The organism is Variovorax sp. DXTD-1, from assembly GCF_003984625.1.
GTDB lineage: Bacteria > Pseudomonadota > Gammaproteobacteria > Burkholderiales > Burkholderiaceae_C > Variovorax.
The window spans coordinates 1-57,212 of record NZ_RWKH01000011.1 but is presented as its reverse complement, the minus strand read 5'-3'; the positions used below and the strand labels follow the sequence as shown (position 1 = coordinate 57,212).

Here is a 57,212-nt window from a genome sequence, read left to right as displayed (position 1 = left end):
GGCGCCTGAATCGGGCAAGGTGGTTGCCGGCTTCGCGCGAGAAGACCTCTTTACGGTGGTGCTGGAGCAGTTCCAGACCGACACCGCCGACTACGCCGATTACCTGCTGCCCGCCACCACCCAGCTCGAGCACTGGGACATCCACTGCAGCTACGGCCACACCGACGTACTGCTGAACCGCCCTGCGGTGGCGCCGCGCGGCGAGGCGCGCAGCAATGCCTGGATCTTCCGTGAGCTGGCGCGCCGCATGGGCTTCGATGAGCCCTGCTTCTCCGAAGACGACAAGACGCTGTGCCGCACCGCCTTTGCGCCCGGCGCCATCGACTACGAACAGTTGCTGGCGCAGGGTTTCACCAGCCTGCCGTTGCCCGAAGCGCCTTTTGCCGACGGCAAGTTTCCAACGCCTTCGGGCCGCTGCGAATTCTTCAGCGCACGGCTTCAGGCGCAGGGCATGGACGGGCTGCCCGACCACGTGCCCAACTACGAGCCGGCGGGCGGCTCGGCCGAATTTCCGTTGGCAATGATCTCGCCGCCGGCGCGCAATTTTCTCAATTCGACCTTCGTCAACGTGACGAGCCTGCGCGCCATCGAAGGCGAGCCGCTGCTCGAGATCCACGAGGCGGATGCCGCCGCTCGCGGCATCGAGAACGGCGCCACGGTGCGCGTGTTCAACAGCCGCGGCGAGCACCGCTGCCGCGCCGAAGTCTCGCGCCGCGCGCGGCCCGGCGTGGTGCACGGCATGGGCATCTGGTGGCGCAAGCTCGGCATGGACGGCACCAACGTCAACCAGCTCACCAGCCAGCGCCTGACCGACATCGGCCGCGGCCCGACCTTCTACGACTGCCTGGTCGAAGTGGAGCGTATTGCTCCCTCTCCCTCCGGGAAAGGGTTGGGGTGAGGGCTGCCCCCGCATTCGCGCTCGCCGGCGCGCTGCTGTTGCTCGGCGGCTGCGCCGACCTCGGCTACTACTGGCAGTCGGCCAGCGGCCACATCGGCATCATGCGGGCCGCCAGGCCGGTGCCCGAGTGGCTGGCCGACCCGGCGGTTTCCGAGCCGCTGAAAGCCAAGCTCGAACTCGCGCAGCGCATCCGCCGCTTTGCCGTGACTGAACTGGCGCTGCCCGACAACCCGAGCTACACCTCGTACGCCGACCTGCGCCGCCGCGCGGCGGTATGGAACGTGGTGGCCGCGCCGCCGTATTCGCTCACGCTCAAGAACTGGTGCTTCCCGGTGGCCGGCTGCGTGGGCTATCGCGGCTACTACGACGAGGCCGCGGCCAAGGCCGAAGCCGAGGCGCAGAGCGCGAAGGGCCTGGAGACCGCCGTCTACCCCGTGCCGGCGTATTCCACGCTGGGCTGGATGAACTGGGCCGGTGGCGATCCGCTGCTTTCCACCTTCATCGGCTATCCCGAAGGCGAGCTGGCGCGCATCGTGTTCCACGAACTCGCGCACCAGGTGCTCTACGTGCCCGGCGACACGGTCTTCAACGAGTCGTACGCCACGGCGGTGGAGCGCATCGGCGGCGCCCTGTGGCTGCAGCGCGAGGCCAGCGACGCCGCGCGCAGCGAATATGCGCGCTTCGATGCGCAGCGCCAGCAGTTCCGTGCGCTGGCCCTCAATACGCGCCGAGCGCTCAGCCAGGTATATGAATCCGCGCAGGCCAAGGCCGGCGACTGGACGGCGGTCGACGCCATGAAGAAGGCGGCGATGGACGACTTTCGCGAGCGCTACGCCCGGCTGCGCGCAGAATGGCTGGGCCCGCGCCAGGGTGCCTACGACCTCTGGGTGGCACGCGCCAACAACGCGACCTTTGCAGCCCAGGGTGCTTACGACGACCTGGTTCCGGGCTTCGAGGCGCTGTTCGAACGCGAGGGCCGCAACTGGCCGCGCTTCTACAAGGAGGTGCGCCGCATTGCCGCGCTGCCGACGATGGATGAGCGGCGCCGCGCGTTGCAAACGGCCACCGGTATCCTGCAGACGAAGAATTCCATCCACAAGAAACAAGACAACCACGGAGATCACGGTGCCTGACATCCATATCGAACGAAACCACGCGCTGGGCATTACCGGCGCACGCGAAGTCGCACGCCAATGGATGCAGCAGGTCGAGCAGGACTACGGCCTGGAATGCACCTATACCGAGGGCGAGACCAGCGACGTTGCGCAGTTCAGCAGAGCCGGCATCGACGGCACCGTGGAGGTCACGGCCGACACCTTGACGCTGGAGGCCACGCTGGGTTTTCTGTTCAGCAGCTTCAGCGACCAGATCGAGCAGAAAATTGCGAAGAATCTCGACGCGCTGCTCGATGCGCCGGGCGGCAAAAGCCGCTTTGCCTGACGACTCTTCGCCGCAGCAGCTTCAGACGATGGTGTAGCCGCCGTCCACCGGCAGCGCCGCACCGCTGATCATCGAAGCGCCGCCCGAGAGCAGAAACAAGATCGGCGCCACCACTTCGTCGACCTGCGCAAACCGCCCGAGCGGAATGTTCCTGAGCGCAGCCGCGCTCTTTGCGGGATCAGCCCAAGCCTGTTCGGCCATGGGCGTGAGCGTGACGGTCGGGTTCACGCTGTTCACGCGAATGCCGTGCGGCCCGAATTCAAGGCACAGCGAACGCGTGATCGCGTCCATGGCGGCCTTCGACGCACAGTAGCAAAGGTGCGCATCGAGTGCGACCAGCGAAGCCTGGCTCGACACATTGACGATGCTGCCGCGCACGCCGGCCGAGACCATCGCCTTGCCGCAGCGCGAGGCCACCAGCGCCGCGGCGCGCGCGTTGACGGCCATCACGGCATCGAAGTTTTTAGGCTGAAAGTCGAACGCCGATTCGAGCAATGCGATGCCGGCGCAGTTCACCACGAGGTCGAAGGCCGGCAAGTCTGCGAGTTCTCGTTCCAGTGCGGCCGCATCTTCGACATCGATTACCAGTGGGGTGCAACCGGCTTCTGTTTGCAGGGCGTCGAGTGCTGTGGCGTTGCGGCCCACGGCCGTTACCGATGCGCCTGATTGCGCGAGCCGAACTGCGACCGCGCGGCCGATGCCGCTGCTGGCACCGGTGACGAGCGCGCGTTTGGCGGAAAAGTCGAAAGAGGTTTTCATGTCGGTTGTTTACTGTGGTGGCATGGCGTGCGCTGGAATGCATTCGGGGCGTGTGCAAAGGCCACCGGGTACTCCCCTCCGCGAATGTCCCCCGGCTTCGCCTCCTCCTTTATTTCGCTGCGGGGAGCACCCGATGCCCTGTGCACCTGGGCACGCTGTGGGTGTACCGCTGATCAACAACCGCTCTGTGCAACGCTCACGTCGATGGGGTGCCTTGCGCAGCGAAATAAAGGAGGAGGCCGCAGGCCGGGGGACATTCGCGGAGCAAGGTACCCCGTCGGCGGGAGCGCGCCCTGAATGCCCATGCTCCCCAGCGCAACGAACCGAAGAGCAAGGTTTCATGTCAGCCCATGCATCGCATCACGCAATGCGGGATAAAGAGATTTGTAGATATCGAAGCGCTTGCGATAGATAGCCTGCGCTTCAGGTTGCGGCCGCGCGCGTTCCACCAACGTGACCCAGCCGCGCTCCGCAGCCGCCGCATCCACCAGGCCCGCACCAAGCGCCGCGAGCATTGCAGCACCGAGGGCCGCCTCGACGTCTTCCTCGATGGTGAACACCGGGTAGCCCGTGATGTCCGCGACGATCTGCATCCAGAGGTCCGAATGCGCGGCGCCACCGACCACGATCAGCCGGTCGTCCAGCGGTTGCCCGCTTTGCCGGCCCGCCTCGATGTTGTGCTGCAGCGCGAAGCTCACGCCTTCGAGCACCGCGCGATACAGGTGCGCGCGGCTGTGCGCGAGAGAGAGGCCGATGAACGCGCCCTTGGCCTGCGCGTCCCAGATCGGGCTGCGTTCGCCCATCATGTAGGGCAGGAAGACCAGGCCTTCCGCACCGGGCGGCACGTCGACGGCCTTGCGCTCGATGAGCGCGTGCGCGTCTTCGCCGGTGCGTGCGGCCTCGGCCATCTCGGCCTGGCAGAAGGTCTCGCGAAACCACGTCACGGCCGCACCTGCGGTGATGGCGCCACCGAACACATAGCTGCGGTCCACGCCGCGGTACACATGGGGCATGGTGATGAGCTTGTGGCGCGCATCCGCCGTGGGACTCACAAAGCCCCAGCACATGCTGGTGCCGATCATCGCGACGTGGTCGCCGCTGCCAGTCACGCCGGCGCAGAAGGTGGCCACGGCCGCATCCACGCCGCCCGCCATCAGCGGCATGCCTTCGGCGAGGCCGAGCTTCGCGGCCCACTCGGCATTCAGGCCGCCGACCACATCGCTCGATTCGACCAGGCGCGGCGGCATCATGCGCGCCGGAATGCCGAGCATGCCGAGCGCCTCATGGCACCAGCGGCGCTGCGCCGCGTCGTACACACCGCCGATGTTGCCGGCCGAGCTGTGGTCGACCGCGAGCTCACCCGTGAGGCGCCAGTTGACATAGCTGTTGGGCGGCAGGAAGTAGCGCGTCTTTGCCCACACCTCGGGCAGGTGCTCGCGAATCCACAGCATCTTGGTGAAGCCGTAGTAGCTGTCGACGCCGTTGCCGGTGATGGCCTGCAAGCGCGCCACGTCGACGGACGCATTCACCGCATCGACCTCCGCCGTGGCGCGGCGGTCCATCCAGATCAGGCACGGGTGCAACGGCTGCATTGCCTTGTCGACCGGGATGCCCGCGCCGCCGTAGAGGCTGCTCACGCACATCGCCGCGATATCGGATGGCGCGGCGCCGCTCTTCGCGACGCAGGCGCGCACGCTCTCGCAGACCGCATCGAACCACACTTCGCAGTCTTGCTGGGCCCACAGCGGCTTCGGCGTCTCCGGCTGGTAGGCCACGCTGCTTTGCGAAAGCACCCTGCCGTCGATACCCACCAGCAGGCACTTGGTGCTCTGCGTGCCGATGTCGACGCCGATCACGTACTTCATGGCAACACCGTCTTTCAGGACCTGGGCTGCGGCTTGAGCAGCACCTTGATCGAATCGAGGGAGTTGGCCAGTTTGAAGGCTCGCTCCCACTCGGTCAACGGAAAGTCGTGCGTCACGATGCCCTTGGACGTGACGAGCCCGCGCGCCAGCAGGTCGATGGCAATCGGGTAGCAGTAGGGGCCCAGGTGCGCGCCGCGCACGTCGAGCTCCTTGCGGTCGCCGATGATCGACCAGTCGGCACTCGTCTCCGAGCCGAACACGCTGAACTCGACGAAGCGGCCGAGCTTGCGGATCATGTCCAGCCCCTGCGTCACGCCGATGGGCGCGCCCGTGGTCTCGATGTACACGTCGCAGCCATAGCCCTCGGTCAGGCCCTTGACGATCGCATCGGCGTTCTCGATCTTCGGGTTGATCGTCACGTCGGCACCGAACTGCTTCGCAAGTGCGAGCCGCTCGGGCACAAGGTCGATCACGATCAGCTTCTTCGGCGTCTTGAGTGCCGCGGCCTGCACCATCATCAGGCCCAGTGGCCCGGCGCCCGCGATCACCACCACATCGTCGAGCTGAATGTCGCCGCGGTTCACCGTGTGGATCGCGCACGAGAGCGGCTCGATGATGGCCGCGTCTTCCAGCGAAATGCCGTCGGGAATCTTGTGCACGCGCGAGGTCGGCGGCAGCCGCATGTAGTCGGCCATGCCGCCGTCGGCCACGATGCGCTGGAAGCCGAAGATGTTGTGCACCTCGCACATCCAGTACTTGCCCGATGTGCAGAAGCGGCATTTGTCGCAAGGCACGATCTGCTCTGCGATCACGCGGTCGCCTTTCTCCACGCCGAAGTGCTCGGCGGCGCCTTCGCCGAGTGCTTCGACATGGCCGAAAAACTCGTGCCCCGGGATCACGGGTGCCTTGACCCACGACGGCTGGCCGTCGCCGCCCCAGAACATCTTTGCGCCCGAGTGGCACTTGCAGTCCGAGGCGCAGATGCCGCAGGCCGCGATGGAGATGAGCAATTCGTTCCGGCCGATGGCGGGCATCGGCACGGACTCGAGCCGGTAGTCCTTCGGGCCGTGGCAGACGACGGCCTGCATGGCGGCGAGTTCGCCGATGGCGCCCGATGCGCCGGGCTGGAGCTTTTGATAAGACATGGGTTCCTTGTGATCAGGGGAATGTGAAGGGAGGGAGGAGGGTCAGCGTTTGGCTTCTCGGCTGATGAAGATCGCCAAGAGCACGATCCCGCCCTTGATGATCAATTGCAGGTACGGCGAAACGCCGATCATGTTGAGACCGTTGTTCAGCACGCCCAGCAAGAGCGCGCCGACCAGCGTGCCCACGATGGCGCCGCGCCCGCCGGCGATGGACGTGCCGCCCATCACCACCGCCGCGATAGCGTCGAGCTCGAAGCCCACGCCCACGCCGGGTTGCCCGCTCGTGACGCGCGCCGCCTGCACGATGCCGGCGACCGCTGCGGTGAAACCGCTCAGCGCATACACGAGCAGCTTGTAGCGCGACACGCGCACGCCGGAGAGCCGCGTCGCTTCCTCATTGCCGCCGATGGCATACACATAGCGGCCGAACGGCGCCATGTTGAGCAGTACATACGCCACGAGGTACGTGGCCAGCATGATGAGGATCGGCACCTTTATTCCCGCCAGCACGCCGCCGCCGAGAAAGGCGAACGACTCCGGCAACCCGTCGATCGGATAGCCGCCGGTGTAGATCAGCGCAATGCCGCGTGCAATGCCCATCGTGGCCAGCGTCACGATGATCGGCGGCATACGCAGGTAAGCCACGCAATAGCCGTTGAAGAGGCCGATCACCACGCCGACAGACAGACCGAGTGGCACTGCAAGCATTGGTGGCAGCCCGAACTGCACCATCATTCCCGAGGCCAGCGTGCCCGACAGCGCCACCACTGCACCCACCGAAAGATCGATGCCGCCGGTGAGGATGGCGGCGGTCATGCCGACGGCGATGATCGCGTTGATCGACGACTGCAGCGCAATGTTCTGCAGGTTGCCCCAGGAGAGAAAGTTGTCGGTCGCGACGATCATGAAGACCGAGATCGCGACGAGACCGACCAGCGGCAGAAAGGCCGTGGAGCGGCGCAGCTGGGTGAAGAACCCGCCTGCGGGTGCGGGCGGTGTGGGGTGGATGGCGGTTGCATTCATTGCGGGCCCCCTGTCGTTGCGTGGCGCATGATGTCGCCGGAGTTGATGGAGTCACCCTCGAGCGTGGCTACGATGGACCCGCCCGAAAACACAGCGACGCGGTCGCACATGCCCACGATCTCTGGCAGCTCGCTCGAAATCATGATGATCGACTTGCCCTGCTGCGTAAGCTCACGCATCAGGCTGTAGATCTCCGCCTTGGCACCCACGTCGATGCCGCGCGTGGGCTCATCGAAGATCAGTACTTCGCAATCGTGGTCGAGCCAGCGTGCGATCACCACCTTCTGCTGGTTGCCGCCCGACAACGTCGCCACGCGCGTCTCGACGCTGGGTGCCTTCACACCCACACGCTTCGAGAGCTCGGCGGCCGACTGCTTCTCCGACTTCTGGCTCACCAGCCCCGCGCTCTTGTGCTTGCGCAGGTTGTTCATCGAGATGTTGAAGCGGATCGTGAAGTCGGTGATCAGCCCCTCGACCTTTCGGCTCTCGGGCAGCAGGCCGATGCCGTTCTCCAGCGCCTGCGTCGGGTCGTTCAGGCGCACCGGCTTGCCGTTGCGCAGCACCGTCTTGCGGTGCACGCGGTCGGCGCCCATCATGCCCAGCGCGAGCTCGGTGCGGCCCGAGCCCACGAGCCCCGCAAAGCCGAGGATCTCGCCTTCATGCAGTTCGAAACTGTTGACCGGCCCGCCCTTGGCGAGCTGGATCTCGGGCACTTCGAGCACCTTGCGCCCGCGCGGCGCGGGCTGCGGCTTGGCCGGAAAGTTGTGCTCGATCTTGCGCCCGACCATCATCTCGACCAGCGCATTCACATCGGTCGCGCCCACCTCCGCGTGCCCCGCATTGGCGCCGTCGCGCAGCACGCTGATGCGGTCGCACACCTCGAAGATTTCGTCCAGATGGTGCGAGATGAAGATCATTGCCACGCCCTTGGCACGCAGCTCGCGCATGATCTTGAACAGGTGCCCGGCCTCGTTGGGCGTGAGCGTGGCGGTTGGTTCGTCGAGCACCAGCAGCCGCGCATTCAGCGACAGCGCCTTGCCGATTTCCACGAACTGCTGCTGCGCCACCGAGAGCCGGCAGATCGGCACGCCGAGGTCGATCTGCACACCCAGTTCCTCGAAGATCGCCTGCGCTGAGCGCTTCATGGCGGCCCTGTCGAGCAGCCCGAACCGGTTCTTCAGATAGCGGGCGAGAAAAATGTTCTCCACCGCGTTCAGATACGGAATGAGGCTGAACTCCTGGAAGATGATGCCGACGCCCGCCGCGATCGCGTCGCTGTAGCCCGCGAACTCGCGCTCGCGGCCCTCGATGAAGATGCGGCCATCGTCGGCCTGGTAGATGCCGCCGAGGATCTTCATCAGCGTCGACTTGCCCGCGCCGTTCTCGCCGAGCAGCGCGTGCACCTCGCCCTTGCGGATCGAAAGGTCGATGCCCGAGAGCGCCCTCACGCCGGGGAAGCTCTTCGAGACGCCCTCGAGCCGGAGCATCTCGGCGGTGTCGTTCGTGGTCACGGCAGGGGCTCGGTGTTACCAGGTGAAGGTCTTCGCGCCTTCGGCGTCGATCAGCTTCACATCCACCGGCACCGCGGCCGGCACGTTCGCGCCCCATTTCTTGGCCAGCGCAATGCCGATGGCCAGGCGGATCTGGTCGCGCGGGTACTGCGCCGTGGTGGCAATGAACTTCGAGTTCGGCTTCTGCATCGCCTTGATGGCTTCGGGCGCGCCGTCCACGCTCGCGAGCTTCACGTCCTTGCCGCTGGCCTCGATGGCGGCCAGCGCGCCCATCGAGCCGCCGTCGTTCACGCTGAAGATGCCCTTCAGGCCCTTGTTGGCCTGCAGGATGTTCTCGGTCACGGTGAGCGCGGTGGCGCGTTCCTGCTTGCCGTTCTGCGTGCTCACCACCTTGATGCCGGGGTACTTGGCGAGCGCTTCGCGGCAGCCTTTCACGCGCTCCAGGATCGGCACGACCGGAATGCCGTCGAGAATGGCCACATCGCCTTTTTCGCCGATGTTCTTCGCAAGGTATTCGCAGGCGAGGCGGCCCGCGTCGGTGTTCTTCGAGCCCACGAACGAATCGACCGGCCCCTGTGCGTTGGCATCCACCGCCACCACGATCACGCCCGCCTTCTTGGCCGAGCGCACCGCCGACTGCACGCCGGTGGAGTCGGTCGGGTTCAGCAGCAGGATGTCGATCTTCTTCTGGATCATGTCTTCCACGTCGCCGATCTGCTTGGCCACGTCGTGCCGCGCATCGGTGGTGACCACGGTCGCGCCGATGCTCGCCGCGGCTTCTTCGAGCGCCTGCTTCATCGTCACGAAATACGGGTTGTTCAGTTCCTGGAAAGTCATGCCGATGCGCAGCGGCTGCTTGGGCGCTTGCGCCTGCGCGGCGGAGGCGCCGCAGACCAATGCGGCAACGACGGCGGTGGCTTTGAGAAGGTTCTTCATGGCGGCTGTGTCTCCTGGGTTTATGACTGTCGAGAAAAAACGCGGGCAAAGGCTCGCCCCGCACGGCGCCCGAAGCGCCGCGCCGGTGACGGCACGGGGAAAATCGAAAAGTGCGCTACGGCGGGCTGGCGGCACGCGAGGCCGCGGCCTGCATGCGGTGGAAACTGCGGAACTTCGTCGGCGGCATGCGCTTGTGCAGCAGGAACTGGCGGTTGAAGTTCGACACGTTGTTGAAGCCCACGTCCATGCAGACGTCGAGCACCGGCTTCTCGCTGTTGGTGAGCAGCTCGCAGGCGCGGCTGATGCGCAGGCGGTTCACATAGCGCACGAACGACTGGCCCGTGTGCTTGCGGAACGAGCGCGAGAAGGCGCTCGGGCTCTGGCCCACCAGCTCGGCCAGCATCGGCTCGCGCAGGTCGTCGCCCAGGTTGGCCGCGATGTGTGCCAGCACGTTGTTGATGGCGTGCGACATGAAGGCCTTGGGGTCGGGCTTGAACGCCGGGCTCGCGAGCCGCTGGCGGTCGTTGCTGCCCTCCAGCAGTTCGAGCAGCGACATCAGCAGGATCACGCGGCGCAGCCCGCGTGCCTCGAGCAGCGCTTCCATCATCGGCTTGGCGGTTTCCGCCGTCTCGGCCGAGAAGAGCAGGCCCGAACCGGCTTCGGCCAGCAGCGGACCGATGCGGGCGAATTCGGGAAATGTGCCCGCCATCCTGTCCACCAGCCCGGCTGGAAACTGGATCACGATGCCGCGCCGCTCGACGCTCTGGCCCGCGGGCACGTCGCTGATCCAGTTGTGCGGCAGGTCGGGGCCCATGAGCACGAGATTGCCCGGCTCGAAGTGGCCGACGTGGTCGCCCACGAAATACACGCCGCGCGTTTCGACGATCAGCTGGATTTCGTACTCGGGATGGAAATGCCAGCGCACCGTGCGATACGGATAGCCGTGCGCCCAGGCGGTGAACGATTCGTCCCCGCGGACTTCGACGATTTCCAGATCGGGTTGCATGGACGTTCCTTCTTCCTTGTCTCATTGTTCTGCTCGGTGCCGCATGACGGCGTGGGCGGACTGTACGAATCGCCCCGGACGCCCACAACCAGAGTTGAGATCCGAAACTGATACTTTTTTGACTTTCATGCAAGCGGCTGGACGAGGACATTGCGATGCAGCAAAGTGGTTTCTCCTCGGGAGAAAGGGCGCCTGGCAGGGCGAATGCTGCACTGCGGAAAGAACCGAAAACGCCAGGTCAAGAATTCATAGGTGTTTTCCCGCCCCGCGAGCGTTGCCTGGAGCCACGGCACACTCTGACGCCATGACGAACACCTCTTCTTCTCCTGACGGTCCCGCCGCAGTGGGCCCCTTGGCCGGCCTCAAGGTCGTCGAGCTCGGCCAACTCATTGCCGGGCCCTTCGCGGCACGCACGCTGGCCGATTTCGGCGCCGAGGTGGTCAAGATCGAGCCGCCCGGCGCGGGCGATCCGCTGCGCACGTGGCGGCTGCTGAAAGACGGCACTTCGGTGTGGTGGCAGGTGCAGTCGCGCAACAAGCGTTCGCTTGCGCTCGACCTGCGCCAGGCCGAAGCCCAGGCCCTCGTACGGCAGCTTGCCGCCGAGGCCGATGTGCTGATCGAAAACTTCCGGCCCGGCGCGATGGAAGGCTGGGGTCTCGGCCCCGACGAACTGCTGGCTGCGAACCCTGCGCTCGTGATGCTGCGCATCAGCGGCTATGGCCAGACCGGCCCCTACCGCGACCGTCCCGGTTTCGGCGTGGTGGCCGAGGCCATGGGCGGGCTGCGCCATCTCACGGGCGAACCGGGCCGCGTGCCGGTGCGCGTGGGCGTTTCCATCGGCGACACACTGGCTTCGCTGCACGGCGTGATCGGCGTGCTCATGGCCATGCAGCACCGCCATGCCACGGTGAGCGCCGAATATCCGAAGGGCAGGGGACAAGTGGTGGACGTGGCGCTCTACGAGGCCGTCTTCAACTGCATGGAAAGCCTGCTGCCCGAGTACAGCGCCTTCGGTGCGGTGCGCGAGGCAGCCGGCAGCGCGCTGCCCGGCATTGCGCCCACCAACGCCTACCGCTGCGCCGACGGCGGCTATGCCATCGTGGCGGGCAACGGCGACAGCATCTTTCGCCGGCTGATGGAATGCATCGGTCGGCCCGACCTTGCCGCCGATCCGGCGCTGGCTGGCAACACCGGCAGGGTCGCGCAGGTGGAAATGCTCGATGCCGCCATCGGCGACTGGACCGCGCAGCACACGGTCGACGAAGTGCTTGCCGCACTCGATGCCGCGCACGTGCCGGCGGGCCGCATCTACACCATTGCCGATATTGCGGCCGACCCGCACTACGCCGCGCGCGGCATGCTGCAGCAGGTGCGCATGGCGGACGGCAACACGCTGGCCGTACCGGGCTTCGTGCCCAAGCTGTCGCTCACGCCGGCCGGCCACCGGCACAACGCGCCTGCACTCGGCGCGGACACCGACGCGGTGCTGAAGGAGATCGGCCTTACCGCAGAGCAGATTGCCGCGCTGCACGAACGCGGGATCGTCGGCTGAAGGGTGGAGGTCAGCCGCGCAGCGACTCGATCAGATCGATGTATTTCTGCTTGGCCTCGTCGGCGCTCAAGCCCTTTTGCGCGGTCCACGCATCCCACTTGGCGCGCGCGACGATGTCGCTGAAGCTGGGCTTCTTGGCGGCGTTGTCGCCTTCGGTGGCCTGCTTGAAGAGGCCGTAGATCTTGAGCAGCGTCGGGTTGTCGGGGCGCTCGGCCAGCAGCTTGGAGTTGGCCTGGGCGGCTTCGAATTGGGCGTTGAGGTCGGACATGGGCGATCGATTGAAAAGCGAAGAGTACGCATCTTAAGTGGCGCGGTACCTGCGGGTACCAGCCGTCCGCCGCGTCAGTCCGAGAGTCCTGCCCGCGCCAGTTCCACGTCCAGTCGTTCCTTCGCATCCACCGGCTTCAGCGCCGCGGCCTTTTCGTACAGCTGCGTGGCCTCGCCCATGCGCGCGTCGCCATGCAGCATGAGCAGCGCGCGGCCGTATTCCATCAGCGCGCTGGCCGAATGGGGGTTCAGCGCAAGGCCGCGCTCGAACAGCTCGACCGATGCCTCGGCCCGCACGCCGTAGGTCATGCGCCCGACCAGCGCGCCCACCTTGTCGATCACTTCGGCATGGAAGGCGGCCAGTGCGATGTGCGCGTCGGCGTGGTCCGGCTGGAGTTCGATCACACGTTCGAGCGCGCCCTTGAGCTTGCTGCCCAGGCCCTGCGCCAGCGCGCGCGCCACGCTGATGCCCTGGCTGTAGCGGCCGAGGGCGTAGGCCTGCCAATAGAGCGCCTGGCAGTTGTCGGGCTCGGCGGTGGCCTGCGCGCCGGCGCGTTCGATGACCTGGCGGAACATCGAAAGCCGCACCGATTCGCGGGGCTCGAGATAGTTGGCGTAGATGGCGGTGGCCTGGTTGGCCAGCACCAGCCCCTCGGGTCCGTGCAGCAGGCCGAGTGCGGCGGCGCGCTCGAACTCTCCGCTGTGGTACAGCGCCCAGCCGTCGGCGAGCGGATGTTCCCTCTCCGGCGGCGGCAAGGGGTGCCCGGCATGAAGGCGCGGCCACTGCGACAGCACCGTGCTCGCGTCGTAGCGCGGCACGTCGGCATAGGGCAGCGGCGTCCAGGGTTCCGCCGGTGCCGCCGCGGCAACATGGCCGGCGGACATCAGCGAAAGCGGTTTGAAGTCTGGATGGGGCATGGTCATCTAGGCCGCCAGATCGATGGGCGCAACCGACGGCGCGTCGCTTGCCGGATCTTCGCCGCTGTAGGCGTTGCTGAGTGTGAGCAAATGCCTCCGCTGGTCTCGCCCGAGATAGGGCGCGAGCAGGTGCAGCGTGTGCTGGCCGCCGCGCATCAGCGCGCCTTGCGCGTGCGCGGGTTCGAGCGCCTCGCGCGGGTTGCGCACGTATTCATAGCTCAGCCAGTAGGTCAGCACCACCACCATGCTTTGCGCCAGGGTGTCGACCTCATGGGCGTCGATGTCGAGATGCCCGGACCGGCTCAGCCCTGCAATCAGCACTCGGATGGCGCGCGCCTTGTTCTTCAGCACCAGCTGAAACTGCGTCTCCAGGTGCCGGTTCTTGCTGAGCAGGTCGTTCAGGTCGCGGTAGAGAAAGCGGTAGCGCCAGATCAGCTCGAACAGGCTGTGCATGAAAAACCAGGCGTCTTCCACGTCGTGCACGCCTTCGCTGGCATGCAGGAGCTCGTTGAGCTCGGCCTCGTAGCTCTCGTAGAGCTTGTTGATCAGCTCTTCCTTGGCGGGGTAGTGGTAGTAGAGATTGCCGGGACTGATGTTGAGCTCGCCCGCCACCAGCGTGGTGGAGACGTTCGGCTCGCCGAAGCGGTTGAACAGCTCCAGTGCGGCTTCGAGAATGCGTTGCGCTGTGCGGCGTGGCGCCTTCTTGGCCATGTCAGTCCCCGTTTTGTCTCTTGTGGGGACACTCTAGCCTATGTACACCGCACCTTGAACTGAGCAGGGCAAAGTTTTGCGGCAGCGTGCGTTGTGCAGTGCCGCAAAAAGAAGGGGCGGCTACCCCCGCGATGGCCGGGTGGGCTTGCCTAGCCGGCCTTGGTGCTGCGCCGCACGGTCTTCTTGGGAGCGGCAGCGGGCGCCGCGCTGCGGCCCGCCGTCTTGCGGCTTGCCCGCGCGGGCGCGGCGGCCGTTTTTTTCTCGCTGCGCTGCAGCTCGGCTTCGAGCGCCGCCACGCGAGCCTGCAGCGCAGCGTAGTCGGCGGCCGAAGGCAGGCCCAGCTTTTCGAGGGCACGTGCCACGCGCTCTTCGAAGATGTTCTCGAGCTTGCCCCACTGGCCGGCGGCCTTGGTGCCGAATTCGCTCGCAAAGCCGGCCATGCGCGTTTGGGCCTGCGCAAGCGTTTCCTCGGCGGCGGCCTGGGTTTTTTTCTGCACGCCGGCACCGTCTTTCACCAGCGCCTCGAAAGCCTTGCTGCCTTCCTGCTGCATCTTGGCAAAGGCACCGAGCCCTGCCAGCCAGATCTGCTGCGCGGAATCCTTGATGCGGTCGGCGCCCTTGTTGTTGCCGTGTTCGTCGTCCTGGGTAGCCATGATGCGAATGTTCCTGTGAAGCCAACGAGCGACTCTAGCCGCTCGGCCCGTTCGTTTTTAGAGCTTTGTATCTATGCCCGATCCTTCGTGGAACACCGCGGAACCGGCTGTGCCGGGCCGCTGGTGTTGCCCCCGGTAGGGGGTTGGCGTAGCGACACGAAGTGCGCGAAGACTGGGGGCGAGCCTATTTTCCGGCTGCCCGGCTGGCGTCCAGGTGGGCCTTGGCCCGTTCGGCCAGCGCCATTTCGCCCGGGGTGCCCGGTACATAGGCCTGCACCGGCAGCGGCCGGCCGTGCGAGTCGACCGAGACGAAGACGATCAGGCATTCGGTGGTCTTGTCCATGGTGCCGCCCTTCATGTCGCCGCTGCGCACTTCGACCGATATGTTCATGCTGGTGGTGCCGGTGTAGGCCAGCCGGGCCTCCACCTCGACCAGGTCGCCGATCATGATCGGGTGGTGAAAGCGGATGCTGCCGATGAATGCCGTCACGCAGTAGCGCTTGGCCCAGCTGGTGGCGCAGGCGTAGCCGGCTTCGTCGATCCACTTCATGACGGTGCCGCCATGAACCTTGCCGCCGAAGTTGACGGTGCTGGGCTCGGCCAGAAATCGAAGTGTGATGGAGGACATGCGCCGCCTTTTCGTGGGCTGTGTTGGTGGGAGCCCCGATTATGCGAGCGCCCGGCCCCGCAAATGCGCGCCGCCGGTCGGCGCGGCGCGCACGCTCAGCCCCCGCCGAACAGCTCTGCCAGCGTGCGCCGGAGCCATGCGTTGCCGGCGTCCGCATGGAACCGCTCGTGCCAGTGCTGCTTCACGGCATAGGCGGGCAGCTCGAAGGGCGGCTCCAGCAGCTTCACCGGCTCCTGCGTGGCCAGCACCTTTCCAAGGATGCTGGGCACGATCACGATGAGTTCGGTGTGCGCCACGATGCGCGCCACGCTCAGAAAGCTCGAAAGGCTGGTCACCACGTTGCGCCGGAGGCCCAGCCGCGCAATGGTCTTGTCGACGATGGCGTGGCCGGTGCCCGACGAGGCCACCACCGCATGCGCCTCGGTCTCGAAGCGCTTGCGCGTGAGCCGCTCGCCGATGCGCGGATGGTTGCGCGCCGCCAGGCAAACGAAGTTCTGCATGAAGAGCGTCTGCTGGTAGAAGCCCGCGTCGAGCTGCGGCATGAAGCCCACCGCCAGGTCGACCGCGCCGTCTTCCAGCCGCCGGCCGCTATCGGTCGAGATGATCTCGGTTTCGATGCGCACCCCCGGTGCCGCATGCCGCAGGTGGTCGAGCAGGCCGGGCAGCAGCACCACTTCGCTGATGTCGGTCATGCAGATGCGAAAGCTCCGCGCCGCGGTGGCCGGGTCGAAGTTGGCGCGCCCACCCTTGGCCCGATTCAGGCGGTCGAGGATGTCGAGCACCAGCGGCTGAATCTGCCGCGCGTAGGGCGTGGGTTCCATGCCGCGCGAGGTGCGCACGAACAGCTTGTCGCCGAAATGCGTTCGCAGCCGGGCCAGCGCCGTGCTGGCCGCCGACTGGGAAATGCCCAGCCGCTCGGCCGCGCTCGAGACGTTCGCCGTCTTGTAGACCTCGTCGAAAACCAGCAGCCATTCGAGATCGAGCTGGGCCATGAAGCATCTCCTCGGCGGCCAGATGAAGCCACCACTATCGAAAAACAGGATCGCAGCTATCGCCGTGGCTGCATTGCGCCAATAGTAGTACCGACGGAAGATTACCGCTCCCCGGAGACAAAGGCCCTGCGAACGGCCGAACCGCCATGAATCCAACAGCCCAGAAACCAGCCGCCCCGGCCCCCGCCAATGCCGCGGAGCGCCGCAACTACTACGACCGCATCCGCCCGCTGAACCTCACGCCCCTGTGGGAGTCGCTGCACGCCCTGGTGCCGCGCGAGCCCACCACGCCTTGCGCGCCGGCGCTGTGGCGCTATGACGAAATCCGCCCGCTGCTGATGGAATCGGCCGACCTCATCACCGCCGAAGAAGCGGTGCGCCGCGTGCTCGTGCTCGAAAACCCGGCGCTTCCCGGCAACTCGTCCATCACCCAATCGATCTACGCCGGCCTGCAGCTCATCATGCCGGGCGAGGTGGCGCCTTCGCACCGCCACGTGCAGTCGGCGCTGCGCTTCATCGTCGACGGCAAGGGCGCCTACACCACGGTGGGCGGCGAGCGCACCACCATGTACCCGGGCGACTTCATCATCACGCCTTCATGGGCCTGGCACGACCATGGCAACGAGGGCGTCGGCGGTACGGTGGAGCCGGTGGTGTGGCTCGACGGGCTGGACATTCCGATGCTGCGCTTCTTCGACGCCGGCTTTGCCGAGAACGACGATGCCAAGGTGCAGCACGTGGCGCGCCCCGAGGGCAACAGCCTCGCGCGCTTCGGCCACAACATGGTGCCGGTGCGCCACGACCACGTGTCGCCCACCTCGCCGATCTTCAACTACCCCTATGCCCGCAGCCGCGAGGCGCTGGCCCTGCTGCAGAAGCAGGAAGCGCCCGATGCCTGGCTGGGCCACAAGCTGCGCTACATCAACCCGTTGACCGGCGGCGCGCCGATGCCCACCATCGGCACCCACCTGCAACTGCTGCCCAAGGGCTTTGCAGGCAAGACGCACCGCGCCACCGACGGCGCCGTCTACAGCGTGGTCGAAGGCCGCGGCACGGCACACATTGCCGGCCAGCGCTTCGACTTCGGCCCGCGCGACACCTTCGTCGTGCCGTCGTGGGCGCCGCTGCGCCTTTCGGCAACAGGCGAAGACGTGGTGCTTTTCAGCTTCTCCGACCGTCCGGTGCAGCAGGCCATGGGCGTGCTGCGCGAAGCCTTTCTCGAAGACGCCTGAAAGCCGGCCTCACTTCTTCCTTTTCTTCTTTCTTTGTCTTGACCACGTGCCGTCCCGCGCGGCAGGAGCCCTCATGTCCTTCGTCTTCACACCTCCTTCCATCGTCGGCCTGCCCATCGTGGGTTCGAGCGACCTGTTTCCGGTGCGACGCGTCTACTGCGTGGGCCGCAACTACGCGGCGCATGCACGCGAGATGGGCTTCGACCCCGACCGCGAGCCGCCGTTCTTCTTTTGCAAGCCCAACGACGACGCCTCGGTGGTGCCCGTGGCCGAAGGCGAAACCGGCGCCATCCCCTATCCGCCGCTCACCAGCAACTACCACTACGAAGCCGAACTCGTCGTGGCCATCGGCAAGGGTGGCAAGAACATCGCGGTGGAGCAGGCGGCCAGCCACATCCACAGCTACGCCGTGGGCCTGGACATGACCCGCCGCGACCTGCAGATGAAGATGCGCGAAGCCGGCCGGCCATGGGAAATCGGCAAGGCCTTCGACTTCTCTGCGCCCATTGCGCCGCTGCGCACGCTGGCCGATGTCGGCGAGATCAATGCCGGCGCCATCACGCTCGAAGTCGACGGCCAGGTGCGGCAGAACAGCGACATCACGCACCTGATCTGGTCGGTGAACGAGGTGATCGCCAATCTCTCGACGCTCTTCACGCTGCAGCCCGGCGACCTGATCTTCACGGGCACGCCCGAAGGCGTGGGCGCGGTCAAGCCGGGCCAGACGATCAAGGTGAGTATCGACAAGCTCCCCTCGCTCACCGTGCGCATCGATTGACGGAACGCCGCGCAGAAGAGGCCTCGCAATGAGCACATCTCCCACGAAGAACCCGCCCCGCGTGCTGCTCGTCGGCGGCGGCATCGGCGGCATGGCGGCCGCGCTGGCGCTGGCGCGCCTTGGCGTTTCCATCGACCTGCTCGAGCAGAGCGCCACCATCGGCGAAATCGGTGCCGGCCTGCAGCTCGGGCCCAACGCTTTTGCGGCGCTCGATGCGCTGGGCGTGGGCGAAGCGGTGCGCCGCAACTCGGTGTTCACCGACCGGCTGGTGATGATGGATGCCGTCGATTGCGGCGAGGTCGCCTCGGTGCCCGTGGGCGAGGCCTTTCGCGCGCGCTTCAGGAATCCGTATGCGGTGAGCCACCGCGCCGACCTGCACGGCGCCATCCACGAGGCGGTGAAGCAGCATCCGCTCATCCGTTTCCACACCTCGGCGCAGGTCGAGTCGATCGACATCGGCGGGGGCAAGGCGCAGGGCGTGGTCGCCGCCACGCGCGACGGCCGGCGCTTCACGGCCGACGCCATCGTGGGCTGCGACGGCGTGAAATCGGTGGTGCGCGCCCAGCTCGTCGGCGACGAGCCGCGCGTTTCGGGCCATGTGGTGTACCGCGCGGTGGTGCCGGTGGCCGACATGCCGGTCGACCTGCGCTGGAACGCGCCCGTGGTCTGGGCCGGGCCCAACTGCCATCTGGTGCACTATCCGCTGCGCCATGGCGAGCAATACAACCTGGTCGTCACCTTCCACAGCCGCGAGCAGGAAGAGTGGGGCGTTTCCGACGGCAGCAAGGAAGAAGTGCTGTCGTACTTCGAGGGCGTGCATGCGCGCCCGCGCCAGCTGCTCGACCGGCCGACCTCGTGGCGGCGCTGGAGCACGGCCGACCGCGACCCCGTGGAGCGCTGGGGCGAAGGCGCCGCCACACTGCTCGGCGACGCCGCGCATCCCATGATGCAGTACCTTGCGCAGGGCGCCTGCATGGCAATCGAAGACGCCGTCACGCTCGGCGCCGCGGTGCAGGCCTGCGATTTCGACATGCCCGCCGCCTTCAAGCTCTATGAAGCGGCGCGCATTCCGCGCACCGCCCGCGTGGTGCTGTCGGTGCGCGAAATGGGGCGCCTGTATCACGCCAAGGACGTGGAGCGGCTGGTGCGAAACAGCCTTTGGGTAGGCCGGACGCCCGAACGCTTCTACGATGCGGTCGAATGGCTCTACGCCTGGCGGCCCGAGCACTGCCTGGACGACGCGCCGGAGCGGTTGCGACCGGTGGCGATAACGGACGCCGACGCCGCGGCCGTGCTTTCGCCGCACTGACTGACACCGACGACCAACGATTTTTTCCTTGATCACTATTCGAGGCCACAGGCCCAGGAGACAACCCACCATGAACTTCTCTTCACGCGCATTGCTGGCAGGCGTGCTTGCCGCGGCCACCGCCGCCCTCGGGACCGGCGCCCTGGCGCAGGCGAGCGACTATCCGAGCAAGCCGGTGACGCTGGTCACGCCCTTTGCCGCCGGCAGCGGGCCCGACGCGGTGCTGCGCCTTGTTTCGGACAAGCTCTCGCGCCTGTGGAACCAGCGCGTGGTGGTCGACAACCGGCCGGGCGGCGGCGGCTTCATCGCCATCGACCAGGCGCGGCGCGCGGCGCCCGACGGCTACACGCTGCTGCAGCTCGACAGCGAGCATGTCGCCGCGCTGCCGCACCTGTACAAGTCGCGCAACTTCGTCACGCTGCAGCATTTCGACCCGGTAGCCTCGCTGTTCCGCACGCCGTTTTTCGTGGCGGTTTCGAGCGAATCGAAGTTGAAGAACATGACCGACCTGATCGCCGAAGCCAAGGCCAACCCCGAGGCGATGGTCTACGGTTCGTGGGGCGTGGGCAGCCCGGGCCACCTGGGCGCGCAGCAGCTCGAGGCGCTCACGGGCATTCGCATGCGGCATGCGCCATACCGCGAGGTGTCGCAGCTGTATTCGAACGTGGGCACCGGGGAAGTGCCGTGGGCCTTCGCGAGCATCCCGTCGAGCCAGGGAATCTACAAGGCCGGCAAGCTGCGCTACATCGCGGTGGCGGCACCGAAGCGCATTCCCCAGATGCCCGACGTGCCGACCATGGCCGAGGCCGGCGGCCCTGCATCGCTCGAAGTGAACTCTTTTGTCTCGCTGCTCGCGCCCAAGGGCGTGCCGGCGGCGGTCAAGGCCAAGATCAATGCCGACGTGGCCAAGGTCATCGCCGACCCCGAGATCCGCGCCCGCTTCGATACCTTCGCCTTCGAGCCGCTGGCCTGGTCGCCGGAAGAAATCGAGCGCAACGCCGAGGCCAAGTCCAAGGTGTATGGCGACCTGGTCCGCCGGGGCAACATCAGCCTTGAGTAGCTGTCATCATTACGTTTTTTCACATTTCCCTTTGTCACCTTCCATGCAAGCAACCAAGAGAGCCCTCCTGATCGCCTGCGGCCTGGCAGCCGCCGCCGCGCTGCCGCTGGCGGCCAACGCGCAGAACAATGCCTGGCCGACCAAGCCGATTCGCCTGCTCGTGGGTTTTCCGGGCGGCTCCACGCCCGACATCGCCGCCCGCACCATCGCCGAGCCGCTGGCCAAAGCGCTCGGCCAGCCCGTGGTGGTGGACAACAAGCCCGGCGCCTCGGGCAACATCGCGGCCGACATCGTGGCCAAGGCCAATGACGACCACACGCTGGGCATCGTCATCAACGGCAATCTCACCTCGTCGAAGATGCTGTACCCGCGGCTGCCCTACGACCCGGCAAAGGACTTCACCTACCTCTCGCTGATTGCCACGGCGCCGCTGGTACTGGTGGCGCAGAACAGCCTGCCTTCGGGCACCGCCTTCTTCGATGCGGCCCGCAAGGGCGGCGACAAGTGGAACTACGGCTCGGTGGGCGTCGGCTCGGTCGGCCACCTGGGCATGGAACTGCTCAAGAGCCGCGTGCCCGGCTTCAACGCCGAGCATGTGCCCTACCAGGGCAACCCGCAGGTCGTGACCGCCATGCTGGGCGACCAGGTCCAGATGGCCCTCATTCCCCCGGGCGTGGCCATGCCGCAGGTGCGTGCCGGCAAGCTCAAGGCCATCGGCCTCACGGGTGGCCGCAGCACGCTGGTGCCCGAGCTGCCGCCGCTGGCCGAAGCCGGCGTGCGCGACTTTTCGCTCGAAGTGTGGGTGGCGCTGCTCGGCCCCGCCAACCTTTCCAAGACGGCGCAGGCCCGCCTCAGCCGCGAGGTCGAAATCATCATGAAGCAGCCTGAAGTGCGCCAGAAGCTCTTCGAGCAGGGCTGGCAGGCAGTCGGCACATCGCCGGACGGCATGCGCCTGCGTGTGAAGGAAGAAGCAGCGATCATGACCAAGATCATTTCGGCCCGCGGCATCAAGATCCAGTGATGACAGCAGCCAAGCAGAACACCCTCACCGAACCGGCGCGCGAACTGCCGGTCTTCGGCGAATACGACGTGGTGGTGGTCGGCGGCGGCCCCGCCGGCATTGCCGCCGCCGTGAGCGCCGCGCGTCACGGTGCCAACACGCTGCTGGTGGAACGCTACGGCTTTCTGGGCGGCATGGGCACCGCGGGCGGCGTGACCAACTTCGCGGGCCTGTACGGCAAGCGCAACGGCGAGATGACGCTGCTGGTGCGCGGCGTGGTCGACGACCTGCTCGCGCGCATCGACGCGCTGGGCGGCCTCAACAAGCCGCAGGACGGCATGCAGGGCCGCATCCGCGTGCGCTCCTACGACACCTCGGCCTACAAGATCGCGGCCGACCAGTTGCTGGCAGGTGCCGGCGTGAACCTGCTGTTCCATGCATGGGCAGCCGCGGTGGTGCGCGACGGCAACCGCATCGCGGCGCTGGTGGTCGAAACCAAGTCGGGCCGGCAGGCCATTCGCGCCAATGCATTCGTCGACGCGAGCGGCGACGCCGACGTGGCCGCCTTTGCGGGCGTGCCCTTCGAAGTGGGCGACGGCCACGGCAGCGGCCTGTTCCCGACCACAATGTTCCGCGTCGGCCAGGTCGATGCCGAGCCGGCCCTTGCGGCCGTCGGCGAGTTCAAGGCCATCAACGACCTGATGGCCGCGGTGCAGCAGCAGAAGCCCGGCAAGTACAAGTTTCCGCGCGAAGGCGCGATCCTGCGGCCCAACATCGACCCGCGCGAATGGCGCGCCAACGTCACGCAGATCCGCAATGCCGCGGGCCGTGCGATGAACGGCGTGGATGCACGCGAACTCACCGAAGGCGAGCTCGAAGGGCGGCGCCAGATTGCCGAGTACTTCAAGTTCATGAAGGCCGAAGTGCCGGGTTTTGCAAAGTCCGCCATCGTCGAGATCGCACCGCAGGTGGGCATCCGCGAAACGCGCCGCATCGAAGGCCTCTATGCGCTGACCGGCGAGGACATCCTCTCGTCGGCCGCGTTCGACGACAGTATCGGCATCAATGCCTGGCCGATGGAAATGCACGCCGACGGCCGCATCGAATGGGCCTTTCCGCGCGACGAAAGCCGCACCTACAACCAGCTGCCCTGGCGCATGCTGGTGCCGCGCACTGTCGATAACCTGCTGGTGGCCGGCCGCTGCGCCGCCATGACGCACGAAGGCCAGTCGGCCGCGCGCGCGAGCGGCGGCTGCTTCGTGATGGGCCAGGCCGCGGGAACGGCGGCGGCTTCGCTGGGCAGCGGCGCCCGGTTTGCGGACGTCGATGTGCCGGCGTTGCAAAAGAAGCTGGCGGCAGACGGCGTCGATCTCGACCGCTGAGCCTGCGGGGCCGGGCCGGCTAGCGCTGACCGGCCCGCGACAGCCCGCGGGCCCGGCCTTTGCTATGGTTGCGGGTTGATCCTTTTTGCTGACGCCTGCAGCCTCTTCTTTCGATGAACACCGACCCCGCCACCGCCGCTCGCCTTGTCGACGAACTCGTCGCGCTCATGCAGCTCGAGCCGCTGGGGGGCGACAAATTCCTGGCCCAGAGCGAAGACATCGGCACGCCCGCCGTGTTCGGCGGCCAGGTGCTCGGCCAATCGCTGGCAGCCGCGAGCCTCACGGTCGGCGCCGACCGGCCCGTGCATTCGATGCACGCCTACTTCCTGCTGCCCGGCGAGCATGCACCCATCGAATACAGCGTGGACCGCGTGCGCGACGGCCGCAGCTTCACCACGCGGCACGTGGTGGCGCGCCAGCAGGAGCGCATCATCTTCGAGATGTCGGCGTCATTCCAGACGGTGGACGAGGGTGTCGAACACCAGTTCGAGATGCCCGCGGTGCAAGGCCCCGAAGGCCTGGTGAGCGAACTCGACCAGCGCATCGCGCTCGGCGACCGCTTGCCCGAGCGCTGGCGCATCAAGGGCCTCGAGCCGCACGGCATCGAATACCGCCGCGTGGAGGCCGACGACCTGCTGACGCCGGAGGTGCGCCCGTCTGACAGCGCGATCTGGATGCGTGCCATTGCACCGTTGCCCGACAACCCGGTGGTGCACCGCGCACTGCTCGCCTATGCCTCCGACCATGGCCTGCTGCGTGCCGCCATGCTGCCGCACGGCCTGAGCTTCATGAGCGGCCAGGTGCGCCCCGCAAGCCTCGACCACGCCATGTGGTTCCACCGCGATTTCCGCATGGACGACTGGCTGCTGTACGTACTCGACTCACCGAGCGCAAGCGGCGCGCGTGGCTTATGCCGTGGCAGCCTGTATTCGCGTGACGGGCGGCTTGTGGCTTCTACGGCGCAAGAGGGGATGCTGCGGGTCAAGCGCTGATAGGTTGCTTGCGTGCTGCTGTTCAGGGCGGCGCACCCGCCGACGGGGTACCTTTCTCCGCGAATGTCCCCCGGCCTGCGGCCTCCTCCTTTATTTCGCTGCGCAAGGCACCCCGCCAGCGGGTGCGATGCAAAGAGCAGTCGTTGATCAGCGAAGCACCAGCAGCGTGCCCAAGTGCACAGGGCATCGGGTGCTCCGCGCAGCGAAATAAAGGAGGAGGGCGAAGCCCGGGGGACATTCGCGGAGGGGAGTACCCGGTGGCCTTTGCACAAGCCCTGAACAATAGCGCCCGAACAAGAGCCACCAGTCCGTGCAAATGCCCCGAATCCTTGGCTAAATACGCCTCTCAAAAGAAACGAACCGAGGACTCAGCATGTCTCCCGAAGCACCCAAAAAAGTAGCCATAGTCACCGCCGGCGGCAGCGGCATGGGCGCCGCCGCAGCACGCAAACTTACGGACGATGGCTTTCGCGTCGCCATCCTCTCGTCATCGGGAAAGGGCGAAGCGCTTGCCGCAGAGCTTGGCGGCATTGGCGTGACCGGCTCCAACCAGTCGAACGACGACCTCAAGCGATTGGTCGACAAGGTCACCGAAGAATGGGGCCGCGTCGATGTGCTGGTCAACAGCGCGGGCCACGGTCCCCGGGCTCCCATTCTCGACATTACCGATGAGGACTGGCATCGCGGCATGGATGTGTATCTGCTGAGCGCCGTGCGCCCGAGCCGCCTTGTCGCGCCGCTCATGGTCAAGCAGGGCGGCGGCACCATCATCAACATTTCGACTTTTGCCGCCTTCGAGCCCGACCCTGTGTTTCCGACCTCGGGCGTGTTCCGCGCGGGCCTCGCCGCGTTCACCAAACTCTTTGCCGACAAATATGCCGCGCAGAACGTGCGCATGAACAACGTGCTGCCGGGCTTCATCGACAGCTTGCCCGAGAAGCCCGAGTTCCGCTCGCGCATTCCGATGGGCCGTTACGGCAAGAGCAGCGAGATTGCTGCGGTCATCGGCTTTCTCGCATCGGAAGGCGCGGGCTACATCACCGGGCAGAACCTGCGCGTGGACGGCGGTATCACTCGCTCGGTGTGACGGCCAGCCGTCACACGCCCAGGTAGCGCGTCCAGAGCGAACGGTCGGCATCGAGCGCGGCCGAGTCGCCCTGCCACACCACGCGTCCGCGCTCGAGAATCACATGGCGGTCGGCCAGTGGCAGCAGGCGCTGCACATACTTGTCGACCACCAGGATCGCTTCGCCTTCGGCCTTGAGCGTGGCGATGCAGTGCCAGATCTCCTCGCGGATCACCGGCGCCAGGCCCTCGGTGGCCTCGTCGAGAATCAGCAGGCGCGGATGCGTGGAAAGCGCGCGTGCAATCGCCAGCATCTGCTGCTCGCCGCCCGAAAGCTGGTTGCCCGCGTTGGCCTTGCGCTCCGCGAGCCGCGGAAAAAGGGCGTACAGCGCATCGGCCGTCCAGCGCGGTGCGCTGCCCGGCCGGGGGCGTGCGAAGGCGCGCAGGTGCTCGTCGACGCTGAGGTTCGGAAACACATGCCGCCCCTCGGGCACGATGGCGACGCCGCGCCGCGCGATCGCATCCGGCTTGTGGCCGCCGATGGCATCGCCGCCGAAATGCACGCTGCCGCGCATCGGCGCGAGCGTGCCGGTCAGCACCTTCAGCAGCGTGCTCTTCCCCATGCCGTTGCGGCCGAGCAGCGCGAGCACTTCGCCCGCGCCGATCTTCAGGTCGATGCCGAACAGCACCTGGCTGGCACCGTAGCCGGCCTCGACGGATTTGGCGTCGAGCAACGTGGAGGCGGCGTTCATGCGTGTCCCTCTGCTTCCGTACCGAGATACACCGCCTGCACGTCGGGGTGCCCGCGCACTTCGTCGGCGGTGCCGCTCATCAGCACACGGCCCTGCACCAGCACCGTGAGCCGGCCGGCCAGGCGGAACACCGCGTCCATGTCGTGCTCGATCAACAGGATGGCCATCGACTCGCGCAGCGATTCGATCAGCTCCACCATGCGCGCCGATTCGTCGGGGCCCATGCCGGCCATCGGCTCGTCGAGCAGCAGCAGCTTGGGCTCGGCCGCAAGCGCCAGCGCCACGTCAAGCGCACGTTGCGCGCCGTGCGGCAGGGTGCCCGCGATGCGGTGGCGTTCGCTGCCCAGGCCGACGCGTTCGGCCAGCGCCACGGCACGCTCCACCAGGGCGCGCTCGTTCGCGCGCGGTGCCATGAAGCGCAGGCTGCTGCCCGCATGGGCCTGCGCCGCGAGCATGAGGTTGTCGTGCACCGTTTCCTTGGCAAACACGCGCGTCACCTGGAAGCAGCGCGACATGCCGGCCGCCACGCGCTGGTGGTCCTTGAAGCCGGTGATGTCCTTCTCGTCGAGCAGGATGCGCCCGGCGTCGGCCTTGAGCAGCCCGGTGATCAGGTTGACCAGCGTGGTCTTGCCCGCGCCGTTGGGCCCGATAAGCGCATGCACTTCGCCGCGCTCCACGGTCAGGTTCACATGGTCGGTTGCGAGCAAGCCGCCAAAGCGCTTGACCAACCCTTCGATTCTGAAAAGGCTCATGATGTTGCCTTGCTCCCTCGCCCCTCTGGGGAGAGGGCTGGGGTGAGGGGCAAGCGGCGCTTGTACAAAGCTGCGAGTCCTTTAGGCGCCCACAGTGCAACAGCAATCAACAACAACCCGAGCGGCATGTGCCAGTGCTCCGTGTGCTGTTTCAAAAACTCCTCGAGCAGCAGCCACACGATGGCACCCACCGGCCCGCCCCAGCTGCGCCCCAGCCCGCCGATGACAACCATCACCAGCAGCGTGGCCGATTGCGTCCAGTGCATCGTCGCCGGGCTCACGAACCCGTTGCCGCCCGCGAGCAGCGCGCCGGCCAGACCCGCAATGGCGCCGGCAATCGTGAAGGCCACGAGCTGCAGCCGGAACACCGGGTAGCCCAGTGCGCGCATCCGCGTCTCGTTGTCGCGAATGCCCATGAGCGCATGGCCGAAGCGCGACTGCGTTGCGCGCTGCAGCCACCAGAGCGCCAGCGTCACGATGACCAGCACCACCCAGTAGAAGTTCGACTCGTTGCCCAGGTCGAGCCCGGTCAACAGCGCCGGCCGGCTCATCAGCGTGTAGCCGTCGTCGCCGCCATAGCGCCGCAGCGACACCACCACGAAGTACAGCATCTGCGCGAACGCCAGCGTGGTCATGATGAAGTACACGCCGCGCGTGCGCAGCGTCACCGTGCCGATCAGCGCCGCGACGATGCCGGCGACGAGCATGGCCGCGGGCCACATCACCCAGGCCGACATCACGCCCGCGTCGCTGAGCGCCACCACCGTGTACGCGCCCATGCCGATGAAGCCCGCATGCCCGAGCGCCACCATGCCGCCGAAGCCGAGGATGAAATTGAGGCTCGCGGCCGCCAGCGCCACCACGAGCACGCGCCGCACGAAGCCGATGTAGAAGTCGAGCCCGAACAGCGGCGCGGCCAGCGGAAAGGCCGCGAGCAGAACAAAGAGCAGCCCGAGCCCGATATAGCGTGAGGAAGACTTCATGCGCGCGCCGAGAAAAGGCCGGAGGGCCGGAAGATGAGGACGACGACCATCAGCGCATACATCGCGACCTCGGCGAACAGCGGCCCCAGGTCGGCCGCCGTGGCGGGCGGCAGCGTGGCGCGCAGCAGCATCGGCACGAAGGCGCGGCCGATGGTGTCGACCACGCCCACCAGCAGTGCGGCCACGAAGGCGCCGCGCACCGAGCCGATGCCGCCGATCACCAGCACCACCAGCGCCGGAATCAGGATGGCTTCGCCCATGCCCACCTGCACCGCGACGATGGGCCCCATCAGCGCGCCGGCCAGCGCGGCCAGCGCCGCGCCGAGCAGGAACACCCCGTTGAAGATGCGGCCCACGCGCACACCCATCAGCTCGGCCATCGGCCGGTCCGAAGCGCCGGCGCGCACCCGCATGCCGATGCGCGTGTGATTGACGAGCAGGTACAGCGCGAGCGCCACCAGCAGACCGCCGGCGAGGATCACGAGGCGATACGCCGGGTAGGGCAGGCCGTCGACCAGCTCGATCGGCCCAGACAGCGCAGCCGGCGTCGAAGCCATCACCGGCGAAGGGCCCCAGGCCATCTTGACGATGTCATCGGCCACCAAAATGACGCCGAAGGTGGCGAGCACCTGCGCGAGGTGGTCGCGTGTGTACAGGCGCCGCATCAGCAGCACTTCGAGCAGCAGCGCCACCACCACCGTCACCGCCACCGCAATAACGATGGCCGCGGTGAACGAACCGGTGCGCGTGTGCGCCTCGGCGGCCACGTAGGCGCCCGACATGAAGAGTGAGCCATGCGCCAGGTTCAGCACGTCCATGATGCCGAACACCAGCGTGAGCCCCGCCGCCAGCAGGAACAGCATCAGCCCATAGCCGAGGCCGTTGAGCAACTGCTCGAGAACGAGGATGCCGCTCACTTGAGGGGGCACTTTGCGGCGTACGAGTCGCCGTAGTTCGTGAGAACGGTGTTGATCAGCTTGTTCGTGACCTTGCCCTGCGCATCCTTGCCGATCACGCGCAGATAGAAGTTCTCGATCGGAAAGTGATTGTTCGCATACTTGAAGCTGCCGCGCGTCGAGGCGTAGTTGGCCTTCTTCAGTGCGGCCACCACGGCTTCGCGGTTCTGCGCGTTGCCGCCGGCCTGCTTCACGGCGGCGTCCATTGCAAGAATGGCGTCATAGGCCTGTGCCGCGTACACCGACGGATAGCGGCCGTTGTATTCCGTGCGGAAGGCGGCCACGAAGGCCTTGTTGGCGGCGTTGTCCAAGTCGTGCGCCCAATGCGAGGTGTTGAACAGGCCGAGCATCGGCTCGCCCACGGCGCCGATCACGTCCTCGTCGGCCGAGAAGCCGCTGGTCACGAGCGTGATGTCCTTCGAGAGGCCCGCGCCCACGAACTGCTTGATGAAGTTGATGCCCATTGCGCCGGGCAGGAAGAAGTAGATCGAGTCGGGCTTGGCCGCGCGCAACTGCGCGAGCTCGGCCGCGTAGTCGATCTGGCCCAGCTTGGTGTAGAGCTCGTCGGCCACCTGGCCCTTGAACTGGCGCTTGAAGCCGCCCAGCGCGTCCTTGCCGGCGGGATAGTTCGGCGCAATGAGTACGGTCTTCTTGAAGCCGCGGTCCTGCGCGAACTTGCCGGCGGCCTCGTGGAACTGGTCGTTCTGGTAGGCAGTGCCGAAGAAGAACGCATTGCACTGGGCACCCGCAAACTGGCTCGGGCCGGCGTTGGCCGAAAGATAGGGCACCTTGGCGTTGAACAGTGTCGGGCCGACGGCCAGCGCCACGTTGGAGCCGATGGGACCGCTGAAAATATCGATCTTGTCGCGCTGGATCATGCGGTCGACCAGCTGCTTGGCCTGGTCGGGGCTGCCGGCCATGTCGGCCTGCACAAACTCCACGTCCTGCCCGCCGAGCTTGCCGCCCAGCTGCTTGATGCCAAGCGCAAAGCCGTCGCGCGCCTCGGCGCCCAACGCCGCAAAGGGGCCCGAGATGTCGAGTGCCAGGCCGACCTTGACGGGCGCGGCCATGACAGAGGCCGCACCGCCAAGGGCTGCACCGCAGAGCAGCAGCGAAAGCAGGGTGCGCGGCAGCGCGGGCAACTTCGGGGACGGGTGGCTCATGGGTTCTCCGGGGCAAAGGAAGGGTGAAACGATGCACCGGCACCGCGCCATGCGGTGCCAAGGACATCGAACCGTTGATAGCTAAATACTTTAACCATAAACAATTCGGTGTCAACGGTGCTAGCACGAATGGTGCCAGTGAATCGTGTCACTTCCTGGTGCCCGGATCGCCTCAGCCGAAGGGGCTGGCCGTGGCAAACCACAGGCCGATGCCGGTGGCAATGATGAACGCGCCGTCGGTCACGCCGGCCACCAGGAAGAACTTGCTCTGCAGCGCGTCGATCATCTCGGGCTGGCGCGCGGTGCTTTCGAGAAACTTCTGGCCGACGAGCGCAATGCCCAGGCAGGAGCCGAGCGCCGCGATGCCGATCAGCAGGGCCACTGCGAGCGGAAGAATGTTGAAGCCGGTCATGGTGTTTTCTCCTGTTGGTTGATCGATGGAGGTACTTTCTCAAAGCGGGTGCATGCGGTCCATGACGTCGGAGGTCATCGGCAGCACGAAAAAAAGCCGGCCGCGGGAAGCGGCCGGCTTTCGGGGAACGTCAGCGCATCAGGGGAGCTGGGTCCAGTTCTGGTTCGTGCCGCCGTTGCAGGTCCAGGTGATGAGCGCGGTGTCCTGCGCCGTGGACGCGTTCGGCACGTCCAGACACGACCCCGAGGCGCGGTTGCGGATGCTTCCGCCCAACAGGCTCCACTGCGCCGTGTTGCCGGCCGAGCAGGCCACCTGCACCACCGGCGCGTTGGTGGTCGCCGTACCGTTCTGCGCCAGGCAAAGGCCGCTGTGCTCGGCCACGAACTGCACGTAGCCACCGGTGATGCTGTTCACCGTGAACTTCTCGTTGCCCGCGTTGCCGCAGGGCCACTGCACCGCCGTCGCGCCGCTGGTGGTGAGCCCGCCCTTGATGTTCACGCACATCGTGGGGTTCAGGTCCGACCGGATGCGTGTGACCACGGCCGGGGCCGTGTCCTGTGAGCGCACGTACTCGCGCAGCGCCACCACGTCCGTTGCCGGCAAGCTCGAGGCATTGCCGTGGCCGCTGTTCAGCACATCCTGCAAGGTGGCCGCCTGCCCGTTGTGGAAGAAGGCGGTGGTGTTCCAGGTGCCCGAGAGCGTGGGCGTGTCGAAGCCCAGCCCCGCCAACGGCTGGTTGATGCCCTTGCCGGAGGAGAGCTGGATCGTGCCCACGTCGTGCCGCAGGCCGTCGCGGAAAGTGCCTCCGGTGTGGCAGGTGGCGCACTGCGCCGTGTTGAACACCGTCTGGCCGCGCACCGCTTCGACGCTCAGGCTTCCGTCCGCCGCACGCGCCGGGCTGCGCATGTACTTGTTCAGCGAACTCAGGTAGGCCGCGAGATCGTCGAGCTGCGCGCTCTTGCCGGCCTTGGGCGCGCCCAAGGGGTCGGCCGTGGCGGCGAAATCCGCATTCGTCAGGAAGCCGGTGCCGCCGAACTCGTTGCGGATGTCATTCTCGAAATCCTGCACCTCGTCGAAGTTGGCGGTCCAGTGCATCTTGCCGTGGCCCGCGCCGCGCTTGCCCATCAGGCTGATGGTGCGTCGGAGGCCTTCGCCGCGCTGCGTGAAGTCCCACACCATGCCGTCGTCGCCGGCATCCGCGTGGCAGCTCGCGCAGGAGATGTAGTTGTCCTTGCTCATGCGCCGGTCGGACGCGTTGTAGAACACCTGCTTGCCGCGCAATGCCGCGGCTGCCATGGGCTCCTGCGCCACTGTCGACACGTTCTGCAGGAAGGTCGCGGCATTGGTCTCCGAGCTCAGCACCAGGGCCACGTCGTGCACCGACACCGAGCGCGCCAGGAAGTTGTTGACGAACAGCCGCTTGCGTGCCGCGTCCAGGTACAGGCCGTGCGGCGCGCTGCTGGCGTTGATCTCGCCGCGCACCGCGCGGCTGTACGGATCGACGATGGCCACGCGGTTGCCTTCCATCTGCGCGACGAACAGGTAGTCGCCCGATGGAGAGAACAGCGCGGCGCGCGCGGGTGCGCGGTCGTCGAAGTCGATCTGCTCGTCGAACACTTCCGCGGCGGTCTGCAGGTTGACCTGCGACAGGATGGAGCGCACCGTCTGGTCGTGCAGCAGGTTGTTGCCGTCCCTGAACTTGCCGCGCACGATGTTGTCCTTCTTCGAAGGCAGCACCGCGCGCCGGCCGTCGGGCGAGATCACCACCTGGCTCAGGTAGTTGGCCACGCCGCGCGCACGGCTCTCGGTGTCCACCGTGGTGGTGTCCACCGGCAGCGCGATGGTGCTCATGGCGCTCATGGTCTGCAGGTTCACTTTGTGCAGCTGGCCGCCGGTCATTTTCGACTTGAAGCGGGTGACATACGCCACCTGTGCGTCCGAGCTCACCGCAATGCCGCGCAGGCTGCCTTCGAGCGCAACCGCGCCGGTGGTGGCGCCGTTGCTCGGTTCGAAGCTCATCAGCACCGACTTGCTCTCCAGCGTCAGCAGGCCCTTGGTTCCGTCAGGCGTGAAGGCCACGCCGTAGGGGCCGCTGCCGTAGGCCAGCGGCACGGTGGCCGAGAGGCTGCCGTCGGCCGCGCTGAGCGCCACCAGCTTGTCCTCGCCCTGCACCGTGACCCAGATGCGCCCATCGGGGCCCACCGCCAGCGTCTTCGGCTCGTCGCCCACGCGCACTTCCCAGCGCTTGGCCAGGGTCTGCGCGTCGATGGCGGCGACCGTGCCGCTGTCGGGGTTGACCGAGTAGACCGAATTCGCGTCGCCCGCGATGTTGGTGGTGTGCGTGGGAGCTCGCGGCGTGGTCGGGACGATCACCGTGAGGTTGTAGGTGTAGAAGGTCTCGCGCCCGCTCGCGTCGCGCACCGTGAGCGTCACCGTGTAGTGGCCCGGCCGCGTGTAGGTGTAGGTATAGCGCGGCTGGGTGGAGTAGGCCGTCTGCGTGCCGTCGCCGAAGTTCCAGCGGAACTGCGCGCCGCTGCTGCCGAGCGTGGCGGGGTCGAACACCAGTTGCCCATTGACGATCTTCGGACCGCCGCCAATGCCCGGGTCGCCGATGACGGCTTGCCCCCGCAGCGTGGCCACCTCGCCGTCGGTGAGCACGCGGCTGTACACGCGCACTTCCGCCAGCGTGCCCTTGAACAGATCGGTGTTGCCCTGGATCTGGCCCATGACCTGGAACTTGTTCGCCAGCCCCTTGGTGCCGGTGAGACCGGTGGAGCTGGTCTTTACGCCGTCCACGTACATGGTCTGCGCGCCCGAGGCCGCGTCACGCGTCATGACCACGTGGTGCCAGTTGCCGTCGTTCACGGCCGCCTGCGAACGGGTGCCCGGGTTGTTGGTGGCCTTGTTGGCCACCGAGAGGTTCATGAAGCCGCTGTTGTCGATCCAACCCCAGAACACGTCGTCCGCCCCGTTGGCCTGGTCGCGCCCGAAGATGCCCGGCGCAGTCCACGGGTTGGCACTGCCGGCCTGCGTGGTCTTCATGTAGAAGCTCAGCGAGGCGGTGCCGCCGAGCACGGTGGCGACGGTGTCGTTCTTCAGCGGCACGCCGGCGGTGCGCGCCGCGAAGTTCATGCCGATGCTCTCGAACGCGTCGCCCGAGGCCGGCGTGCCGTTGTTGCTGCCGATCTGGTCGGAGAGGTTGCCCGCCAGCGTCCAGTAGTGCTGCAGGTTGATGTCGGTCGCGTTGCCGGTGTTGAAGACCGACTTGAAGTCGGCGCCGATGGCGTTGCCCGCATAGTCCTTCACGCCGTTGGCAGGCAGGAACACCTCGTAGCTGGTGCCCGGCTGCAGCGGCTGCTCGGGGTGGAAGTTGATGATGCCCAGCTGCACGCTGTAGGTGCCCGCGAGCGTGTTGCCGCCCACCGCCCGAACGACAAAGGTGTTGGCGTTCACGCTCTCGGGGCGGATGTTGTCGGTCATGCCGATACCGATGCGCGAGGTGAGCGCCTGCTGCTTCGCGCCGTTGGCCGGCGACACCTGTTTCACTTCGGGCCTGGTGATGTCCGGGTCTACCGCATGCACGATGAAGCCGCTGCCCGAGCCGTGGTCGTTGCCCACGAAGACGAGGTTGCCGAACATCGCGACCTGGCCGTTGTCCGAATGCGAGAAGTTCGGGTCGTCCTCGCGCAGGATGCTGCCGCGGCCCACCTCCACGTGATTGAGCGGGTTGCTCACGTCGACCTTGTGGATGCGCGTCTGCGCGCCCTGGATGACGTAGTTGTCCTGCGTGGCGCAGTACAGCTGCTCGTCGATGACGAGCCGGTTGTCCTCGGCCACGAAGCGCGAGCGGTCGCCCAGGTCGTAGCTGTACATCTTGGCGCCGCCGCCGCGCGTCGAGACGTGCAGGCTCTTGCCGTCGAAGCAGGTGGCGTAGTAGAACGGCGTGGTGCCCACGATGGAATCGAGCACCTTGGGGTTGAGCGGGTCGGAGATGTCCAGGCTCGCGAACCCGCCGTTGCTTTCCATCGCGGTCAGCACCATGTGGTTGCCCATGGTGAAGATCGGGCCGATCCGGAAGTTGCCGAGTTCGCCCGTGGGCACCGGGTTGGGCTTGCCCGCGCCGCGGTTCGCAACCACGGCGTTTGCCGGGTCCGTCGCGTCGACGATGAACATGCCGCGGCCCGCCGAGGCCACGTACAGGTAGGGCGCCTGCCACCAGAGCTGCCAGGCGACGTTCTCGTAGTCGCCGGAGTTGACGCCGGGCAGCGCCAGCTTCTTCACCTGCTTGACGTCGTTGATGTCGGTGAAGTCCCAGAACTCCACACCGTTGATGCTGGGCAGCACCACGTAGGTCTTGCCGCCGATCTTGGCGGTGCCGAAGGAGTGCGTTTCGCGGAACTCCTTGGTGCGGGCCTCGGGTTCGTAGATTTTCTTGACCAGCTGGATCTGGCGCGGGTTCGACACGTCGTACAGCAGGAAGCCGCCCGGGCCCAGGCCGCTGTCCGGCGCGAACGAGGTGAGGAAGTAGCCATTGATCATGATGCCCGCGTTCATGCCGTAGTCCTTGCGGCCCGGGTACGTGGCGGGCACCTCGCGCGATTCGTAGGCGCTGCTGTGCGCCGGATCGAGCGGGTGGTTGGGGCTGGTGATCACCGACACCGGTTTGAACAGCTCGGCCGATGTGTAGGTGAGATTGCCGAGGCCCGGCCCCTGCAGCGGGAGCGGATCGGCCATGGCTTCGGCGGCGGCCGTCGCCATGTTGTCGAGGGTGGTCATCGGGCTGACCCCGGTGATGGCCGCATGCGTCAGCAATGTGACGAGCGGGGCCAGGAACGCCATCAAGAAATACCGGATCTTCATCGTCGCCTCCAGATTGTTAGAAGTTCGCAGGGCAACCCGTTGCTCGACCCTCTCCAGTGCGCGCGCAGGACGCACCCCGGCGGGCGACGGGTGCATCGCCTGCCGTGCTGATTTCTTCTTGGTTTCTTGCGCCGGCGCTCGTTCTTTGTCTTACTTGGCGCCGCCCGATTCGTAGAGGGCCCACGCCTCCTTGGCGCTGGCGCCGCGGTGGATCATGGCCATCAGCGCACTCACCACCGCCGAGGGATTGGCGTGCTGGTACACATTGCGCCCGTACACCATGCCGACGGCGCCCTGGTCGAGCAGTGCGCGCGAGCGCGCGAACACCTGCTGCAGGTCTTCGCGCCCGCCCCCGCGCACGAGCACGGGGCAGCGCGCCGCCTGCACCACGCGGTGGAAGTCGGCGGGGTCGCTGGTCGGGTCGGCCTTGACGATGTCGGCACCCATCTCGCGCGCAAGGCGCACCAGCGTGACGATCTTCTCGGCGTCGCCGTCGACCTGGTAGCGGCTGCCCGGCGTGGGCGACTGCATCACCAGCGGCTCGATCATCAGCGGCATGCCGTAGCGGTCGCAGTCGGCGCGCACGCGTGCGATGTTCTGCACGCACTGGCGGAACAGGTCGGGCTCGTTCGGCAGCATGAAGAGGTTGACCACCACGCAGGCCGCATCGCGCTGCACGGCCGGCAGCACCGGGTCATGCTCGTTCTGCAGCTGGGCCCACATCACGCGGTGCAGCGTGGCGTTGTAGGGGTTGCCCATGTCGATGCGCATCACCAGCGCGGGCTTGTTGCGGCCCGGCCGGTCCTGCAGCAGGTCGGATTGGCCGTAGTTGAGCTGGATCGCATCGGGCCCGGCGGCCAGGAGCTTGTCCATGACCTGGGGCATGTCCTCCAGGCCGTCGAGGAACGAGGGCTCGTTGCACACGCCGTGGTCCAGGGCAATGTCCAGGCAGCGGCCGTTGGTCAGCAGCCGGTTGAGCCGCGCTGTCTTGTCTTTCGACATGGAAAGAACTCCTTGTTGGGGTCGGAAAAAGAAGGGGAGGTCAGGCGAGGGCGCCCAGGTGGCGCTTTGCCGCGGCGTCGATCTGACGCAGGGCGTCGTCGCCCAGCTCGACCGCGCCGGCACCGGCGTTCTCGATGGCCTGCTGGCGCACGCGCGCGCCGCACAGCGCGACGGAGACGGTGCCGCGTGCGACGGTCCACGCGATCATCATCTGGCCGAACGAACAGCCCAGTTGCGTACGCAGCGGGTCGAGTTCTTCGAAGAAGGCCTTGAGCTTGGAGCGGTTGGCTTCACTGAAGCGCGGGTTGGTGGCGCGTTGGTCGTCACCCTTGAACTCGCGCGCCGGGTCGATCGGCCCCGCAAGCAGGCCCAGCGCCAGCGACGAATAGCCCAGCACCGCCACGTTGTGCTCGCTGCACAAGGGCGCGAGCGTGGCTTCGATCTCGCGGTCGATCAGGCTGTAGCGCTCCTGCGCCGCATCGACCGGGCCATGGCGCAGGTACTCGGCAAGCGTCTCGGGGCTCACGTTGCTCACGCCGATGGCGCGGATCTTTCCCTGCTTCTTGAGCTGGAGCAGCGCATCCATGGTCTCGGCCACGGGCGTGGTGCTGTCCTGCCAGTGCGTGATGTAGAGGTCGATGTAGTCCGTCTGCAGGCGCTTCAGGCTCTCTTCGCATTCATGGAAGATCGAATCGCGGCCGAGATAGCGGTACACCGGGTGCCCGTCTTCCTCGAAGAAGTGCGTGCCTTTTTGGGTGTGCCACACCAGGCCGCACTTGGTGGCGATCACGGCCTCGTGGCGGCGCCCCTTGAGCGCGGTGCCCGCGATGCTCTCGGAGCGCCCCAGGCCGTAGGCCGGTGCGGTGTCGATCAGATTCACGCCCGCGTCCAGCGAGGCCTGGATGGCGACGACGGCCGCCGCGTTGTCCCCGCCGCCCCACATCCATCCGCCCATGGCCCAGGTGCCCAGGCCGATGGCCGAGCATTCGATGCCCGACGGCCCCAGGGTGGTCTTCTTCATCTCGCTCTTCATCTGGTCTTCTTTCTCGTGTTCAACAGGTGGTCGATGGTCACGGCCGCGAGCAGGATCAGGCCCTTGATCACGTCCTGCCAGTAGGGCGACACATCCAGCAGGATCAGCGAGCTGGTCACCACCGACAGCAGCGCCAGGCCGAGCACCGCGCCCAGCACCGTGCCGGAGCCGCCCTTGAGGCTGGCCCCGCCGATCACCGCGGCGGCAATCACATTGAGCTCCATTCCAACGCCGAAGGTGGGCGTGGCCGCGCCGAAGCGCGCCGTGTAGATCACGCCCGCAAGGCCGGCCGAGGCGGCGCACAGCACCGTGACCCAGAACTTCACGCGGCCCACGCGAATGCCCGAATACAGCGCCGCCTTTTCGTTGCTGCCGGTGTAGAACACGCGCCGCAGCAAGGTGGAGCGGCGCAGCACGAAGTCGCTCACGACGACGATGGCAATGAAGATCAGGATGACCGCGGGAACGCCGAACAGCGTGCCCTGCCCGATGAACTTGAACTCGGCCGGCAGCGAGAACAGCGACTGTGGCGTGCCCTGCGTGAGCGCAAGGCAAAGCCCGCGCACGATCACCATGAAAGCCAGCGATGCAATGAAGTGGTTGAGCCCGATGCGCGTGACGCAGCCGCCGATCATCGCGCCGATGAGCCCGCTCGCGCCGATGGCCACCAGGCTCGCAATCCACGGGTCCACACCCATCAGGAAGAGCTTGCCCGTGACCACCATCGCAAAGCAGACCACCGAGCCCACCGAAAGATCGATTCCCCCGACGATCAGCAGGATGGTCATGCCGACCACCACGATGCCTTCGATGGAGAACGACAGCAGCATCGCGCGCACGTTCTCCCAGGTCAGGAAGTAGGGTGACGCAAAGCTCATCGCCACGCACAGCACCGCAATGATCAGCAGCAGGCCCATCTCGCGCATGCTGGTGAGCTTGTTGGTGGGTTTTGCGGGTCCGCCTCCTGACTGCCTGGGTGCGAGGCCCGCATCGAGTTGTGCCGGGTAGTTCATGCCATCTCCTGTTCGCAGAGTCCGGAGGCGAGCCGCAACAGGGCTTCCTCCGTCATTTCGTTGGAATTCAATTCGCCGGCCAGCCGTCCGTCGCGGATCACCAGCGCCCGGTCGCACAGGCCGATGATCTCGGGCAGCTCCGAAGAGATCACGATCACGCCCACGCCCTGGTTCGCGAGCTCGCGAAGGATGTGGTGGATCTCGGACTTCGCGCCCACGTCCACGCCGCGCGTGGGCTCGTCCATCAGCAGCACCGACGGGTTGGTGGCCAGCAGCTTGGCAATGGCCACCTTCTGCTGGTTGCCGCCCGACAGGCTCGACACCTCGATGGCCACGCCGTCCGACTTGAGATTGAGCTTGGCGCCGAGCTCGCGCGCCAGGCGGTGTTCGGCCGAGCGCTGCAGCAGGCCCCAGCCGGAGCTCACGCGCCGCAGCGCCATCGAAGAGATGTTCTGCGCAATCGGCAGGTCGAGGTACACGCCCGCCGCCTTGCGGTCTTCGCTGAGGTAGGCAATGCCTTCGCGCAGCGCGTCGCTGTACTTGCGGATGGCAAGCGCCTTGCCGTTCAGGCGAACCGTGCCTTGCGTGGCAGTGCGCAGGCCGCACAGCGTTTCGGCCAGTTCGCTGCGGCCGGCGCCCATCAGGCCTGCAATGCCGAGGATCTCGCCGCGCTTCAGCGCAAACGAAATGCCGTGCACGCGCTCGCCGTCGCCGATGTCGGCCACCTCCAGCACCGGGCCTGAGGGCTCGGCGCCGGCTTGCTTGGGCGGGTAGTAGTTGCCGAGCTCGCGGCCCACCATGCGGCGCACCAGCTCATCGGCCGTCAGTCCGGCCAGCGGGCCGCAATGCACGTTGCGCCCGTCGCGCAGCACCGTGACGCGGTCGCAGTGCGTGAATATTTCAGCCATGCGGTGGCTGATGTAGATGATGCCAATGCCCTGCGCCTTCAGGTCGTGCAGCACGCGAAAGAGCGCGGCGGATTCGTTGTCGGTGAGCGCGGCCGTGGGCTCGTCGAGGATCAGCACCTTGCAGTCCAGCGTGAGCGCCTTGGCAATCTCCACCAGCTGCTGGTTCGAAATGCTCAGTTCGCGCACGGGCGCGCTCGGGTCGATGTCTTGCCCGAGCCGCGCCAGCACTTCGGCGGCGCGCGCGTTCAGGCTGGCGTAGTTCATCCACGCCTGCTTGCCCGCGTTGATCTCGGGCATGAAGATGTTCTCGGCCACGGTGGCGTCGCCGCACAGCGCGATCTCCTGGTGCACCAGGCCGATGCCCAGGCGCATGGCGTGCGCCGGACCGTCGATGGCCACCTTCTCGCCGTTGAGAACGATGTCGCCTTCGTCGGGCCGGTGGATGCCGTCGATGATGTTCATCAGCGTCGACTTGCCCGCGCCGTTCTCGCCGCACAGGGCGTGGATCTCCCCCGCGCGCAGCGAGAAGTCCACGCCCGAGAGCGCGCGCGAAGCGCCGAAGCGCTTGCTGATGCCGCGCAGTTCGAGCAACTTGCTCACTCGCCGATTCCCTTGGTGCCGCGGCGCGCGAGGTACTTGTCCCAGTAGAAGTCGTCGGCGTTGGCCTTGCTGACCACCGAGAGCCCGTTGTCCAGGAACGGCACCGACATCGGATTGGTGCCGTTGCGCTTGGCGTCGTTCATGGGGTCGATGAGCGAAGGGTTCTTGGCCAGGAACAGCATCATCATGCCCATGTAGCCCTGCATGCCCTGGTTGGGGTTGATGGCGCCGAACACGTCGCCGGCCTTGATCATGTCGAGGATCTTGGCGTTCACGTCGCAGCACATCACGCGGATGTTCTTCTTCGATTCGATCTTGGCCTGCGCCGCACCCAACGCCGAGTTGGCTTCGGGCATGAACAGCGCACCCAGGTTCGGGTTGGCCTGCGCCAGGCTCAGCACCGCCTGGTAGGCCTTGCTCGGGTCCTGGTTGCTGGCGGCGCGGCCCACCAGCTTCATGCCGGCGTGCTTGGTCTTCATGCGGTTGATGAATGCCGCGATGCGGCGATCGTGGTTGTCCTGGCCGGGGTTCTCGAGCACCGCGTATTCGCCCTTGCCGCCCAGCGCCGCGGCAATCGCGTCGGCCGCCTGCGTGCCTTCGCGGTCGTTGTCAGAGGTGACGAACGATGCGCGCTTGGAGTTGGGCGAGTCGGCCGCGAAGGTCACGACCGGAATGCCCATGGCCACCGCCCGGTTGATCGGCTCGATGAACGGGTCCGGGTTCATCGGGTGCAGCAGGATGCCCGCGGGCTTGCGCGCCAGCTCCTGCTCGAACGAGGCCAGCTGCTTGTTCACGTCGTACTCGGGCGTGCCGGTGTAGCGCGTGCGCACACCGAGCGTGCGGCCGAGCTGCTTCATCATTTCGTAGACCGGAAACCAGTATTCGACGCCCGACACCATCACGTTCATCACGTAGACGTCGCTGGCATTGCCGCGCAAACCGGTGGCGGCGGCCGTGGGGGTGGACTGCGCAAATGCGCTGGTGCCGGCCAGGCCGATACCGGCGGCCGCAGCGGACTTCAGGAAATTTCGCCTCATCTTGTGTCTCCTCGCGTTGACTGGCAGAGCTTGCGACCTGCCTTTGCGAGCAGATCTTCGGGACCTCGTTGTCACGACGGTTGTTATGACAGGTAGAATGTAATCGCGGGTTGTTTGCCGCGATAACTAGGGGAAACGCTACTGGCGAGCCGCTTTTAACTCGCCGAAGCTGTTATGACATGAAGCCAAACATATTGATCGGCGTCGACATGGGCTCGAGCAGCCTGAAGGCGCTGGCCCTCGAAGCCGGAAGCGGCCGCGCCGTCGCCTTGTCCCGCATGCCCCTGCCGCACGACCGGCTGTCGGGAGGCGGCTGCGAGGTGGGCGCGTCCGCGATCCGCGCCGCGTTGACCCACGTGCTGCGCGATGTCGCCCAACAGCTCGGCCCTCGCACGGCTGAAGTCCGCGCCATGGCTTGCACCGGTCACGGCGCCGGCCTCTATGCGCTCGATGCCGACAACCAACTCGCGGGCGGCCGTGCCGTCGCCTCCACCGACCAGCGCGCCGATGCCCGGGCGCGCGCCTTGTCTGCACGCCACGGCGCCCAGCTGTTCGAGGACGTGGGCTGCAGCCCCTGGCCCGGGCAGCCCACGGTGATCGCCGCCGAGTTGCTGGGCACGGATGCCGTGCAGCGCGGCGAACTGCGCCGTTTGCTGTTCGCCAAGGATTACCTCGGCTTTCTGCTGACCGGCGAAATTGCCACCGACGCCAGCGATGCGAGCACGGCCGGCCTGGTGTCGCTCGCTACCGGCACCTGGTCGCAGGCGGCTTTCGACGCCTCGGGCCTTGCAGACCTGAGTCCGCGTGCCTTCGGCCCCATCGTGCCCAGCGGCAGCGTGATCGGAAAGTTATTGCCCTCCGAGGCCGCGCTGTGCGGATTGCCGGCGGGCATTCCGGTAGCCATGGGCGCCATCGACCTGCTCGCCTCGATGACGGCGATCTGCGCGGAAGAGCGCGGCCGCGCGGTGTCGGTGTTCGGCACCTGGTGCGTAAACGCGGTCATCGGGCCGGTGATGGCGCCCAAGCCCGCCGTCGCCGCCGTCGTCAACTTCGGCCGCAGCAAGGAGCGGCTCTACATGGAGAACAGCCCCTCCTCGATGGCCAACATCGCCTGGCTGGCCGGCGTGCTCGCGCTGCCCGATGCGCGCGCGGTGGTCGACCTGGCCATGACGGTACCGCTCGGCGCCAACGGCCTGCGCTTTCTGCCCTTCGTCAACGGAGGCGGTGGCGTGACCGCCGGCTTCGTGGGCCTCAAGAGCCACCACACGCGCGCCGACATGGCACGTGCCGTGGTCGATGCCGTGGCGGCGCTGCACGCGCGGCACACGGCGCGCCTGGCCGCGGGTGGCCTCGCGGCGGGCGAGACGACGGTGCTCGGCGGCGGCGCGGGCGATGCACGCCTCGTGCGCCTGCTCGCCGCTTTTCTTGGGCGCCCGGTCGAGCGCTGCGCCGACGACGAGACCGGCGCGCGCGGCGCCGCGCTCTACGCCGCCATGTCGCAAGGGCTCGACGACGCCGCGCGGGGCAGCCTCCTTCTCGCGCCCTGCGACGTGATCGAGCCCGATGCGCGGGATGCACGCGCCCATGCGGACTTCAACGCCGGTTTCAACGAATTGATCGACAGCATGTCACCTGTATTCACCCACATCGCGGGAAGCGCGAAATGAGCGCCTGGCAACTTCCCTTCGTGCGCCCGGCTTCGCTGGCGGGGCGGCATTTCTCTACCGTGATCGTGGGCGCCGGCATCAACGGCGTCGGCGTGTTCCGCGACCTTTCGCTGCAGCGCGTCGATTGCCTGATCGTCGACAAGGGCGACTTCGGCGCCGGCGCCAGCAGCGCGCCCTCGCGCATGATCCACGGCGGCCTGCGCTACCTGGAGAGCGGCAGCTTCTCATTGGTGGCCGAAGCCACGCGCGAACGCAATCTGCTGCTGCGCAATGCGCCGCACCTGGTGCGACCGCTCAAGACGGTGGTGCCGCTCGCCAACTTCTTCGGCGGCCTGATGAGCAGCGCGCTCAAGTTCTTCGGCCGCACGCCGCCGCAGCGCACGCGCGGCCTGTTGGCCGTGGCGCTCGGCCTGCGGCTTTATGACCTGCTGGGACGCCGCCAGCGCGTGATGCCGGGGCACCGCATCAGCCGCGTGCCGTCGGCCGACCGCGGCCTGTTCCGTGCGGCCATCCGCTGGACCGCGACTTTTTTCGATGCGTGGATCAGCCATCCCGAATGGCTCATTCTCGAACTGATCGGCGATGCCTGCCGCGACCAGCCACGCTCCGCCGCCGCGAACTATTGCCGCGTGATGGGCTGTGCGGGCAACATCCTCACGCTGCGCGACGAGACCACCGGCGTGCTGGTGCGCGTGACGGCCGACACCGTGGTGAATGCCACGGGCGCGTGGCTCGACCGCAGTGCGGCCGTGCTCGGCGGCGCCGGTCCGCGCGTGATGGGCACCAAGGGTTCGCACCTCGTGCTCGACCATCCTGCGCTGCGCGACGCGCTCGACGGCCGCATGGCTTATTTCGAGGCGGTCGACGGGCGGGTGTGCATCGTCTACCCGTTTCTGGACCGCGTGCTGGTGGGCTCCACCGACATCCCGGTGGAAGACCCGGACCAGATCGTCACCGAGCCGGCCGAGATCGACTACCTGATCGACGTGCTGCGCGAAGTCTTCCCGAACATGAATTTCGGCCGCGGCGACGTGGTCTACACCTACGTGGGCGTGCGGCCACTCGCGCGTTCCGATGCCGACAAGCCGGGCCAGATCTCGCGCGACCATTCGGTGGTGGTCGATCCGCCGAATGCGACGCGCGACATTGCCATCGTCGGCCTCGTCGGCGGCAAGTGGACCACCTTTCGCTCGCTGGCCGAGGAAGCCACCAACGAAGTGCTGCAGCAGCTCGGCCGCTCGCGTACCGCATCGACCGAGCTGCTGCCCATCGGTGGCGGCGCAGACCTGCCGGCCGATGCGGCCGCAACCGAGCGCTTCATCGAGAAGATGACGGCGGCCTCCGGCATGGGCCGCGCGCGCGCGCTGAACCTGCTCGGCCGCTATGGCTCGAAGGCGCTGCCGCTGGCGCAACGCCTCGCGGCCTCGGGCGATGTGCCGCTCGAGCATGCGCCGGACTATTCGGCCGCCGAGCTCTCCTACCTGTGCCTGGAAACCGGTGTGATTCATCTCGACGACCTCGTGATTCGCCGCACGCTGCTGGCCATTCGCGGCCTGGTGACCGATGCCGCGCTCGCCGAGATCGCGGGTGTTGCGGCCGAGGCGCTGGGTTGGGACGCGACTCATGCTCACAACGAGCTGTGTGCTTGCGCCACCGCGCTGCGCGAGCGGCACAACGTGCGCCTTCACGCGTTGGCTACGGGCGAGGAACCTTCTTTCGATGCATCATTGATGGCCAGTCCAGTTCTCGGCCAAGCTTAAAAAGTGAACAGTCCCAACGACATGTCGACCGTGCTCGACCGCAACTCCGAATCGCCGCTGTGGGCGCAGTTTCGCGACACCATTCGCCTGCAGATCCTGCAGGGCGTGCTGCCCATCGGCGCCAAGCTGCCCTCGGAGGCGGAGCTCGGCGAGCAGTTCGGCATTTCGCGCATCGTGGTGCGCGAGGCACTGGCCGACCTGGTGCGCAACAACCTCATCTACAAGATCAAGGGGCGCGGCGCCTTCGTGTCGGCGCGCGAGCGCGACGAAGATTTTGTTTCGACCGTGCTGGGCTTCTCCGACGAGATGGAGCGCAAGGGCCGCTCGGTGCGCACCCAGATTCTCATGCAGGAGCTGCGCGCGCCCACGGCGCAAGAGGCCGCGTCGCTGGGCCTGGCCGACGACACCCAGGTGGTCGCGCTCAAGCGCCTGCGCAGCGTGGACGGTGAACTGCGCCTGCTGGTCGAGACGGTGGTGCCGGCCGACCTGGCGCCTGGGCTGCACCGCGCACGCCTGGAAGACCGTTCGCTGTACGACGTGCTGCGCCGGCAATACGGCCTGCGGCTGGTGCGGGCCGAGCGCTGGATCGATGCGGTGCTGCCCGACGCCGAAACCTGCAAGCTGCTCGACCTGCCGCAGCCCGAGCCGCTGCTGCGCATCGAGTCGATCGCCTACGGCGCCAACGGACGGCCGCTGGAGCACTACCACGCGCTGCACCGCTGCAAGACCAGCCGGCTGCACGTGCAGACGACGACCTGAGCCGTCTCATCAGGTCTTGGCGGCGGCATTGCGCGAAGGCCAGAGCACCGAGGCAATGGCCACCATCATCAGCGCGACGGCGACCCAGTCCTGCCAGCGGACGACCTCGCCGAGCCACACCGCGCCGCTGAACACGCCGAGCACGGGGATGAACATCACGCTCAAAGTCGACGCGACCGGCGGCAGGCCGCGCGCCAGGTAGAACCACGCCGCGTGCGCAAAACCGAAGATCAGCACCGCGTTGTAGAGAATCGAACCCCAGGTCACGGGGCCGGGCCATCGCCACTGGCCCCGCTCGAACAGCAGCGAGAGCACCGTCATCACGACGGCGGTCATTGCCGTCATCCAGAACGACAGTGTGAGCGTCGGCAGTCCGATGCGCGTGTGCCGCAGCAGCTGCGTGCCCAGTGCCCAGGTGGCCGCAGCAACCAAGGCCAGTGCCACATAGCCGGGCCGCCCCGCGAGGTCGGTGAGTTCGTGCCACAGCAGCAATCCCACACCGATGGCGCAAGCGCCAACGCCGATCCACGAGCGCCGCGTGAGCACGGCCGAGAACAGCACCGCGCCAATGATGGCGGAGAAAACCGGCATCGTGTAGCCGAGGATGGCCGCGCGCCCACCCGACAGCGCCTTCACCGCGAGGATGATGCAGGCATGCCAGACGAACATGTTGGTCGCGCCCAGCCAGACCAGCTCGGGCCATGCGCTGCGCGGCACGCGGAACGGCACCTTCATGATCACCAGCGCAAGGCCCAGCACCGGCAGCCCGAGCCAGATGGAGATGGCTCGGAACGCGAGCGGCGGATAGTCCGCCACGCCGATTTTCATCACGGGCCAGTTGAGGCCCCATGCAAGGGTCAGGAGAACGAGCAGGACGAACTGGCGCGGCGTGAAGGAAGGCATGGGCCGCGATTGTGGCGCGGCTTGCGCATTCGTGCAGGAAGCCGGTGCGGCTACTACAGCAGGCGCTTGAGGTAACGCCCTGTGTGGCTGGCCTCATTGGCCGCAATGTCTTCCGGCGTGCCTTCGCCCACCACCGTGCCGCCACCGGCGCCGCCTTCGGGGCCCATGTCGATCAGCCAGTCGGCGGTCTTGATGACGTCGAGGTTGTGCTCGATCACGACGATGGTGTTGCCCGCGTCGCGCAGCTGGTGCAGCACCTTGAGCAGCAGCTCAATGTCGGCAAAGTGCAGGCCGGTGGTCGGCTCGTCGAGGATGTAGAGCGTGCGGCCGGTGTCGCGCTTGCTGAGTTCCAGCGCGAGCTTCACGCGCTGCGCCTCGCCGCCCGAGAGCGTGGTGGCCGACTGGCCGAGCTTGATGTAGGAAAGGCCCACGTCGAGCAGGGTGCGCAGCTTGCGCTCGATGGTCGGCACGGCCTTCAGGAATTCGTGCGCGGTCTCGACCGTCATCTCGAGGATCTGCGCGATGTTCCGGCCCTTGTACTGGACCTCGAGCGTCTCGCGGTTGTAGCGCTGGCCGTGGCAGACCTCGCAGGGCACGTACACGTCGGGCAGGAAGTGCATCTCGACCTTCACCACGCCGTCGCCCTGGCAGGCCTCGCAGCGCCCGCCCGCCACGTTGAAGCTGAAGCGGCCCGGGCCGTAGCCGCGTTCGCGCGCGGTGTTGGTCTCGGCCATCAGTTCGCGGATCGGCGTGAACAGGCCGGTGTAGGTGGCCGGGTTGCTGCGCGGCGTGCGGCCGATGGGCGACTGGTCGACGTTGATGACCTTGTCGAAATACTCGATGCCCTCGACCGCTTCATGCGCGGCCGGTTCTTCGTGCGCGCGGTAGAGCGTGCGCGCCACGGCGGTGTAGAGCGTGTCGTTCACCAGTGTCGACTTGCCCGAGCCCGAAACGCCCGTGACGCAGGTCAAGAGGCCCACCGGAAAGGCCACGCTCACGTTCTTCAGGTTGTTGCCGGTGGCGCCCACCACGCGGATTTCCTGCAGGGCGGTCTGCGAAGCGAGGTGCGCCGCTTCGCGCGCGGCGCGCCGTTCGGCCGCGGGGCTCGGCGGAAAGCGCGAGGCCTTCTTGCCTTCGTTGAAGGCGGGTTTCTTCACGACCGGCAGCCAGGCGGTGCGGCGTTTGGGTACTTCGATCTTCTTCGCGCCCGAAAGGTACTGGCCGGTGAGCGAATCGGGGTTGGCCGCCACCTGGGCATAGCTGCCCTGCGCCATCACGCGCCCGCCGTGCACGCCCGCGCCGGGGCCCATGTCGATCACGTGGTCGGCCGCGTGGATCATGTCCTCGTCGTGCTCGACCACGATCACGCTGTTGCCGATGTCGCGCAAGTGCTTCAGCGTGCCGATGAGGCGGTCGTTGTCGCGCTGGTGCAGGCCGATGCTGGGCTCGTCGAGCACGTACATCACGCCCGTGAGGCCGGAGCCGATTTGCGAAGCCAGGCGAATGCGCTGCGCCTCGCCGCCCGATAGCGTCTCGGCGCTGCGGTCCAGGCTCAGGTAGTTCAGGCCCACGTCGTTCAGGAACTTGAGGCGCAGGCCGATCTCGCGCACCACCTTGTCGGCGATGTCGGCCTTGGCGCCGCGCAGCTTCAGGTTCTGGAACCAGGCGAGCGAATCGCGCAGCGTAAGGTGGCTCAGTTCGAAGATCGCCATGCGCGGCGGTTCGCCGCCATCGGCCGGGCGATTGGCCTCGTCCACCAGAAATACGTTGCGCGCCTCGGGCCTGAGGCGCGAGCCGCCGCAGTCGGGGCAGGGCTGCAGGTTGCGAAAGCGCGCGAGGTCTTCGCGCACCATCACCGAATCGGTCTCGCGGTAGCGCCGCGTCATGTTCGGGATGATGCCCTCGAAGGGGTGCTTCTTCGTGAGCTTCTTGCCCGCGAAGTTGCCCGATTCCATGGTGTAGTTGAACTTGATCTCTTCGGCAGCCGAGCCGTGCAGCAGCACCTGCTGCACCGAGGCGGGCAAGGATTCGAAGGGCGCGTCGACGTCGAACTTGTAGTGCTTCGCGACGCTCTCGATCATGCTGAAGTAGTAGCTGTTGCGGCGGTCCCAACCCTTGATGGCGCCACTGGCCAGCGAGAGCGACGGAAACGCCACCACGCGTGCCGGGTCGAACACCTCGCGATGGCCGAGGCCGTCGCAGCTCGGACAGGCGCCCACGGGCGAGTTGAACGAGAAGAGGCGCGGCTCCAGCTCCGACAGCGAGTAGTGGCAGATCGGGCAGGCGAACTTGGCGTTGAACAGATGCTCCTTGTCGGGCGCTCCCTCGGTGCCCAGCTCCAGCGCAATGGCGCGGCCTTCGGCCAACCGCAGCGCAGCCTCGAAGCTCTCGGCCAGGCGCTGCTGCATGTCGGGGCGCGCGCGCAGGCGGTCGATGACCACGTCGATGTCGTGCTTCTCGGTTTTCTTGAGCTTGGGCAGGTCGTTGTATTCGTAGGTCTGCCCGTCGACGCGGAAGCGCACGTAGCCCGCGGCCTGCATCTCGGCAAAGAGCTCGAGGAACTCGCCTTTCTTCTCGCGCGCCACCGGCGCCAGGATCATCAGGCGCGGCTCGTTGGGAATGGCAAGCGTGGCATCGACCATTTGCGACACCGTTTGCGCCTGCAGCGGCAGGTGGTGCTCGGGGCAGTAGGGCGTGCCGGCGCGCGCATAAAGCAGGCGCAGGTAGTCGTGGATCTCGGTCACCGTGCCCACGGTGGAGCGCGGGTTGTGGCTGGTGGCCTTCTGCTCGATGCTGATGGCGGGCGACAGGCCCTCGATCACGTCGACGTCGGGCTTGTCCATGAGCTGCAGAAACTGCCGCGCATAGGCCGAGAGGCTCTCGACGTAGCGCCGCTGCCCTTCGGCATACAGCGTGTCGAAAGCCAGGCTCGACTTGCCCGAGCCCGACAGGCCGGTGATCACCACCAGCTTGTTGCGCGGAATGTCGAGGTCGACGTTCTTCAGGTTGTGGGTGCGCGCACCACGGATGCTGATGCGCTGCTGCGCAAGCACGGCGCCGAGGTAGGTGTCGCGTTCGAGTTGCGCGTCGCGTGCGCTCTCCTCGTTGGCGGCGATGTCTTCAATGGCTTTGGAATTCAAGGGGGCGATCGTCCGAGGGCAACCGGACATGATAGTCCGAGCGGCATTTCATGGCGAGGGGGCGGGTTGAGGCCGGTTTCATGAGGCGCTCCTCGGCCGGTGCTTTCGGAGCGCCAGGCGGCGGCACCCGGGCGGCCGCCATCGGGCACAATGTCGGGTTCCACTTTTTCCTTCTCCTCCATCTACTTATCAGGGGCAGTGCATATGGCATCGGTCAATAAAGTCATCGTCGTCGGCAACCTGGGGCGCGACCCCGAAATGCGTACCTTCCCGAGCGGCGACCAGGTCGCGAACGTTACCGTGGCGACCACCGATCGCTGGAAAGACAAGCAAAGCGGCGAAATGCGCGAAGCCACCGAGTGGCACCGCATCGTTTTCAACGGCCGCCTGGCCGAAATTGCCGGCCAATACCTGCGCAAGGGCTCGCAGGTGTATGTCGAAGGCAGCCTGCGCACGCGCAAGTGGACCGACAAGGACGGCATCGAAAAATACACCACCGAAATCCGCGCCGACCAGATGCAGATGCTGGGCAGCCGCCAAGGCCAGGGCGGCCCATCGGGCGGTCCCGAAGATGACGGCGGCTATTCGCAGGGTGGCGGCGGAGGCGGCTACTCGCAAGGCGGTGGTGGCGGTGGTGGCGGTGGCAGCGGCGGCGGTTACGCCCCCCGTGCACCCGCCGCGGCACCGCGTGCTCCTGCGGCGGCGCCGCGCCAGGCTCCGGCCAAGTCTTCGTCGGGCTTCGACGACATGGACGACGACATTCCGTTCTGAAATCGCTTCACCGGAATTCGCCGATCGAAAGCCTGCAGTTCATCGCTGCGGGCTTTTTTTCTGACTTGCGGTCAGTAGGTGACCGTCACCCGCATCGCATTGCTGCCGTCGCCGGCCGGCGCGGCGGCTTGCGAGGGGGCGGAGCCCGAGGTCGCCGCCATTGCACCGATGACGCCCTGCCAGGCGGAAGCGAGGCTGTCGCGGCCGTCCGCATCGTTTCCGGCCACCATGAGCGTCGTTTCGCCGATCTTGTCGAACCGGTACTCGCGGCCCTTGATGACCACCGACTTCATGTTGGTCCACACGCGGTATTCATGCCCGCCCTTGACCGGTGTGACCTCGAGCACCTTGAAGGTCGGCAGAACGACCATCGAGATCGTGAAGCGGGCCGTGGAACTGTTCATGCCGTGCGTCGGCTCCGCGGAACTGAGCCGCAGCGGCAGCAAGAGCAGCAGCATGCCGGCGGCAGCCAACGGTGGCGCTATTCGCGTCGGGCGCAGGGCAGTTGCACCTGCAGCGGACATGTTTCCGGACATTGGAACTCCTCCTCTTGTCGCAACCGGGTGGAGGGCATCGCATTGATGCCCCGTCCTGGTTTATCGGCAGAGTCGCGGGAAAATGAAGGCCGTCCGCGCCATTCTTTGCCCATAACCTGCCAACGGCTAGCAGGTTTTTCCGCACCGGCTTGCTTGCCGGCGGAGTTCAGTAGGTCACGCTGACCGTCACCACGTCGCGGTAGCTGTCCGGCCGCACGTTGGCGCTGGTGCCGAGAACGCGGCCATACAAGGTCAGCGCCTGGGCGGCTCCATTGCCGGTGCCCGTAGCGACGTTGCCGCCCGTGCCCGTGACGCTGCCCCAGATGGCGGTGCGCGCGGCGTTGCGGTAGAGCCGGTAGGGCACCGTGTCGGCGTTGCCGGGTACGCCGCCTGTCGGCGTCATCGTTCCTGCGCCGGTTGTCGAGCCGTTCGAAGGCGTCAGCGCAACCGTGTACGGGGTGGGCGTGGTGCAGGTGACGTTGATCGTGCTGGTCTGGTCCCTGTCGGCCTGGCCTGGCAGGCCGTTGACGGTGCCGAAGTTCAGCGGATCGGCGGTGACCAGGCAGCTCTTGGCGACGGTTGCGGTGACCAGGAAGGCGAACCTGCCCGGCTGTATGGTGTCGCAGGTCGTCGGCATGGCGGAAGTGCTCCTCGACAGCGTGATCGAGGTGTGGTCACCGACGAAGTTGTCCTGGTACGAGCCTGGAGGCACCGCGCCCTGCAGCGGGAGCAGTTCTCCGCGCATGGTGGTGCTTCCGGTCACGCGTCCGAGGGCACCGCCTCCAGCCGCCCGGCGAGGAATGCTCATCGTGACGGAGAATGGGTTCGGCACCGCCGCGTTGCCGTTCGAACCCCAGATCGTGCCACTCGTTGCCTGGTACAGCTGGAATCTCAATTGATTGCCGGCCGTGTTCTCCATGACGCGCGGATTGAAGTTTCCGAGGCCTTCGTTGCCGTCGCCGATGTTGAAGCAGACCCTGGCATTTTCCGCAGCGTTGCCGTCGTTGGTGCAGGTGTAGTTCAGCGTGGCTGTGACAGGCGCCGGCGTGCCGCCGTTGACCAGCTCGACCGTGCCGAAGGCCAGGTTCGTCATTGTCGCGGTGCAGCTGACCGCCGCCTGCGCGGGGGCTGCCGGCAGCCACCAGAGCAGCGCAAAGAGCAGGGGCAGGCCGAGGGCCTGCAAAGAGCGGGTCAGAAGGCTCATGGCGTCTTGGTCTCCTTGGCGCAGCGCAGCGGGCCGATCTGCGGAATTCCCGAGGCTTCCTTGCGATAGTCGAAGCTCGCGCGGCAGCGGCCCGAAGGCGTCTGTACGTCGAGCGTGTTCCGGGGCTGGAGCGATTCGAGGTACACCGCGCCGTCGAAGCCGACCAGGGCGGGCTCGCCGCCTTGGGCGTTGGCTCGCACGCGGCTGCCCAGCGGCAGGGGCTTGCCCGCCTCGTCCACCAGGATCAGCGCGGCCGCGCTGACCGGCGTGATGCCGAAGCGCACCAGCGTGCCGGCGCGGTCGCTCGGCGTGGCAATGGTCTTCACGCGTTCGATCCTCACGTCGGCGGGCAATTGCATGGGGTCGATGGAAAGCTGGTTGTTCTGATAGGCGCTGAGCGGGGCCACCAGCAACATGCCGTTGCCGTCGGTGGCGCCGATGTCCCGGTTCTCCAGCCTTACCGGCACGCCGGCGATGCCATCGGTGGAGACCACCGCGAACGCGTCGTCGATGCGGCGGGCCGCGAACGGCTGGCCGCCCATGAACACGACCGAACCGGTGGCGCCGGCATAGGCAAAGCGGCTGTCGCCGAGCACGCTGATGCCGGCCATGGCGCGGCCGTAGCGGCCCAGGTAGTCGATCTCGGCCTGTCCGCCGTTCTGGCCTCCACCTTGGCGCAGGCCGGCGCGCCAGCCGATGCCGCCATCGCCCGGCGTGGAGCTCTGCGCGTCGACGGTGTAGATGTTGCGGTCGTGCTCGCGCTGGAGGCCGGCGCTGGCCGTGACGTTGCCGTCCAGCGCCCAGGTGAACCCGACGAAGAGGCTGCGCTCGCGGCGGTCATCCAGGTTCTGGTTCAGGCTGACGTTCACCGAGGCATTGCGGCCCACGGCCCTGAACCAATAGACGCTTGCCAGGCGCGTTGCCTGCTGCGCGGGATAGCGCAGGTAAAGGTAGCTGAGGCCGAAGCTGCCGAAGCTGCCCGTGGTGTAGCCGATGGAGGCGCGGCCCGAACCGCGCGGCGGCGGGCCGCCGTAGAGGGATGCAACGTCGCGGTATTCGCCGCGCGTGCGCGTGCCTTCGACGGCAAAGTTGAATTGGTTGTCGCGCCAGCTGTAGCCCAGGTTCATCAGGGAACCCTGCTCTCCGCCGTAGCTGCTGTGCGCCACGGCGCCTGCCACCACGCCGCTTTGGCCGAGCAGCCATGCGCCGCCGACGCCGCCCTTGACCAAGCCTCGAGTCGCCTCGCCATGCGCCTCCAGCGTGAAGCTGTTGCTCACACCGTAGCGCCAGGTGCCGCTGGCCGCGGCATCGCTGCCGTAGTCGAAGGAGCGCAGGCCGTAGCTCTTGCGCACCATGCCGAGGTCGACGGACCAGTCGGAAAGGCCCGCCTGCAGCAGCCGCTGCGTGTCGTACAGCGAAAAATCGAGCGTGGTGGCGCGGCCGAAGGCGTCGGTGAGCACCACCTGGGCGTTGCCGGCACCGTTGATGCTCGGCACGGTCTTGAGCTGGAAAGGCCCGGCCGGCACCTGGCCCGAATATTGGCGCAGGCCGTTGATGTACAGCTCCACCTGCGATGGCAGCGTGGCCGACCCCAGGAACGCCGGCAGCGGCGTGGTGGTGCGATACGGCTGCAGCGCAAAGTTGCGCGAAAGCTGGATGCCGCCGATACGGGTAGAGCGCGACCACGGCAGCGAAGCCGTGGTGGTGTCGCCCACGCGAAGCGTCAGCATTTCATCGGGGAACGACTTGCTCCAGGTGGTGTCGAGCCGGACGGAGTCGTGCTGCCATCCTTCTCCCGGAAGGCGCGCCGCCCGGGACATCAGCGTGTTGCTGAACACGGCGCTGCCGCTGAACGCGCGCAGTTCGGTCAGCGCATTGAAGCTGGACGTATTGCCCCGGCCCTGGGTGCCGTAAAGGTCGTAGTTGAGCAGCAGGCCGGGCGCCGCATTGGCCTTCGATGCAACGATGCTCGACGTGTCGACCACGGTCGTGGGCAGGCGCAGCACATCGGCCGCGGCAACGATCGCCAGACGCTGGCCCGCAGCATCGTAGTCGACCTGTACGCCCGGAAGGCTCTTGAGCGGCACGGGGTCGGATACGCCTGGCGGCAGCACGAAGCCCAGTTGCCGCAGCGTGGCGGCGGCGGCCCAGAGTTCGTTTCCGCGCAGGCCGAAATGAACCAGTCCCTGGGGATTGCCGTTGAGGCTCAGTTCCAGATAGAGGTCGCCGCCGCCGGTTCCGGCGAGGTTTTCTTCCGCGGACGCGGCCACCAGCGAGCTGGACACGGCTGCAACGTTCTGGGCCTGAGCGGCCAAGGACGTCAGACCGGAAAGAAGCAACAGTGGCAGCAGGCGCTTAGCGGACGCGTGGGAGCGGCGGGATGTTTTCCTGCGTCGCGTTGCCATTGATCTTCGTTTCCAGAACGCCCCCGAGAGCGAATGTTTCTGTGGATGTCTTCAGCGGCCAGCGCATGCGCGCACCGGGCAAGACATAGCCCATCAGTCCGGCATGCACCGGAGTGCGGCGGCCGACGGTATCGACAAAATCCAGATCGGCCAGCTGGGCATGCATGCCGCCTTTGTTGGCGACTTCGAGCACGGCCTGGCCGTCTTCCCTGCGGAGGGACCATGTGAGCTGGGGTGCAGGCGACTGCGCGCCCGCGGCCGCGATGAAGATGGGCACCGAATAGCGCAGCACCAGCTGCAGGCCCTTCTTTTCCTTCATCTCGACCGGCAGCTCATCGATGATGACCCGGTACGAGCCTTCGACCGGACCGGCGGGAACGCCGGTGCGGATGACGCGGATCAGTTGCCGCGCGGACGCGTCAAGCTGCACCATCGGCGGACTTACGAGAAGTTCGCGCGACGGTGTCAGCTTTTCGGCGCCGTCTTCCTGCGTCCACTGATAGACACGTACCTGGGCGTGCACCACCGTGTCGCCGGTGTTGCTGAGCCAGAGGCCGTCGGCGTTTTGCGAGGCCTGGAGCGTCAGCGTGACCGGCGAAACCTGCAGTCCGCTCGCCGAGGCGAACGCGTGCGCCAAGGCGAGCGCGAGGGCGGCGGTGTAACGGAGCAAGTGGTGCACGGGCAGTCGATCAGTAGTTGACCTGGACGGTCACGGTGTCGGCGTAGTTGCCAGGAGTCACATTGGCGTTGGCGACCGTGGCGAACACCGGGATCACCTGCGCGACGCCAGTGCCGGTGCCGGCCACGCCGTTGCCCACTGCGGTGGGGGTGGCGGTGTTGCCCCAGACCGGGCCCGTGGCGCTCACCGAGCGGAGCTGGTAAGCAACGGTGTCCGAGCCGCCGGAGACGGAGGTCATCGCGCCGGCGCCCACGGTGCTGGTGTTCGAAGGCAGCAGGCCAACGTTGTAGGGCGTCGTCTTGGAACACGTCACGCTGATGTTGCTGGAAGCAACCAGACCGGTTGCAGACGAGTTGACCGTGCCGAAGTCGATGTTGGAGGCGTTACCCGCGGTAACCGAGCAGGCCTTGGCCACGTTGATCAGAACCTGAAACGTGCCGCTTGAGGTTGCAGCCATCGCAGCGCTGGTGGCCGTGATTGCAAGGACGGAGACGAGGAGAAGAGAGGATTTTTTCATGAGAGATGCCAACAGTTGTTAAGAAAACGACGGGAGATCAGGTGCGGATGGTGCCAACGATCGTCGCAGCTGGATAGTAGAATAGTTCACACAATTGCACATTTTGTTGCAATGAAATCGAAGCCAGTAACATTTTTATTTACATGTAGCTGGCGGATTCCCACAGAGAATGTGATCTGAAAACGTAACAGCAGTCTCAAACAAAGACAAAATGTTGCGAATACGACTCTGAGGAACCGGACCGTGCAGGCCACGTGCAAATGAGTTCCCCGTTCGCGCGCCGGCTGCATGAGTGCCTGCTGGCGCACCTCTCCAGATACCATTTCGCATCGTTCTGGGCGAACGCTGTGCTCGTCGTTTCCATGGCGCTGCTGGTGGCCATGGCGGCCTACTTCAGCGCGACCGACGCCGGGCATGAATCGACAGTCCTGCACATGGTGCGGGCCGACTGGCAGGAGGAGGATGCGGCCGCGCCGCGCTTTGGTCCGGTGCCACTCGCCGTGGACAGCAAGGCGCTTCGGCCCACCTGGCAACGCGTCGAACTGCCTCGCGCGCTCCCCGCCGCCTTGCTGCGTCAGGCCGACGGCAGCGCATCCACAGGCGCAACCCGCATCACCTGGCTGCGGCTTTCAGCGCGCGAACTGCCCGCCACGTCGGCGCCGCTTGCGCTGTATGGCGCGCGCATCAAGACGGACGGCCCCATTGCGGTGTATGCCAACGGACGGCTGGCCTACCGCGCGCAAGTGCAAGGCCTGCTGTGGAACAGCACTCGCACGCCGATGTGGGTGCTGCTGGGCAAGGCCCCCGACGGCGAGCCGCTGGACGAGATCCTGCTTCGGATCGAGCACACGCGAACCGTGCAGGTGGCGGTTTCGTCGCTGTGGCTCGGCCCCGTCGAGGCGCTGGAAGTGCGCCATCGCATGCGGCAGTGGCTCCAGCAGGACCTGCCGGCCATGCTCAGCGCCGCCTTCGTGGCGGTGGGCGTGTTCGCCCTGTTCGTGTGGTTCAGGCGCAGCCATGAAGTCGGCTACCTGCTCTTCTTCAACCTCGCGATCACCTCGTTCCTGCGGAGCCTGCATTTCTACGTGGCGGTCCCGATTGCCAACGACTGGTTCGCCTGGCTGACCGTCAACTCGCTGTTCTGGCTGGTGGCGGTGGTGCACTTTGCCTTGCGCCAGCTGCACGGCCGGCCGCTCAGGTGGCTGACCTTTGCGGTGGTCGCCTGGACGGTGCTGATCGGCGTGCTGACGCTGCCGGGCCCCGCCATATTGAGCAACACCCCGCAAGTCACGCCGTTGATCTACATCGGGGCCGCATTGATGGGCGTGGCCGTGGCGCTGGTGGGGGGCATCAGCGCCTGGAAGCGCTCCAGCGAAGGGCGGCTGGTAGCGGTCGGCATCGGCGCCTGCGTGCTGCTGGGCGTGTCCGACTGGCTGCTGCAGAACAACTTCGTCAGCCCCGAGGGTTGGTACCTCGGCGCGTACACCAATGCAGTGACGTTCAGCGTGTTCGGAGTGCTGATGTACCGGCGCTACGTCAACGCCATTGCCGAGGTGGAGCGGGTCAACGCCGGCTTGGCCGAGCGCCTGCGGGCGCGCGAAGCCGAGCTGGAACGCAGCCACCAGCGGCTGCGCGAAGTCGAGAAGCTGCAGACCATCAGCGACGAGCGCCAGCGCCTGATGCAGGACATGCACGACGGCTTGGGCTCGTCGCTGATCAGCGCCATTCGCTCGGTGGAGAGCGGCGGCATGAGCGACGACAAGGTGTCGCAGGTACTCAAGAGCTGCCTGGACGACCTGAAGCTGACCATCGACTCGATGGAGCCGCTCGAGGACGACCTGCTGCTGTTGCTGGCCACGCTGCGCTACCGGCTGGGCCCCCGGCTCGAGAGCTCGGGTGTCGCCCTGCAGTGGAACGTGCAGGAGCTTCCCGCGCTGGAATGGCTCGATCCGACCAGCGCGCTGCACATATTGCGCATCGTGCAGGAGAGCATTGCCAACATCCTGCGCCACACCCGCGCCACCGAGATCCGCGTGGCCACCGCGGCGGATGCTTCAGGCGTGCAAGTGACGATCGAGGACAACGGGCAGGGCTTCGATGTCGAAAAGGCAATGCGCGAGGCCGGGGGGCGCGGCATGCAGAACCAGCAGCGCCGGGCCCAGGTGGTGGGAGGCGCCGTCTCCTGGCGCTCGGGGGCGCAGGGCACGCTTTTCAGTCTGTGGTTGCCGCTCAAGCGCGGCGGGCAGCCGGCTGGCGCAAATTCCGCGGCCCCGCTCGG

General features: G+C 66.8%; 49 protein-coding genes (1 of these 49 running past the window's edge). 17 read left to right on the top strand and 32 right to left on the bottom strand.

Going from position 1 to position 57,212, the window contains the following annotated elements:
- The 3 genes in view from EJI00_RS12260 to EJI00_RS12250 are tightly spaced (each overlapping or abutting the next) and all read left to right on the top strand, a layout consistent with a single transcriptional unit that may run on beyond the window.
- On the top strand, positions 1–898 hold the final stretch of the coding sequence (locus EJI00_RS12260; protein ID WP_126747788.1) for a molybdopterin-dependent oxidoreductase. The gene continues 1,190 nt to the left of window position 1, outside the view; 898 of the gene's 2,088 nt are visible here — the last part of the coding sequence; its start codon lies beyond the left edge, outside the window; the stop codon is at positions 896–898.
- Positions 895–2,031: an aminopeptidase gene (locus tag EJI00_RS12255; RefSeq protein ID WP_126747787.1), complete on the top strand. Its 1,137-nt coding sequence runs from the start codon at positions 895–897 to the stop codon at positions 2,029–2,031. Before EJI00_RS12260 ends, EJI00_RS12255 begins: the two co-directional genes overlap by 4 nt.
- Positions 2,024–2,338 (top strand): polyhydroxyalkanoic acid system family protein, encoded by a 315-nt coding sequence (locus EJI00_RS12250; RefSeq protein WP_126747786.1) that lies wholly within the window; start codon positions 2,024–2,026, stop codon positions 2,336–2,338. The genes EJI00_RS12255 and EJI00_RS12250 overlap by 8 nt, the downstream gene beginning before the upstream one ends.
- A gap of 21 nt (positions 2,339–2,359) precedes the next feature.
- On the opposite strand, the gene EJI00_RS12245 is transcribed toward EJI00_RS12250, so the two are convergent.
- The 7 genes from EJI00_RS12245 to EJI00_RS12215 form a co-directional block, all read right to left on the bottom strand.
- A complete protein-coding gene (locus EJI00_RS12245; RefSeq protein ID WP_126747785.1) occupies positions 2,360–3,097 on the bottom strand; it encodes an SDR family oxidoreductase in 738 nt (245 codons plus the stop codon).
- A 338-nt stretch (positions 3,098–3,435) separates the two neighbouring features.
- On the bottom strand, positions 3,436–4,962 hold the full coding sequence (locus EJI00_RS12240) for an FGGY-family carbohydrate kinase (RefSeq protein WP_126747784.1): 1,527 nt from the start codon (positions 4,960–4,962) through the stop codon (positions 3,436–3,438).
- Between the two features lie 14 nt (positions 4,963–4,976).
- Positions 4,977–6,107: an alcohol dehydrogenase catalytic domain-containing protein gene (locus EJI00_RS12235; RefSeq protein ID WP_126747783.1), complete on the bottom strand. Its 1,131-nt coding sequence runs from the start codon at positions 6,105–6,107 to the stop codon at positions 4,977–4,979.
- 42 nt (positions 6,108–6,149) lie between these two features.
- Positions 6,150–7,130 carry an ABC transporter permease gene (locus EJI00_RS12230; protein WP_126747782.1) on the bottom strand — a complete coding sequence of 327 codons (981 nt, stop codon included), beginning with the start codon at positions 7,128–7,130 and terminating at the stop codon, positions 6,150–6,152.
- Complete coding sequence (locus EJI00_RS12225) at positions 7,127–8,617, bottom strand: sugar ABC transporter ATP-binding protein (RefSeq protein ID WP_126747894.1); 1,491 nt, start codon at positions 8,615–8,617, stop codon at positions 7,127–7,129. The genes EJI00_RS12230 and EJI00_RS12225 overlap by 4 nt, the downstream gene beginning before the upstream one ends.
- Positions 8,618–8,656: 39 nt before the next feature.
- Positions 8,657–9,577 (bottom strand): ABC transporter substrate-binding protein, encoded by a 921-nt coding sequence (locus EJI00_RS12220; protein WP_126747781.1) that lies wholly within the window; start codon positions 9,575–9,577, stop codon positions 8,657–8,659.
- 115 nt (positions 9,578–9,692) lie between these two features.
- Positions 9,693–10,583 carry a helix-turn-helix domain-containing protein gene (locus tag EJI00_RS12215; RefSeq protein WP_126747780.1) on the bottom strand — a complete coding sequence of 297 codons (891 nt, stop codon included), beginning with the start codon at positions 10,581–10,583 and terminating at the stop codon, positions 9,693–9,695.
- A gap of 304 nt (positions 10,584–10,887) precedes the next feature.
- On the opposite strand from EJI00_RS12215, the gene EJI00_RS12210 reads away from it, so the two are divergent.
- Complete coding sequence (locus EJI00_RS12210; protein ID WP_126747779.1) at positions 10,888–12,135, top strand: CaiB/BaiF CoA transferase family protein; 1,248 nt, start codon at positions 10,888–10,890, stop codon at positions 12,133–12,135.
- Between the two features lie 10 nt (positions 12,136–12,145).
- Here the strand turns inward: EJI00_RS12210 and EJI00_RS12205 are convergent, their stop codons facing one another.
- The 6 genes from EJI00_RS12205 to EJI00_RS12180 all read right to left on the bottom strand — a co-directional run bounded on the left by EJI00_RS12205 (position 12,146) and on the right by EJI00_RS12180 (position 16,304).
- The gene (locus EJI00_RS12205; protein ID WP_126747778.1) at positions 12,146–12,403 is read right to left on the bottom strand and encodes an acyl-CoA-binding protein; all 258 of its coding nucleotides are present in this window, start codon (positions 12,401–12,403) and stop codon (positions 12,146–12,148) included.
- Between the two features lie 74 nt (positions 12,404–12,477).
- Positions 12,478–13,320 (bottom strand): hypothetical protein, encoded by an 843-nt coding sequence (locus EJI00_RS12200; RefSeq protein WP_185868125.1) that lies wholly within the window; start codon positions 13,318–13,320, stop codon positions 12,478–12,480.
- 6 nt (positions 13,321–13,326) lie between these two features.
- Entirely contained in the window at positions 13,327–14,031 is a 705-nt protein-coding gene (locus tag EJI00_RS12195) for a TetR/AcrR family transcriptional regulator (protein WP_126747777.1), read from the bottom strand.
- Positions 14,032–14,180: 149 nt separating this feature from the next.
- Positions 14,181–14,684, bottom strand: coding sequence for a phasin family protein (locus EJI00_RS12190; RefSeq protein WP_126747776.1), 504 nt, complete (start codon positions 14,682–14,684; stop codon positions 14,181–14,183).
- 184 nt (positions 14,685–14,868) lie between these two features.
- Entirely contained in the window at positions 14,869–15,312 is a 444-nt protein-coding gene (locus EJI00_RS12185) for an acyl-CoA thioesterase (protein ID WP_126747775.1), read from the bottom strand.
- A 95-nt stretch (positions 15,313–15,407) separates the two neighbouring features.
- A complete protein-coding gene (locus EJI00_RS12180) occupies positions 15,408–16,304 on the bottom strand; it encodes a LysR family transcriptional regulator (RefSeq protein WP_126747774.1) in 897 nt (298 codons plus the stop codon).
- Between the two features lie 146 nt (positions 16,305–16,450).
- Between EJI00_RS12180 and gtdA the strand changes: the two genes are divergently transcribed.
- From gtdA to EJI00_RS12140, 8 genes are all read left to right on the top strand, one after another.
- The gene (gtdA, locus tag EJI00_RS12175; protein ID WP_126747773.1) at positions 16,451–17,536 is read left to right on the top strand and encodes a gentisate 1,2-dioxygenase; all 1,086 of its coding nucleotides are present in this window, start codon (positions 16,451–16,453) and stop codon (positions 17,534–17,536) included.
- Between the two features lie 73 nt (positions 17,537–17,609).
- Positions 17,610–18,314, top strand: coding sequence for a fumarylacetoacetate hydrolase family protein (locus EJI00_RS12170; RefSeq protein WP_126747772.1), 705 nt, complete (start codon positions 17,610–17,612; stop codon positions 18,312–18,314).
- Between the two features lie 28 nt (positions 18,315–18,342).
- Positions 18,343–19,623 carry a 3-hydroxybenzoate 6-monooxygenase gene (locus tag EJI00_RS12165; RefSeq protein WP_126747771.1) on the top strand — a complete coding sequence of 427 codons (1,281 nt, stop codon included), beginning with the start codon at positions 18,343–18,345 and terminating at the stop codon, positions 19,621–19,623.
- Between the two features lie 70 nt (positions 19,624–19,693).
- Positions 19,694–20,683, top strand: coding sequence for a Bug family tripartite tricarboxylate transporter substrate binding protein (locus tag EJI00_RS12160; RefSeq protein WP_126747770.1), 990 nt, complete (start codon positions 19,694–19,696; stop codon positions 20,681–20,683).
- Positions 20,684–20,726: 43 nt separating this feature from the next.
- A complete protein-coding gene (locus tag EJI00_RS12155; RefSeq protein WP_126747769.1) occupies positions 20,727–21,704 on the top strand; it encodes a Bug family tripartite tricarboxylate transporter substrate binding protein in 978 nt (325 codons plus the stop codon).
- A complete protein-coding gene (locus tag EJI00_RS12150) occupies positions 21,704–23,065 on the top strand; it encodes an FAD-dependent oxidoreductase (RefSeq protein WP_126747768.1) in 1,362 nt (453 codons plus the stop codon). Before EJI00_RS12155 ends, EJI00_RS12150 begins: the two co-directional genes overlap by 1 nt.
- A 113-nt stretch (positions 23,066–23,178) precedes the next feature.
- Positions 23,179–24,057: an acyl-CoA thioesterase gene (locus EJI00_RS12145; RefSeq protein ID WP_126747767.1), complete on the top strand. Its 879-nt coding sequence runs from the start codon at positions 23,179–23,181 to the stop codon at positions 24,055–24,057.
- A gap of 373 nt (positions 24,058–24,430) precedes the next feature.
- Positions 24,431–25,144, top strand: a complete 714-nt coding sequence (locus tag EJI00_RS12140; protein WP_126747766.1) for an SDR family oxidoreductase — start codon at positions 24,431–24,433, stop codon at positions 25,142–25,144.
- 10 nt (positions 25,145–25,154) lie between these two features.
- Here the strand turns inward: EJI00_RS12140 and EJI00_RS12135 are convergent, their stop codons facing one another.
- From EJI00_RS12135 to EJI00_RS12080, 12 genes are all read right to left on the bottom strand, one after another.
- Positions 25,155–25,874: an ABC transporter ATP-binding protein gene (locus EJI00_RS12135; protein ID WP_126747765.1), complete on the bottom strand. Its 720-nt coding sequence runs from the start codon at positions 25,872–25,874 to the stop codon at positions 25,155–25,157.
- Positions 25,871–26,626, bottom strand: a complete 756-nt coding sequence (locus tag EJI00_RS12130) for an ABC transporter ATP-binding protein (protein ID WP_126747764.1) — start codon at positions 26,624–26,626, stop codon at positions 25,871–25,873. Before EJI00_RS12130 ends, EJI00_RS12135 begins: the two co-directional genes overlap by 4 nt.
- A complete protein-coding gene (locus EJI00_RS12125) occupies positions 26,623–27,609 on the bottom strand; it encodes a branched-chain amino acid ABC transporter permease (protein WP_126747763.1) in 987 nt (328 codons plus the stop codon). The genes EJI00_RS12130 and EJI00_RS12125 overlap by 4 nt, the downstream gene beginning before the upstream one ends.
- A complete protein-coding gene (locus EJI00_RS12120; RefSeq protein ID WP_126747762.1) occupies positions 27,606–28,526 on the bottom strand; it encodes a branched-chain amino acid ABC transporter permease in 921 nt (306 codons plus the stop codon). The genes EJI00_RS12125 and EJI00_RS12120 overlap by 4 nt, the downstream gene beginning before the upstream one ends.
- Positions 28,523–29,728 carry an ABC transporter substrate-binding protein gene (locus tag EJI00_RS12115; protein WP_126747761.1) on the bottom strand — a complete coding sequence of 402 codons (1,206 nt, stop codon included), beginning with the start codon at positions 29,726–29,728 and terminating at the stop codon, positions 28,523–28,525. Before EJI00_RS12115 ends, EJI00_RS12120 begins: the two co-directional genes overlap by 4 nt.
- Before the next feature lie 172 nt (positions 29,729–29,900).
- Entirely contained in the window at positions 29,901–30,140 is a 240-nt protein-coding gene (gene atpE / locus EJI00_RS12110) for a F0F1 ATP synthase subunit C (RefSeq protein ID WP_126747760.1), read from the bottom strand.
- Positions 30,141–30,278: 138 nt separating this feature from the next.
- Positions 30,279–35,000, bottom strand: a complete 4,722-nt coding sequence (locus tag EJI00_RS12105) for a LamG-like jellyroll fold domain-containing protein (RefSeq protein WP_126747759.1) — start codon at positions 34,998–35,000, stop codon at positions 30,279–30,281.
- A 150-nt stretch (positions 35,001–35,150) separates the two neighbouring features.
- Positions 35,151–36,002, bottom strand: coding sequence for a class I fructose-bisphosphate aldolase (locus EJI00_RS12100; RefSeq protein ID WP_126747758.1), 852 nt, complete (start codon positions 36,000–36,002; stop codon positions 35,151–35,153).
- A 40-nt stretch (positions 36,003–36,042) separates the two neighbouring features.
- Positions 36,043–37,023 (bottom strand): aldo/keto reductase, encoded by a 981-nt coding sequence (locus EJI00_RS12095; RefSeq protein WP_185868120.1) that lies wholly within the window; start codon positions 37,021–37,023, stop codon positions 36,043–36,045.
- Between the two features lie 8 nt (positions 37,024–37,031).
- The gene (locus EJI00_RS12090) at positions 37,032–38,048 is read right to left on the bottom strand and encodes an ABC transporter permease (protein WP_126747756.1); all 1,017 of its coding nucleotides are present in this window, start codon (positions 38,046–38,048) and stop codon (positions 37,032–37,034) included.
- Positions 38,045–39,556, bottom strand: coding sequence for a sugar ABC transporter ATP-binding protein (locus EJI00_RS12085; RefSeq protein WP_126747755.1), 1,512 nt, complete (start codon positions 39,554–39,556; stop codon positions 38,045–38,047). The genes EJI00_RS12090 and EJI00_RS12085 overlap by 4 nt, the downstream gene beginning before the upstream one ends.
- Complete coding sequence (locus EJI00_RS12080) at positions 39,553–40,593, bottom strand: substrate-binding domain-containing protein (RefSeq protein ID WP_126747754.1); 1,041 nt, start codon at positions 40,591–40,593, stop codon at positions 39,553–39,555. The genes EJI00_RS12085 and EJI00_RS12080 overlap by 4 nt, the downstream gene beginning before the upstream one ends.
- A gap of 179 nt (positions 40,594–40,772) precedes the next feature.
- On the opposite strand from EJI00_RS12080, the gene EJI00_RS12075 reads away from it, so the two are divergent.
- From EJI00_RS12075 to EJI00_RS12065, 3 genes are read left to right on the top strand one after another with little or no spacing between them, the layout of a single operon-like run.
- Positions 40,773–42,260: an FGGY family carbohydrate kinase gene (locus tag EJI00_RS12075; protein ID WP_126747753.1), complete on the top strand. Its 1,488-nt coding sequence runs from the start codon at positions 40,773–40,775 to the stop codon at positions 42,258–42,260.
- Positions 42,257–44,020, top strand: coding sequence for a glycerol-3-phosphate dehydrogenase/oxidase (locus tag EJI00_RS12070; RefSeq protein WP_126747752.1), 1,764 nt, complete (start codon positions 42,257–42,259; stop codon positions 44,018–44,020). Before EJI00_RS12075 ends, EJI00_RS12070 begins: the two co-directional genes overlap by 4 nt.
- Before the next feature lie 21 nt (positions 44,021–44,041).
- Positions 44,042–44,779, top strand: a complete 738-nt coding sequence (locus tag EJI00_RS12065; RefSeq protein ID WP_409514016.1) for a GntR family transcriptional regulator — start codon at positions 44,042–44,044, stop codon at positions 44,777–44,779.
- A gap of 9 nt (positions 44,780–44,788) precedes the next feature.
- On the opposite strand, the gene EJI00_RS12060 is transcribed toward EJI00_RS12065, so the two are convergent.
- Positions 44,789–45,682 (bottom strand): DMT family transporter, encoded by an 894-nt coding sequence (locus tag EJI00_RS12060; protein WP_126747750.1) that lies wholly within the window; start codon positions 45,680–45,682, stop codon positions 44,789–44,791.
- A gap of 53 nt (positions 45,683–45,735) precedes the next feature.
- Positions 45,736–48,852, bottom strand: a complete 3,117-nt coding sequence (gene uvrA, locus EJI00_RS12055) for an excinuclease ABC subunit UvrA (RefSeq protein ID WP_126747749.1) — start codon at positions 48,850–48,852, stop codon at positions 45,736–45,738.
- Between the two features lie 174 nt (positions 48,853–49,026).
- On the opposite strand from uvrA, the gene ssb reads away from it, so the two are divergent.
- On the top strand, positions 49,027–49,593 hold the full coding sequence (gene ssb, locus EJI00_RS12050) for a single-stranded DNA-binding protein (protein WP_126747748.1): 567 nt from the start codon (positions 49,027–49,029) through the stop codon (positions 49,591–49,593).
- Positions 49,594–49,664: 71 nt separating this feature from the next.
- On the opposite strand, the gene EJI00_RS12045 is transcribed toward ssb, so the two are convergent.
- From EJI00_RS12045 to EJI00_RS12025, 5 genes are all read right to left on the bottom strand, one after another.
- Positions 49,665–50,129, bottom strand: a complete 465-nt coding sequence (locus EJI00_RS12045) for a hypothetical protein (protein ID WP_126747747.1) — start codon at positions 50,127–50,129, stop codon at positions 49,665–49,667.
- 166 nt (positions 50,130–50,295) lie between these two features.
- The gene (locus tag EJI00_RS12040) at positions 50,296–51,333 is read right to left on the bottom strand and encodes a spore coat protein U domain-containing protein (protein WP_126747746.1); all 1,038 of its coding nucleotides are present in this window, start codon (positions 51,331–51,333) and stop codon (positions 50,296–50,298) included.
- Positions 51,330–53,618 carry a fimbria/pilus outer membrane usher protein gene (locus EJI00_RS12035; protein WP_260590702.1) on the bottom strand — a complete coding sequence of 763 codons (2,289 nt, stop codon included), beginning with the start codon at positions 53,616–53,618 and terminating at the stop codon, positions 51,330–51,332. The genes EJI00_RS12040 and EJI00_RS12035 overlap by 4 nt, the downstream gene beginning before the upstream one ends.
- Positions 53,619–53,688: 70 nt before the next feature.
- Complete coding sequence (locus EJI00_RS12030) at positions 53,689–54,417, bottom strand: molecular chaperone (protein WP_126747744.1); 729 nt, start codon at positions 54,415–54,417, stop codon at positions 53,689–53,691.
- A gap of 10 nt (positions 54,418–54,427) precedes the next feature.
- Complete coding sequence (locus EJI00_RS12025) at positions 54,428–54,874, bottom strand: spore coat U domain-containing protein (protein WP_260590701.1); 447 nt, start codon at positions 54,872–54,874, stop codon at positions 54,428–54,430.
- A gap of 422 nt (positions 54,875–55,296) precedes the next feature.
- Between EJI00_RS12025 and EJI00_RS12020 the strand changes: the two genes are divergently transcribed.
- The coding region (locus EJI00_RS12020; protein WP_185868124.1) for an ATP-binding protein at positions 55,297–57,212 on the top strand (1,916 nt) is incomplete at its 3' end.

Excerpts from the sequence above, each read along its gene's own strand:
- EJI00_RS12245 (WP_126747785.1), bottom strand. The coding sequence starts at position 3,097 with ATGAAAACCTCTTTCGACTTTTCCGCCAAACGCGCGCTCGTCACCGGT.
- EJI00_RS12240 (WP_126747784.1), bottom strand. The coding sequence starts at position 4,962 with ATGAAGTACGTGATCGGCGTCGACATCGGCACGCAGAGCACCAAGTGC.
- EJI00_RS12235 (WP_126747783.1), bottom strand. The coding sequence starts at position 6,107 with ATGTCTTATCAAAAGCTCCAGCCCGGCGCATCGGGCGCCATCGGCGAA.
- EJI00_RS12230 (WP_126747782.1), bottom strand. The coding sequence starts at position 7,130 with ATGAATGCAACCGCCATCCACCCCACACCGCCCGCACCCGCAGGCGGG.
- EJI00_RS12225 (WP_126747894.1), bottom strand. The coding sequence starts at position 8,617 with ATGCTCCGGCTCGAGGGCGTCTCGAAGAGCTTCCCCGGCGTGAGGGCG.
- EJI00_RS12220 (WP_126747781.1), bottom strand. The coding sequence starts at position 9,577 with ATGAAGAACCTTCTCAAAGCCACCGCCGTCGTTGCCGCATTGGTCTGC.
- EJI00_RS12215 (WP_126747780.1), bottom strand. The coding sequence starts at position 10,583 with ATGCAACCCGATCTGGAAATCGTCGAAGTCCGCGGGGACGAATCGTTC.
- EJI00_RS12210 (WP_126747779.1), top strand. The coding sequence starts at position 10,888 with ATGACGAACACCTCTTCTTCTCCTGACGGTCCCGCCGCAGTGGGCCCC.
- EJI00_RS12205 (WP_126747778.1), bottom strand. The coding sequence starts at position 12,403 with ATGTCCGACCTCAACGCCCAATTCGAAGCCGCCCAGGCCAACTCCAAG.
- EJI00_RS12200 (WP_185868125.1), bottom strand. The coding sequence starts at position 13,320 with ATGCCCCATCCAGACTTCAAACCGCTTTCGCTGATGTCCGCCGGCCAT.
- EJI00_RS12195 (WP_126747777.1), bottom strand. The coding sequence starts at position 14,031 with ATGGCCAAGAAGGCGCCACGCCGCACAGCGCAACGCATTCTCGAAGCC.
- EJI00_RS12190 (WP_126747776.1), bottom strand. The coding sequence starts at position 14,684 with ATGGCTACCCAGGACGACGAACACGGCAACAACAAGGGCGCCGACCGC.
- EJI00_RS12185 (WP_126747775.1), bottom strand. The coding sequence starts at position 15,312 with ATGTCCTCCATCACACTTCGATTTCTGGCCGAGCCCAGCACCGTCAAC.
- EJI00_RS12180 (WP_126747774.1), bottom strand. The coding sequence starts at position 16,304 with ATGGCCCAGCTCGATCTCGAATGGCTGCTGGTTTTCGACGAGGTCTAC.
- gtdA (WP_126747773.1), top strand. The coding sequence starts at position 16,451 with ATGAATCCAACAGCCCAGAAACCAGCCGCCCCGGCCCCCGCCAATGCC.
- EJI00_RS12170 (WP_126747772.1), top strand. The coding sequence starts at position 17,610 with ATGTCCTTCGTCTTCACACCTCCTTCCATCGTCGGCCTGCCCATCGTG.
- EJI00_RS12165 (WP_126747771.1), top strand. The coding sequence starts at position 18,343 with ATGAGCACATCTCCCACGAAGAACCCGCCCCGCGTGCTGCTCGTCGGC.
- EJI00_RS12160 (WP_126747770.1), top strand. The coding sequence starts at position 19,694 with ATGAACTTCTCTTCACGCGCATTGCTGGCAGGCGTGCTTGCCGCGGCC.
- EJI00_RS12155 (WP_126747769.1), top strand. The coding sequence starts at position 20,727 with ATGCAAGCAACCAAGAGAGCCCTCCTGATCGCCTGCGGCCTGGCAGCC.
- EJI00_RS12150 (WP_126747768.1), top strand. The coding sequence starts at position 21,704 with ATGACAGCAGCCAAGCAGAACACCCTCACCGAACCGGCGCGCGAACTG.
- EJI00_RS12145 (WP_126747767.1), top strand. The coding sequence starts at position 23,179 with ATGAACACCGACCCCGCCACCGCCGCTCGCCTTGTCGACGAACTCGTC.
- EJI00_RS12140 (WP_126747766.1), top strand. The coding sequence starts at position 24,431 with ATGTCTCCCGAAGCACCCAAAAAAGTAGCCATAGTCACCGCCGGCGGC.
- EJI00_RS12135 (WP_126747765.1), bottom strand. The coding sequence starts at position 25,874 with ATGAACGCCGCCTCCACGTTGCTCGACGCCAAATCCGTCGAGGCCGGC.
- EJI00_RS12130 (WP_126747764.1), bottom strand. The coding sequence starts at position 26,626 with ATGAGCCTTTTCAGAATCGAAGGGTTGGTCAAGCGCTTTGGCGGCTTG.
- EJI00_RS12125 (WP_126747763.1), bottom strand. The coding sequence starts at position 27,609 with ATGAAGTCTTCCTCACGCTATATCGGGCTCGGGCTGCTCTTTGTTCTG.
- EJI00_RS12115 (WP_126747761.1), bottom strand. The coding sequence starts at position 29,728 with ATGAGCCACCCGTCCCCGAAGTTGCCCGCGCTGCCGCGCACCCTGCTT.
- atpE (WP_126747760.1), bottom strand. The coding sequence starts at position 30,140 with ATGACCGGCTTCAACATTCTTCCGCTCGCAGTGGCCCTGCTGATCGGC.
- EJI00_RS12105 (WP_126747759.1), bottom strand. The coding sequence starts at position 35,000 with ATGAAGATCCGGTATTTCTTGATGGCGTTCCTGGCCCCGCTCGTCACA.
- EJI00_RS12100 (WP_126747758.1), bottom strand. The coding sequence starts at position 36,002 with ATGTCGAAAGACAAGACAGCGCGGCTCAACCGGCTGCTGACCAACGGC.
- EJI00_RS12095 (WP_185868120.1), bottom strand. The coding sequence starts at position 37,023 with ATGAAGAAGACCACCCTGGGGCCGTCGGGCATCGAATGCTCGGCCATC.
- EJI00_RS12090 (WP_126747756.1), bottom strand. The coding sequence starts at position 38,048 with ATGAACTACCCGGCACAACTCGATGCGGGCCTCGCACCCAGGCAGTCA.
- EJI00_RS12080 (WP_126747754.1), bottom strand. The coding sequence starts at position 40,593 with ATGAGGCGAAATTTCCTGAAGTCCGCTGCGGCCGCCGGTATCGGCCTG.
- EJI00_RS12075 (WP_126747753.1), top strand. The coding sequence starts at position 40,773 with ATGAAGCCAAACATATTGATCGGCGTCGACATGGGCTCGAGCAGCCTG.
- EJI00_RS12070 (WP_126747752.1), top strand. The coding sequence starts at position 42,257 with ATGAGCGCCTGGCAACTTCCCTTCGTGCGCCCGGCTTCGCTGGCGGGG.
- EJI00_RS12065 (WP_409514016.1), top strand. The coding sequence starts at position 44,042 with ATGTCGACCGTGCTCGACCGCAACTCCGAATCGCCGCTGTGGGCGCAG.
- EJI00_RS12060 (WP_126747750.1), bottom strand. The coding sequence starts at position 45,682 with ATGCCTTCCTTCACGCCGCGCCAGTTCGTCCTGCTCGTTCTCCTGACC.
- uvrA (WP_126747749.1), bottom strand. The coding sequence starts at position 48,852 with ATGTCCGGTTGCCCTCGGACGATCGCCCCCTTGAATTCCAAAGCCATT.
- ssb (WP_126747748.1), top strand. The coding sequence starts at position 49,027 with ATGGCATCGGTCAATAAAGTCATCGTCGTCGGCAACCTGGGGCGCGAC.
- EJI00_RS12045 (WP_126747747.1), bottom strand. The coding sequence starts at position 50,129 with ATGTCCGGAAACATGTCCGCTGCAGGTGCAACTGCCCTGCGCCCGACG.
- EJI00_RS12040 (WP_126747746.1), bottom strand. The coding sequence starts at position 51,333 with ATGAGCCTTCTGACCCGCTCTTTGCAGGCCCTCGGCCTGCCCCTGCTC.
- EJI00_RS12025 (WP_260590701.1), bottom strand. The coding sequence starts at position 54,874 with ATGGCTGCAACCTCAAGCGGCACGTTTCAGGTTCTGATCAACGTGGCC.